62 protein-coding genes and 1 pseudogene (2 of these 63 running past the window's edge) are annotated in these 56453 nt (G+C 45.1%); 24 read left to right on the top strand and 39 right to left on the bottom strand.

From position 1 onward, the window contains the following. The 12 genes from ABUE20_RS02110 to ABUE20_RS02055 form a co-directional block, all read right to left on the bottom strand. Positions 1 to 952: the 5' end (the start) of a phage tail tape measure protein gene (locus ABUE20_RS02110; protein ID WP_408618164.1), read on the bottom strand. It extends 1589 nt beyond the left edge of the window; 952 of the gene's 2541 nt are visible here — the first part of the coding sequence; it begins with the start codon at positions 950 to 952; its stop codon lies off the left edge, out of view. Beyond that, the gene (locus ABUE20_RS02105; protein WP_408618163.1) at positions 942 to 1064 is read right to left on the bottom strand and encodes a GpE family phage tail protein; all 123 of its coding nucleotides are present in this window, start codon (positions 1062 to 1064) and stop codon (positions 942 to 944) included. The genes ABUE20_RS02110 and ABUE20_RS02105 overlap by 11 nt, the downstream gene beginning before the upstream one ends. An 8-nt stretch (positions 1065 to 1072) precedes the next feature. Further along, positions 1073 to 1369 carry a phage tail assembly protein gene (locus ABUE20_RS02100; RefSeq protein WP_408618162.1) on the bottom strand — a complete coding sequence of 99 codons (297 nt, stop codon included), beginning with the start codon at positions 1367 to 1369 and terminating at the stop codon, positions 1073 to 1075. Between the two features lie 23 nt (positions 1370 to 1392). Next, complete coding sequence (locus ABUE20_RS02095; RefSeq protein WP_408618161.1) at positions 1393 to 1908, bottom strand: phage major tail tube protein; 516 nt, start codon at positions 1906 to 1908, stop codon at positions 1393 to 1395. Positions 1909 to 1917: 9 nt separating this feature from the next. After that, the gene (locus ABUE20_RS02090; protein ID WP_408618160.1) at positions 1918 to 3084 is read right to left on the bottom strand and encodes a phage tail sheath protein; all 1167 of its coding nucleotides are present in this window, start codon (positions 3082 to 3084) and stop codon (positions 1918 to 1920) included. A 345-nt stretch (positions 3085 to 3429) separates the two neighbouring features. Beyond that, positions 3430 to 3795, bottom strand: a complete 366-nt coding sequence (locus tag ABUE20_RS02085) for a phage tail assembly chaperone (protein WP_408618159.1) — start codon at positions 3793 to 3795, stop codon at positions 3430 to 3432. Beyond that, complete coding sequence (locus ABUE20_RS02080; RefSeq protein WP_408618158.1) at positions 3795 to 5438, bottom strand: phage tail-collar fiber domain-containing protein; 1644 nt, start codon at positions 5436 to 5438, stop codon at positions 3795 to 3797. Before ABUE20_RS02080 ends, ABUE20_RS02085 begins: the two co-directional genes overlap by 1 nt. Further along, positions 5435 to 6049, bottom strand: coding sequence for a phage tail protein I (locus ABUE20_RS02075; protein ID WP_408618157.1), 615 nt, complete (start codon positions 6047 to 6049; stop codon positions 5435 to 5437). The genes ABUE20_RS02080 and ABUE20_RS02075 overlap by 4 nt, the downstream gene beginning before the upstream one ends. Next, on the bottom strand, positions 6046 to 6945 hold the full coding sequence (locus ABUE20_RS02070) for a baseplate J/gp47 family protein (protein WP_408618156.1): 900 nt from the start codon (positions 6943 to 6945) through the stop codon (positions 6046 to 6048). Before ABUE20_RS02070 ends, ABUE20_RS02075 begins: the two co-directional genes overlap by 4 nt. Further along, positions 6942 to 7295: a GPW/gp25 family protein gene (locus ABUE20_RS02065; protein ID WP_408618155.1), complete on the bottom strand. Its 354-nt coding sequence runs from the start codon at positions 7293 to 7295 to the stop codon at positions 6942 to 6944. The genes ABUE20_RS02070 and ABUE20_RS02065 overlap by 4 nt, the downstream gene beginning before the upstream one ends. Beyond that, the gene (locus ABUE20_RS02060) at positions 7292 to 7891 is read right to left on the bottom strand and encodes a phage baseplate assembly protein V (protein ID WP_408618154.1); all 600 of its coding nucleotides are present in this window, start codon (positions 7889 to 7891) and stop codon (positions 7292 to 7294) included. The genes ABUE20_RS02065 and ABUE20_RS02060 overlap by 4 nt, the downstream gene beginning before the upstream one ends. Positions 7892 to 7980: 89 nt before the next feature. Next, entirely contained in the window at positions 7981 to 8202 is a 222-nt protein-coding gene (locus ABUE20_RS02055) for a TA system antitoxin ParD family protein (RefSeq protein WP_408618153.1), read from the bottom strand. 140 nt (positions 8203 to 8342) lie between these two features. Here ABUE20_RS02055 and ABUE20_RS02050 point away from each other — a divergent pair, with 140 nt between their 5' ends. After that, the gene (locus ABUE20_RS02050) at positions 8343 to 9332 is read left to right on the top strand and encodes a hypothetical protein (RefSeq protein ID WP_408618152.1); all 990 of its coding nucleotides are present in this window, start codon (positions 8343 to 8345) and stop codon (positions 9330 to 9332) included. A gap of 156 nt (positions 9333 to 9488) precedes the next feature. After that, positions 9489 to 10748 carry a PIN domain-containing protein gene (locus tag ABUE20_RS02045; protein ID WP_408618151.1) on the top strand — a complete coding sequence of 420 codons (1260 nt, stop codon included), beginning with the start codon at positions 9489 to 9491 and terminating at the stop codon, positions 10746 to 10748. A gap of 25 nt (positions 10749 to 10773) precedes the next feature. Here ABUE20_RS02045 and ABUE20_RS02040 read toward each other — a convergent pair whose 3' ends face one another. Further along, on the bottom strand, positions 10774 to 10992 hold the full coding sequence (locus ABUE20_RS02040) for a hypothetical protein (protein ID WP_408618150.1): 219 nt from the start codon (positions 10990 to 10992) through the stop codon (positions 10774 to 10776). Between the two features lie 291 nt (positions 10993 to 11283). Here ABUE20_RS02040 and ABUE20_RS02035 point away from each other — a divergent pair, with 291 nt between their 5' ends. Further along, positions 11284 to 12321, top strand: a complete 1038-nt coding sequence (locus ABUE20_RS02035) for a hypothetical protein (RefSeq protein WP_408618149.1) — start codon at positions 11284 to 11286, stop codon at positions 12319 to 12321. Positions 12322 to 12327: 6 nt separating this feature from the next. Continuing rightward, the gene (locus tag ABUE20_RS02030) at positions 12328 to 13020 is read left to right on the top strand and encodes a hypothetical protein (RefSeq protein WP_408618148.1); all 693 of its coding nucleotides are present in this window, start codon (positions 12328 to 12330) and stop codon (positions 13018 to 13020) included. On the opposite strand, the gene ABUE20_RS02025 is transcribed toward ABUE20_RS02030, so the two are convergent. From ABUE20_RS02025 to ABUE20_RS01975, 11 genes are all read right to left on the bottom strand, one after another. Continuing rightward, the gene (locus tag ABUE20_RS02025) at positions 13002 to 13421 is read right to left on the bottom strand and encodes a phage virion morphogenesis protein (RefSeq protein ID WP_408618147.1); all 420 of its coding nucleotides are present in this window, start codon (positions 13419 to 13421) and stop codon (positions 13002 to 13004) included. The two genes, ABUE20_RS02030 and ABUE20_RS02025, sit on opposite strands and share 19 nt — an antisense overlap. Beyond that, the gene (locus ABUE20_RS02020) at positions 13411 to 13893 is read right to left on the bottom strand and encodes a phage tail protein (protein WP_408618145.1); all 483 of its coding nucleotides are present in this window, start codon (positions 13891 to 13893) and stop codon (positions 13411 to 13413) included. The genes ABUE20_RS02025 and ABUE20_RS02020 overlap by 11 nt, the downstream gene beginning before the upstream one ends. Then, positions 13877 to 14176: an Rz1-like lysis system protein LysC gene (gene lysC / locus ABUE20_RS02015; protein WP_408618144.1), complete on the bottom strand. Its 300-nt coding sequence runs from the start codon at positions 14174 to 14176 to the stop codon at positions 13877 to 13879. The genes ABUE20_RS02020 and lysC overlap by 17 nt, the downstream gene beginning before the upstream one ends. Further along, positions 14106 to 14450: a hypothetical protein gene (locus ABUE20_RS02010; protein ID WP_408618143.1), complete on the bottom strand. Its 345-nt coding sequence runs from the start codon at positions 14448 to 14450 to the stop codon at positions 14106 to 14108. Before ABUE20_RS02010 ends, lysC begins: the two co-directional genes overlap by 71 nt. Beyond that, positions 14447 to 15244, bottom strand: coding sequence for an N-acetylmuramidase domain-containing protein (locus ABUE20_RS02005; protein ID WP_408618142.1), 798 nt, complete (start codon positions 15242 to 15244; stop codon positions 14447 to 14449). The genes ABUE20_RS02010 and ABUE20_RS02005 overlap by 4 nt, the downstream gene beginning before the upstream one ends. Beyond that, positions 15241 to 15582 (bottom strand): phage holin, lambda family, encoded by a 342-nt coding sequence (locus ABUE20_RS02000; protein WP_408618141.1) that lies wholly within the window; start codon positions 15580 to 15582, stop codon positions 15241 to 15243. Before ABUE20_RS02000 ends, ABUE20_RS02005 begins: the two co-directional genes overlap by 4 nt. Continuing rightward, the gene (locus ABUE20_RS01995) at positions 15573 to 15779 is read right to left on the bottom strand and encodes a tail protein X (protein WP_408618140.1); all 207 of its coding nucleotides are present in this window, start codon (positions 15777 to 15779) and stop codon (positions 15573 to 15575) included. The genes ABUE20_RS02000 and ABUE20_RS01995 overlap by 10 nt, the downstream gene beginning before the upstream one ends. After that, a complete protein-coding gene (locus ABUE20_RS01990; RefSeq protein WP_408618139.1) occupies positions 15776 to 16240 on the bottom strand; it encodes a head completion/stabilization protein in 465 nt (154 codons plus the stop codon). The genes ABUE20_RS01995 and ABUE20_RS01990 overlap by 4 nt, the downstream gene beginning before the upstream one ends. Before the next feature lie 109 nt (positions 16241 to 16349). Further along, entirely contained in the window at positions 16350 to 17027 is a 678-nt protein-coding gene (gpM, locus tag ABUE20_RS01985) for a phage terminase small subunit (RefSeq protein WP_408618138.1), read from the bottom strand. Positions 17028 to 17030: 3 nt separating this feature from the next. Beyond that, complete coding sequence (locus tag ABUE20_RS01980; protein ID WP_408618137.1) at positions 17031 to 18098, bottom strand: phage major capsid protein, P2 family; 1068 nt, start codon at positions 18096 to 18098, stop codon at positions 17031 to 17033. An 11-nt stretch (positions 18099 to 18109) separates the two neighbouring features. Continuing rightward, positions 18110 to 18928: a GPO family capsid scaffolding protein gene (locus ABUE20_RS01975; protein WP_408618136.1), complete on the bottom strand. Its 819-nt coding sequence runs from the start codon at positions 18926 to 18928 to the stop codon at positions 18110 to 18112. Positions 18929 to 19073: 145 nt separating this feature from the next. Here ABUE20_RS01975 and ABUE20_RS01970 point away from each other — a divergent pair, with 145 nt between their 5' ends. Further along, positions 19074 to 20819, top strand: a complete 1746-nt coding sequence (locus ABUE20_RS01970) for a terminase ATPase subunit family protein (RefSeq protein ID WP_408618135.1) — start codon at positions 19074 to 19076, stop codon at positions 20817 to 20819. Next, positions 20819 to 21772, top strand: a complete 954-nt coding sequence (locus tag ABUE20_RS01965) for a phage portal protein (protein ID WP_408618134.1) — start codon at positions 20819 to 20821, stop codon at positions 21770 to 21772. Before ABUE20_RS01970 ends, ABUE20_RS01965 begins: the two co-directional genes overlap by 1 nt. On the opposite strand, the gene dhiA is transcribed toward ABUE20_RS01965, so the two are convergent. The 7 genes from dhiA to ABUE20_RS01930 all read right to left on the bottom strand — a co-directional run bounded on the left by dhiA (position 21732) and on the right by ABUE20_RS01930 (position 25361). Then, positions 21732 to 22289 (bottom strand): type II toxin-antitoxin system antitoxin DhiA, encoded by a 558-nt coding sequence (gene dhiA, locus ABUE20_RS01960; RefSeq protein ID WP_408618133.1) that lies wholly within the window; start codon positions 22287 to 22289, stop codon positions 21732 to 21734. The two genes, ABUE20_RS01965 and dhiA, sit on opposite strands and share 41 nt — an antisense overlap. Positions 22290 to 22291: 2 nt before the next feature. Further along, positions 22292 to 22555, bottom strand: a complete 264-nt coding sequence (gene dhiT, locus ABUE20_RS01955; RefSeq protein ID WP_408618132.1) for a type II toxin-antitoxin system toxin DhiT — start codon at positions 22553 to 22555, stop codon at positions 22292 to 22294. Between the two features lie 116 nt (positions 22556 to 22671). After that, complete coding sequence (locus ABUE20_RS01950) at positions 22672 to 23088, bottom strand: hypothetical protein (RefSeq protein WP_408618131.1); 417 nt, start codon at positions 23086 to 23088, stop codon at positions 22672 to 22674. Between the two features lie 96 nt (positions 23089 to 23184). Beyond that, complete coding sequence (locus tag ABUE20_RS01945) at positions 23185 to 23403, bottom strand: hypothetical protein (protein ID WP_408618130.1); 219 nt, start codon at positions 23401 to 23403, stop codon at positions 23185 to 23187. Between the two features lie 827 nt (positions 23404 to 24230). Beyond that, on the bottom strand, positions 24231 to 24824 hold the full coding sequence (locus ABUE20_RS01940; RefSeq protein ID WP_408618129.1) for a hypothetical protein: 594 nt from the start codon (positions 24822 to 24824) through the stop codon (positions 24231 to 24233). Further along, positions 24802 to 24987: a hypothetical protein gene (locus ABUE20_RS01935; RefSeq protein ID WP_408618128.1), complete on the bottom strand. Its 186-nt coding sequence runs from the start codon at positions 24985 to 24987 to the stop codon at positions 24802 to 24804. Before ABUE20_RS01935 ends, ABUE20_RS01940 begins: the two co-directional genes overlap by 23 nt. Before the next feature lie 179 nt (positions 24988 to 25166). Further along, on the bottom strand, positions 25167 to 25361 hold the full coding sequence (locus ABUE20_RS01930) for a hypothetical protein (protein ID WP_408618127.1): 195 nt from the start codon (positions 25359 to 25361) through the stop codon (positions 25167 to 25169). 1086 nt (positions 25362 to 26447) lie between these two features. On the opposite strand from ABUE20_RS01930, the gene ABUE20_RS01925 reads away from it, so the two are divergent. Together ABUE20_RS01925 and ABUE20_RS01920 are read left to right on the top strand one after the other, a co-directional pair. Continuing rightward, on the top strand, positions 26448 to 26837 hold the full coding sequence (locus tag ABUE20_RS01925; RefSeq protein WP_408618126.1) for a hypothetical protein: 390 nt from the start codon (positions 26448 to 26450) through the stop codon (positions 26835 to 26837). Beyond that, positions 26834 to 27907 (top strand): annotated as a pseudogene (locus ABUE20_RS01920) (IS3 family transposase). The gene ABUE20_RS01925 and the pseudogene ABUE20_RS01920 overlap by 4 nt, the downstream one beginning before the upstream one ends. Positions 27908 to 28013: 106 nt before the next feature. Here ABUE20_RS01920 and ABUE20_RS01915 read toward each other — a convergent pair. Continuing rightward, positions 28014 to 28367 carry a hypothetical protein gene (locus ABUE20_RS01915; protein WP_408618125.1) on the bottom strand — a complete coding sequence of 118 codons (354 nt, stop codon included), beginning with the start codon at positions 28365 to 28367 and terminating at the stop codon, positions 28014 to 28016. Positions 28368 to 28640: 273 nt separating this feature from the next. Between ABUE20_RS01915 and ABUE20_RS01910 the strand changes: the two genes are divergently transcribed. From ABUE20_RS01910 to ABUE20_RS01875, 8 genes are all read left to right on the top strand, one after another. Beyond that, on the top strand, positions 28641 to 29507 hold the full coding sequence (locus ABUE20_RS01910) for a hypothetical protein (RefSeq protein WP_408618124.1): 867 nt from the start codon (positions 28641 to 28643) through the stop codon (positions 29505 to 29507). Between the two features lie 2148 nt (positions 29508 to 31655). Further along, positions 31656 to 31841: a hypothetical protein gene (locus ABUE20_RS01905; RefSeq protein WP_408618123.1), complete on the top strand. Its 186-nt coding sequence runs from the start codon at positions 31656 to 31658 to the stop codon at positions 31839 to 31841. Positions 31842 to 32353: 512 nt separating this feature from the next. Further along, a complete protein-coding gene (locus tag ABUE20_RS01900; protein WP_408618122.1) occupies positions 32354 to 33493 on the top strand; it encodes an MBOAT family O-acyltransferase in 1140 nt (379 codons plus the stop codon). Beyond that, positions 33480 to 34412, top strand: coding sequence for a hypothetical protein (locus ABUE20_RS01895; protein ID WP_408618121.1), 933 nt, complete (start codon positions 33480 to 33482; stop codon positions 34410 to 34412). Before ABUE20_RS01900 ends, ABUE20_RS01895 begins: the two co-directional genes overlap by 14 nt. A gap of 369 nt (positions 34413 to 34781) precedes the next feature. Next, entirely contained in the window at positions 34782 to 35642 is an 861-nt protein-coding gene (locus ABUE20_RS01890; protein ID WP_408618120.1) for an aldo/keto reductase, read from the top strand. A 579-nt stretch (positions 35643 to 36221) separates the two neighbouring features. After that, positions 36222 to 37025 (top strand): carbon-nitrogen hydrolase family protein, encoded by an 804-nt coding sequence (locus ABUE20_RS01885; RefSeq protein WP_408618119.1) that lies wholly within the window; start codon positions 36222 to 36224, stop codon positions 37023 to 37025. 14 nt (positions 37026 to 37039) lie between these two features. Continuing rightward, complete coding sequence (locus ABUE20_RS01880; RefSeq protein WP_408618118.1) at positions 37040 to 37558, top strand: macro domain-containing protein; 519 nt, start codon at positions 37040 to 37042, stop codon at positions 37556 to 37558. 78 nt (positions 37559 to 37636) lie between these two features. Next, positions 37637 to 38002: a hypothetical protein gene (locus ABUE20_RS01875; protein WP_408618117.1), complete on the top strand. Its 366-nt coding sequence runs from the start codon at positions 37637 to 37639 to the stop codon at positions 38000 to 38002. A gap of 50 nt (positions 38003 to 38052) precedes the next feature. Here the strand turns inward: ABUE20_RS01875 and ABUE20_RS01870 are convergent, their stop codons facing one another. Further along, positions 38053 to 38247, bottom strand: a complete 195-nt coding sequence (locus tag ABUE20_RS01870) for a hypothetical protein (protein ID WP_408618116.1) — start codon at positions 38245 to 38247, stop codon at positions 38053 to 38055. Between the two features lie 452 nt (positions 38248 to 38699). Between ABUE20_RS01870 and ABUE20_RS01865 the strand changes: the two genes are divergently transcribed. Continuing rightward, the gene (locus ABUE20_RS01865; RefSeq protein WP_408618115.1) at positions 38700 to 39800 is read left to right on the top strand and encodes a mechanosensitive ion channel family protein; all 1101 of its coding nucleotides are present in this window, start codon (positions 38700 to 38702) and stop codon (positions 39798 to 39800) included. 128 nt (positions 39801 to 39928) lie between these two features. Further along, positions 39929 to 40870, top strand: coding sequence for an ROK family protein (locus tag ABUE20_RS01860; protein WP_408618114.1), 942 nt, complete (start codon positions 39929 to 39931; stop codon positions 40868 to 40870). 265 nt (positions 40871 to 41135) lie between these two features. Here the strand turns inward: ABUE20_RS01860 and ABUE20_RS01855 are convergent, their stop codons facing one another. The 3 genes from ABUE20_RS01855 to gapA all read right to left on the bottom strand — a co-directional run bounded on the left by ABUE20_RS01855 (position 41136) and on the right by gapA (position 43945). After that, the gene (locus tag ABUE20_RS01855; RefSeq protein ID WP_408618113.1) at positions 41136 to 41699 is read right to left on the bottom strand and encodes an LOG family protein; all 564 of its coding nucleotides are present in this window, start codon (positions 41697 to 41699) and stop codon (positions 41136 to 41138) included. 306 nt (positions 41700 to 42005) lie between these two features. Beyond that, positions 42006 to 42881, bottom strand: coding sequence for a D-hexose-6-phosphate mutarotase (locus ABUE20_RS01850; protein ID WP_408618112.1), 876 nt, complete (start codon positions 42879 to 42881; stop codon positions 42006 to 42008). 68 nt (positions 42882 to 42949) lie between these two features. After that, entirely contained in the window at positions 42950 to 43945 is a 996-nt protein-coding gene (gapA, locus tag ABUE20_RS01845; protein WP_408618111.1) for a glyceraldehyde-3-phosphate dehydrogenase, read from the bottom strand. 329 nt (positions 43946 to 44274) lie between these two features. On the opposite strand from gapA, the gene malQ reads away from it, so the two are divergent. From malQ to msrB, 4 genes are all read left to right on the top strand, one after another. Continuing rightward, the gene (malQ, locus tag ABUE20_RS01840) at positions 44275 to 46473 is read left to right on the top strand and encodes a 4-alpha-glucanotransferase (RefSeq protein WP_408618110.1); all 2199 of its coding nucleotides are present in this window, start codon (positions 44275 to 44277) and stop codon (positions 46471 to 46473) included. 93 nt (positions 46474 to 46566) lie between these two features. Next, on the top strand, positions 46567 to 48780 hold the full coding sequence (gene glgB, locus ABUE20_RS01835) for a 1,4-alpha-glucan branching protein GlgB (protein ID WP_408618109.1): 2214 nt from the start codon (positions 46567 to 46569) through the stop codon (positions 48778 to 48780). Between the two features lie 6 nt (positions 48781 to 48786). Further along, complete coding sequence (gene glgX / locus ABUE20_RS01830; RefSeq protein WP_408618108.1) at positions 48787 to 50919, top strand: glycogen debranching protein GlgX; 2133 nt, start codon at positions 48787 to 48789, stop codon at positions 50917 to 50919. Between the two features lie 87 nt (positions 50920 to 51006). Then, positions 51007 to 51420, top strand: coding sequence for a peptide-methionine (R)-S-oxide reductase MsrB (gene msrB, locus ABUE20_RS01825; RefSeq protein WP_408618107.1), 414 nt, complete (start codon positions 51007 to 51009; stop codon positions 51418 to 51420). Here msrB and ABUE20_RS01820 read toward each other — a convergent pair. After that, complete coding sequence (locus tag ABUE20_RS01820; RefSeq protein WP_408618106.1) at positions 51417 to 52226, bottom strand: DUF2989 domain-containing protein; 810 nt, start codon at positions 52224 to 52226, stop codon at positions 51417 to 51419. The two genes, msrB and ABUE20_RS01820, sit on opposite strands and share 4 nt — an antisense overlap. Before the next feature lie 168 nt (positions 52227 to 52394). On the opposite strand from ABUE20_RS01820, the gene ABUE20_RS01815 reads away from it, so the two are divergent. Together ABUE20_RS01815 and ABUE20_RS01810 are read left to right on the top strand one after the other, a co-directional pair. Beyond that, positions 52395 to 52691 carry a YeaC family protein gene (locus ABUE20_RS01815; RefSeq protein WP_408618105.1) on the top strand — a complete coding sequence of 99 codons (297 nt, stop codon included), beginning with the start codon at positions 52395 to 52397 and terminating at the stop codon, positions 52689 to 52691. Positions 52692 to 52731: 40 nt separating this feature from the next. Continuing rightward, positions 52732 to 53448, top strand: a complete 717-nt coding sequence (locus ABUE20_RS01810; protein ID WP_408618104.1) for a DUF3581 family protein — start codon at positions 52732 to 52734, stop codon at positions 53446 to 53448. Positions 53449 to 53453: 5 nt separating this feature from the next. Here ABUE20_RS01810 and ansA read toward each other — a convergent pair whose 3' ends face one another. Further along, on the bottom strand, positions 53454 to 54485 hold the full coding sequence (gene ansA / locus ABUE20_RS01805; RefSeq protein WP_408618103.1) for an asparaginase: 1032 nt from the start codon (positions 54483 to 54485) through the stop codon (positions 53454 to 53456). Positions 54486 to 54648: 163 nt separating this feature from the next. Beyond that, positions 54649 to 56453, bottom strand: partial view of a signal peptide peptidase SppA gene (gene sppA / locus ABUE20_RS01800; protein WP_408618102.1) — the 3' portion only. It continues 49 nt past the right edge of the window; 1805 of the gene's 1854 nt are visible here — the last part of the coding sequence; its start codon lies beyond the right edge, outside the window; the stop codon is at positions 54649 to 54651.

Here is a 56453-nt window from a genome sequence, read left to right as displayed (position 1 = left end):
TATCGGCGACGTTGGTCATTTGCTTGGCGGGTAGGCTAAAACCGCTGAGAATGTTGGAGGAGATATCCGCAGTGGTGCCTAAATCCATATGTCCCGCTTGTGCCAAATTTAGCATGGATGGCATGGTTTGCTGAATGGCTTTGGGGTTAAAGCCCGCCATGGCTAAAAAGCCCTGGGCATTGGCGGCATCTACGGCGGTAAATTGGGTGGTGGCGCCGAGCTGTCGGGCTTGGCCGCGCAGGGCTTTGAGCTGGGCGCTGTTCCCGTCCAGCTGGGAGAGCGCCTGCACTCGGCTCATCGCCTCGCCAAAATCAATGCCCGGTTGCAAAAGCCGCGTGCCCGCATAGAGGTAGCTACTGCCGGTGGCCAGTGAGCCCGCGCCGTTGGCGGCCATGGTTCCGGCAAAGCGTTGGTTGCGGCGGTAGCGGTTTTGGTAAGAACTCATTTTCTTCTGCTGTTGGCCGAGTTGCTTGAGCCGGTTTTTCTGGCTGGTGATAGCGTTGTTGGTGCGGTTGATGTCATTGCGCAGGCGGCGTTCGTGGTCGCCAAGTGAGCGGGTATGTATTCCGGCATCATTCAGGGTTTTGCGCAGTTGTTGCAGCTTTTGTCGTTCCTCGCCGTACTGTGTTTTTAACTGGCTGGCGGCTCGCTGGGCGCGCTCAAAGTCCCGTATTTGGCTGCGCGTGGGCGAGCGGGTTTGGCGCATCGCTTCGGCTAATAGTTTGACCTTCTGCTGCGCTTGCTGAAATTGTTGCTCGGTGGCTTTGAGTTGCTGCGACTGACGGCGAAAGGCGCTGATGTTGTTCTGCGACTGGTTGAGCTGTTTAAGCACTTGCATATTGCGTTTGAGCTGCTTGGACAGCTTGTCAGAGCCTTGGGTGATCTTACGAATCGGCTTGAGCGCTTTATCGACTGCTTTGAGGATGATTTGGACTTTGAGATCATTCGCCATCGGTTTGCTCCCAACGCTCACGCGCTCGTTCTCGCCACGCCATGAGATCACTTAAAGAAAGCGGGTCCAGTTCGGATGGCCCCCAATGAAAAACCAGTGCTAAATCGGCCATCGCGTCTTCTACTCGTCGGGGAATTCCTGCAGACGCTTCGGCACTAAAAAAGAGCAGACCGTCGCGCCAATCTGCATGAGATCGGCCGGTGCCAGTTGGCGAACTTCCGGCTCGGTTAAGGTGGGCTGGGTGACGCGCGGCAACAGCCGCCCCATGGCGATCACATCCATCTGCATGATGTCGACCAGCGATAGGCCGCGTAGTTCGCCGGAGTTGGGTTTGCGCACGGTGATGGTGGTAATGGTTTGGTCGCCGCGGGTGAGCGGTTCATCGAGCTCAACGGGTTTTAAAATCGGTTCGTTCATGAAGACTCCTTAAAAGAAGGGGCTTATAGCCCCAAAGCGCTGCGAATATCGGCTAAGCGGTCATCGCCATTGACGGTGAACACCATGTTGACCTGGTCGATCTCGATGATGTCGCTGCCATCGATGGTGAGCTTGTAGTAGCTGCATGAGGTGGTGTATTTGTGCTCGGTATCGTCGCCCGGTTTGGCATCGCCCATGTCGATCTCTTTGTGAAAACCGCGGACGTTGATCTCAACGCTGACGATTTCGCCGGTATCATCCCGTTGCAAGGCGCCGTTAAAGCGCAGCGGAATGGCACCGGCCTGAGTTTGGCCAAACTGGCCGAGGGCCTGGGTATCCCAACCGCCGAGTGTCCACTCCAGCGAGATGGCATCATCCGATAGCCCCATATCCACATCGACCGGCCCGGGCATACCGCCGCCCCGATAGCTCTCGGTTTTAATCGAGAGTTTGGGTAGGGTGATGGAGGCGACGACGCCCATGTAGCTGTTGGCATCGTTGAACAGGTTAAAGTTTTTGAGTTTGCGCGGTAGAGCCATAACGATTCCTTAACTGCTGATCCGGCTGGAGAAGTCCGCCAGATAGGTGTCGGTGATCCGCTGGCGCAGCATTAAGTTTTCCAGCGGCGGAACGGGGGTGTAGTCATAGTCGATATACAGCTTGCCGGCTTTGAGGGTGTCCTCGGTATTGATGCTGTCGTCGTACCAGGCACTGCCGCCGAGCAGATAACCCAGCGAGACCCATTCCCGGAATTTGGCGTTGATACCTTCTAAGATGTCGCGCACCAGTGACGGATGCAGCGGTTTGTCGACCGCCCAGAAGTGAGCATCGGCCATGGTATCCATGATGATCTGCGCGGTGCGGGTGTAGTTTTCGAAGAAGAAGGTGTCTTCTTCACAGGTGCGTGAGCCCCAGAAGCGGAAACCATCGCGACGAATGAGCGTGGTGATGCCGTTCTGGTTGAGCAGGTCGGCATCGGTGCTGGTACTTTGCAAATCCCAATAGACATCTTTGCTGATGCCATCCACGCCGTTCACTTCAACATTTGACAGAGTTTTGTGCCAGCCGGTTTGTTCATCAATTTTGGCGCGCAGCCCCAGTGCTCGTGCGGTGGCGTAGGCGGTCACTTCGGCGCTGCTGGCGGTATCCCAACCGGTGAAGTCGGGCCAGAGCAACATCAGTTCACGCGCACCAAAGTTTTTGCGGTAATCGATGGCATCGCTGATGGTTTCGGCGCCGTTGCAGCTGGCGTAAGCAAAGCCGCGTAGTGACTGGGCAAGGCTAACGAGGGCGGCGGTGACGGGCTGCGTATCTAACCCCGGAGCGCCCAGAATCCGTGGCTTCACGCCCAGTTTGGCTTCGGCCGTGAGCAACGCTTGCAGGCCGGTGTATTGGCCGTTGGTATTGCCGCCGATGATGTTCGAGGTGGTTTCGTCGGTGGTTTCCCCTTCGGGAACGCGCACCACGACGGTGACGGGGCTGGCTTGATCGCTGATAGCATCCAGTGATTTAGCGAGCGTGCCTTTTTCACCGGCATTGCCGAGCGCACTTTTAACGTTGGTAAGTAGAACGGGTTTGTTGAGCGGAAAGACGTCTGCATCCGCATCATCCCCTGTGCATGCCATGCCGATAATGGCCGAGGAAACCGTGGTGATCACTCGGTTGCCCTCGTTAATTTCGGTGACACGCACGCCATGATGATAATCAGTTGGCATGAATAGCTCCTGCAGGAAGATTAATTCACTGGCACCTTGCCAAGGGGGCTCCTAATCGGCAGCTGGTTTTGGATGTAGTCAGTGGGGTTACAGTGCATCAACACGCTCGAGCAGAAATGAGCGAGAATTTTGAACTGAGTCATGGTTGCGAGCTTGCAGATTACGGGATTTTTCCCATACTCAAAGTAGACCGTAGGCGTGAGGGAGGGCTGAGTTGATAGACGAAATACAACAAAATGGTAATCCCTGTAAAACCTTGATGACAAGGTAATAGAACTGATGTTCCTTGATTGACGCACGAAAAAGAAGGGCTGCTATGATGCAGCCCTTCTTTTATGGAGTCGCTTATTTGCCGGTAAATTCGGCGGGTTGCTGCGGCCATGTCACATCAAACGGAAAGCCTGTTTGTTCCGGAACATTGCGCAGCGCTTCGCGATAGGTGCGCCAAGCGCTGGCATCTTCGCTTTTATCTTCCAAGCGGTTGATCTCGCGGCTGACGCGCTCGACGAGTTCGTCACGCTGAGAGCGGAGGGTGGCTGATTCAGTCGCGCGTTTTTGGGCCGCTGTGGGTGCAAGCGCTAATTTATAGGTGTCTTCTGATATCGATGCTAACGACACTTTCCATTTTGTTGCACATGAATCAATATAATCCTGATGAACATCATCATCGAATCCATACAATTTATTATTTTCATCTCTGAAATATTTCATTATCGTAACTCAGTCCATATTATCGTTGCTGCTGTATCATTCAAAACTAGTGAATATGTGTCGCCGGGTTGAATAATTGCTACAGAAGTTGCATTCGAATGACCACTGCTGTCATCAAATCGGGATACAACATATTCGTTATTTATCAATATGTATGATATTGAAAGAGCTGCATCGTTAAATATTGATACTAAACGTGGACGATCTGATGAATTTATATATTGTGTATTAGGTTTATACGTTGAACTCAAATCAACCCATGTCTGATTAAACCCTATAGATTTATTTCTGATTAAATCAACTACTTGAGAAATAGATAGTGCAGAAGGTGTTGTTTTGTCTGCCTGGGATATGTCATCAGGGCTGGGGATCGGCATCGACAAACTACACCATTGTTTTTTCCAATTCGACCAATTACTGTTTGGATTTCGGCGTTCAACGGTAATAAATTGGGATGAATCAGTCATACCCGTTACACGCTGTAATATAAAATCTCCTCCGTGATGAATGACTTCTAAATATCCCCAATCAGTTATTTCTTCCGGCCAATTCAATAATTGTTGTTTTTGTCCCGAGTACCAACCAGATAGCTTAATGTTGTTAACATCAGTCTCTTGAGCTAAAGTCAAGTTATAATTTGAACCAAATAATCCAAATTGGTCCATCGATAGTTTGAGTTGTTCAGCGCTCAAACTTCCCGTTCCCGTACCAGTTTTTGCTTGCTCATCATTAGCCTTTTTAATTCCCCCAATTTTACCTGCCGTGGCCTCTGGCAACCTTTCACTCGCCACGGTTCCTCTTTTCAAATTCCCTGCATCTTCGGCATAGTTTTTTGCATCACTAAGGGCTTGATTGGCTTTGGTTGTCGCATCGCTTTTAGCGCTGTTGAGGGCTGAGTTGGCGGCACTATCGGCATGACTGTTGGCACTTTTTAGTGTGGTTGCATCCTGCGTATCCGCATAGCTTTTAGCATCTACTAACGCCTGATTGGCCTTGGTGGTTGCATCGTTCGCCGCTGCGGTTTGAGCGGCATTGGCTTTTTTTGTCGCATCGGATTTAGCGGCGGTTTGGCCGGCTTTATCCTGAGCGTCGATGTAGGCTTTTAAATTATCATCTTGGCTATCGACATATGCTTTCAGCGAGTTGTGCTGGGTATCTACGTACTGGTGAACAATCAGCGCTTGGCCATCCACGTAATCGCGTGTTGCCAGCACCACGGCGGGGTCGATTTTTAGGGTGACAGCGCTGGTGTTGCTGACCGTGAGCACCATGCGGATACGTTGCACACGGCCGGAGCCTTCGGAGAGCATCGGCTTATAGGTGGGCGGGCAGTTGGCGATGGCCAGCATATCACCGTTGGTGTCGAATAACCCCAGCTCGCGGATCCAAAAGCCGCCTTGATTCTCGGGCACGACCAATTCGGCAATAATCTGGCTGGGGTTGTCGTCATCGACGCTCAGGCTATTGAGCGTGGCGCGGTATTGCTCATTCAGTAGTGCAGTTTGGCTCTCGTTCGGCGTGGGTGTTTCGCCATTGCCATCGCCAAGTGCCATTTGGGTAATCGCGACCGGTTGATCCAACGCGGTCGCGTTCGCCAGCTTGGCTTGGCCAATGGTGGTTAAAAGTGCAAAGTATGTGCTCATAAATCACCTTGCGGTTGAATGGTTAAGGTATCAATGTGGTGGCTGCTGCCGCCACTGTATTGCGGGCTGGCGGTGGTGACGCATTCCGGCATATAGGCATACACCGTGAGATCATCGCCGCAGTAACTCGCTACATGGGTATTGAATGCCCCGTCAACGGAGAGCGAGAGCATCAGCCCCTGCATCTGTCGGCTTAGCGGTTTGGTATCGTCAATCATCAGCTCGAGCAGTTGATAAAGCGCGTCGGTGATGCCTTGATCTTTCACGCCAATAACCAGCCGAAATGTGCCCGGTGTGGCATCTTCTTGCCACCATTCAATGACCTCTAATAGGAAACCGAGCGGTTCCACCACGCGCCGCAGCGCGGCAATGGTGCCTTTGTGGGCGTGGGTAAAATAGCTGTCGGCGAGGGTCTTACGTTTGGCGGATTCCTGCCAACGGGTATCCCAGCGGTCGACGCTGCGGGCCCAGGCTAAATAGGGCATTAGTTCGCTCGGACAATCGGCCGGACGATGAATGCTGCGGATGGGTACCTCAATGGCATTGAGATCTTGGCACAGCTGCGCCAAGCGGCGCTCTAAGGTTTCGGCATTGGGCGGCAGTAAGCTCATGCAGCCACCTCAATTTGGATATCGGTGCAATAGCCACATTGCGCCGGCGTGGGGACGATGTCCTGCCAGTTTTGCAACGTGACTTTGGCCACGCCTTCCACATGCAGCGCCGCGTAAATCGCGGAAGCGGCTACTTCAACGCCCAGTCGGCGGCGTTGATTGACGATGTTTTGCAGGTTTTGCGTGGCCGCATCGACAATCAGCGAGCTTTCCGCGCCGGTAGTGGCTAGCTCTAACGTGGCCTGAACCGAGTAGGAGAGTATTTGTGCCGATTGCACGGTAAGGCGATCCCCCAACGGTCGGCGTTCCTCATCGCTTAAATAGTGACGCACGGTTTCGAGCAGATCATCCGGTGCGGTGCCCGGTTCGGTGGTGGATTGAATGGTTACCGTAACCGCTGCCGGTGACGGGCTAACGGCGGTGGCATCAGCCACTTGGCCGGCAGCATTACGGGCGTGAAAGATGTAACTATTGCGCGGCCCAGCGGTCGAAAGCCCTTCCCACGCCATTTGGATGCGCTCGCGCAGCGCCTCGTCACTTTCCAGCTGCGCTTCGGTGGTGTTGGTGGCTTGGGTGATCACCAACCGTTGCAAGTTCACATCCGCCGCTTTCTGGTCCAAGTCATTGCCTGCGGCAAACGCCAGCATGGTGGCCTGAGCCGCTTCATTCACCCGTTGGCGCAGCAGCATCTCACGGTAACTCAGTAGCTCCAGCAACTTCGTGAGGGGCTCCGATTCCAGCGCTAAGGTATCGGCCACCTCGGCTTGCTCATCATCCGGATAGAGGCTGATGAGATAATCTTTGTTGTTGGCCAGCAGCGTTTCATAGTCGATTGCTTCGATGACGTTGGGCGTTGGCAGAGCGGAGAGGTCGATAGGGGTAAAGGTACTACTCATGCCGCAGCTCCTAAGCGCACGGGGATGCGCAAGTTGGTTGAGGCGTTGGTATCGGTGCGCGTTCCGGTGATTTCGACGATGTATTGCCCCGGTGACGCGTCGCTACGTAAATTTAATTGCGAAATTCGCATGCGTGGCTCCCATTTCAACAGAGCGGACGCAATAGCGGAGTAGATGAGCACGGTAGTGGCCTCGTTCGCCGGTGCATCAATCAAATCGAGCAACTGGCTGCCGTAGTCACGGCGCATTAACCGCGAACCGACGGGCGTATTCAAAATATCGGTGATGGATTGGCGCAGGTGATCATCGCCAGTTAAGGTGCGGCCGCTTGCCGCGGACATGCCGATCATTTCACGGGCTCCCCTGAGGTATCGCTGCCGGAGCGCACGCCGGTATGGTGGTGATGTAGCAGGCTGACGCTCTGCGCTTTAACGTCGTTATCCGCGCTGATGGTTTGCTGTGAGTGAATGGCTCCGGAGGATTCCATCTGCCCCACGGTTGAAAGATTTCCTTGAATGGTGACATTGCCGGTGAGCAGAAAGCCGCCGGATGCTGTGGCGGTGACCGTGCCGCCCGCCGGCAGCGTGGCCGTAAGCGCATGTTTGGCCGTGTCGTAGTCGATGATGGCGCCGTCACGATACTGGCGGCGATGAACCGTGGGTGAAGTCGATGGTGCAGGGCGCTGCTGGCTAAACAAAGAGGCCACAATCACACCCTGTTCCAACGTACCGCAGGGGCAAAGGATAATGACCTGTTCGCCCACCTCATATGGGTCATGCTCGCCATCTTGGCCCGCACGAACACTCGCCAGCGGTAGCCAATTGGTGAGTAAATTGCCGCAGCGAACCCGCGCACAAGGGAAATCCGCACGCTCAAAATTTAGTTGGTCGATGACGCCAAGGCGGATGAGGTTATCCAGCCGACGATTGATATCTGCAATGTTCATAACCCGAACGCTAAAGAGGGGCGTTCGGTTCGTCAGCTAACAATGGGTGTAGGCGATAGGTTTACAGAAACGAGAAAAATGCGAGCCGGTTATTCGAAAGTGTAAGCCGTGGATTCCCCCGCTTGCTTCTCATCGTGGGCCATGATGGCTTGTTGTACAAACGCATAAGGGAGATCGGGATTGTCTTCCATCATTTGACCAATCTGGGCCCAGTGTTCAATCTGTTGGGATGGTGTGCGTTGGGTCGCTTTTGCGGCGGCTGTTGCTTTGTCGACCAGTGATTGCGCGATCTGAATCGTTGCTGTTTTCATGATATTCCCTCTGTTTGAGTGACTGTAGCGAATCGGCTTAAGGGATGCAATTCGGTTTAGACTCAGCCTCTTTTATTATTGATAAAAAGATCGATTAAGCGTAATTTTTACCGATTTGATAAGAAAATAATGGAATATGTATGGATACAATATCGATTGGTAATGAAGAGGATGCGCTTAATCTATTAAAACAACTCATTGATGGCTATGAAATTGAGCATATTGAAAATATAGAGCTAAAATCATGGCCAAAATTTGTGATTCATATTCAGGGTGAAGATTTTAAGGGAACCATCCCGACGCGTATCATGCCAGCACTATTGAACCTTCAAAAAGAGGTTCATAAAGTATACTGTATTAGTAATTACGGCGATGATAACCTTCGCCACCTGACGAAAGACGATCGGGAAAAACTGGAACTCGTCGTTAAGGTCAATGACGGCTCCTCGATTTTCGAAACATTACTTCAGGATCCAATTCTCAAAACATTGCAGGATGCCGTAGGTAAAATGACTCCATCAGAGATTACACTTGTGTTGATTGTTTTCGGGGTTTGCGCAACCAGCGTGGTTTTTTGGCGGTCATGGCTCGCACAGAAAGGGAAAGAAAAAGAGCTGGAGCAAACCATTGAGCTGTCACAGCTTGAGAAAGAGAAAATGGAAATTGTGCAGAGAGCCGCGAAACACAATCCCGCATGTGATCTGATTATGCAAGGCCTTGGCGATTTAAGATCCGACATCCTCACGAAGTTACGCCCGCAGGACAAATTAGAAGTTTCTGCGGACACCGCCGATGAAAACCTTCCAAGCTTTATGATTACCGGTGACACCGCCAATGAGCTGGTGAGTAAACCGCGAGAAAAAGCCGTTGAGCGGAAAATTGAAGGGGAATACTTCCTAAGAGCTGCTGATTTTTCAAAAATAGACCACGTGCGTTTAGATGTTGAAGATATCAAGACCGGCTACCAGTTTCATGCTGATGTTCCCTTAGGTGTGCTGGGGGCTGACCAAGAAGAGGCATTAAAAGATCATAGTTGGGAACGACATCCGATTCAATTAGCCATGCTTGTCAAAGAACGGCATGGTTATTACTCTTCGGCCAAAGTTATCTCAGTGGCATTAAAATCCTAAACCCCAGCGGTGTGGTCGGGGTTATCTCGCCCCAACTGCATCGCTCTTTCCTTTGCGCTACCTCAAAACATCCCCAGTTTAAGCCATTTGTGTTATTGATGGTTGAGTTAGTTTGAGCTAAGTTGTTCTCATCATTTCGCCATGAAAGGCTCGTTCGTGAAAGACCTTTTCCCCGGATACTTTCCCAAAACCGGAGCAGAGCTGGAAGCTCTGTGGAAATCAAACGATACGCTGTTTGTTTTTGATACCAATATCTTATTGGGCCTCTATCGATACACGTCTGCGACGAAAGACGCTTTCCTTACCACACTGGATAAGATTAAAGATCAAGTCTGGTTGCCTTATCAAATTGCTGAAGAGTATCTGCGCAATCGTGCTGGTGTTATCCATGAAGAAGCAGGAAGTTATTCAACGCTGCTCAAACAGCTTGATGACGTCAAAAAGTCACTCAATAACCAACGAAAAAATCCATTCATTGCGGATAAAACGCTTAAACAAGCGAATAAACTATTTGAGCAGTTAGAAAAAGAGTTAGATGAGGGGAAAAAGGCATTTACTGAACGCTACCATGCTGACTCGATTTTGGAACAAATCAGCACATTATTTGATGGCAAAATTGGCCAAAATTATACTGACGAACAAATTACGGAAGTAATTAATGCGGGAACTGACCGCTATAACCGTAAAGTGCCACCGGGATTTGAAGATCAAGCGAAGCTGAATGGGGCGCAGACTGACAAAGAAAAACTAGATGCATTGGGGGATTATGTTCTTTGGCGGCAGATCATTGAGTATGCAAAGGACAAGCAGAAAAATGTGGTGCTAGTGACCGATGATGTGAAACAAGATTGGTGGAGCAAGACGAAGAATATTGACCGTAACTTTGGTCCCCGTAGTGAGCTTATTCTTGAGTTTAGGGCCGCTGTTCCAGAACACGATGTCTATATCTGTCAGTCGACTAAATTTTTACAATTAGCCAAAGAGTATTTGGATACCAAGATTGAAGACGATGTTATTTTAGAAGTCGAATCCACTAGTGGTATTAATTTTCAAGAGGGAAAAACAATAGAACTAAATCCATATTTTTATGCTTTCGATAGTCAAGAACAACAGGTATTGCGGGCGGATTTTGAAGATGAACTTGATAGTGATATTTTAGTAGATAGCATTAAAAGCAATATATTCTCGGTAGAGTGCGAAATCAAGGGACTAGAAATTGAGAAGAAAAAATTGTTTCATCGTATAAATAATAATGATGGCCTTTCCTCCTCAAGAATGCACTATCTTAAAAGTCGAGTTGAGGAAATTGATAGAGAAATATCAATTAAGACTAACCAACTTAAGGCATTTAAAGAGTCATACGATGAATATACCGAGAAGAAATACTTTGAATGGATGAGAACTAAAACTAACTAGAGCAGCTTGCGCTGCTCTTTGAAAATTAGTGCTTGGTGTCGTCTGGGTTGCCGACGTGATCGAGGATGTCGGTCATTTGAGACGTCATGGTTTTTAAGAATGCGGTGACTAGGGCTGGTTCGAGGAAGTAGTCCTGACCATTGGGAATATAAGCGGTGGCGCTTTGGGTCAGGGTTAAGCTGTCACGGATGTCACAGAGTTTGCGATAGTCATCTTCACTAAGATGATAGGGATAATTTGCCATGGTTGGCTCCTTGTATTTGCTGTCACACAAAAATTATTCGATGCCCGTTAAGGGTGGTCAGGAGGGTGACAACGGCTACAAGAGACCGCTCTGCCTATTCCCCGAAGGTGTTGTATTCGGCAGAACTCCCGACCATAGAAATCGATCGGTCCCACAAATTTTGGGCACAAAAAAACCGCAGTGCTATCGGGTGCGGGTAAACCGCTTGTAAGAGGTTGTCACGCCTCGTAAACAGAGAATTTAGTATATACAATTTATATTGTCAATACGTGTTTTGGGATTGAAAGTATCATGAATTTAGAACGATTGATTGATTTTTTAAAGAAAGTCAAGCGAGTAATCTCTATTTTTAAACTTCCATTTGAAATAAAGCTGGCAAAAATAAGTGCTGCAATGGCAGTGCTATTAATAGTTGGTTCCCAAGTAGGCTTGAATGAAGTTTTACTAGTTTATGTTATAGAGAAAATTTGGGGGAAATCACCATTATTAGAAAACGCTATAAATAATGGTGGAGATGCTTGGTTAGGTGTGCTTTTATTGATTTTAACTATGGTGTATTATATTTTAATTCATTCAGCAGATAAATTTATTGAAGGAATTTTAATTAAATATGAGAATAGACCTGTTTTAGAATCTGATGTATTGGATATAGAAGAACAATCATTTAGTGATAATGTTATTCAGATTAATAGAATTAATATACTTACTCCAAAAATTGATACTGTTCCTGACTATAATGAATTTAACCCAAATAGTTCATTTTTGAACATGGCTGTTTTTTCGAATGAAAATAATAAAGATTTTTTTAGGCGGAGAGCTGCTTTTTTAGCAATTTATGGCGGTGCAGAGATTATTTTTTTTAAGATAGAAAATAAAGGTAAAAAATTAGGGACTGGTATTTCTTTAGAAGTTGAGTTTTTTTCAGAAAGTAATGAAGAATTATCTGATATATTTTCATGTATACCGACAGATGATTATAACCCTGAAGTGCCAGAGAAAAGAGATATATCATATATGTATGCAAATATATTGAACTCGCCATCAGAAATAAATTATGTAAGTATGCTGAAAAACCCAACGTTTATAAAAAGATGGAATATTGGAGAATTACAGGCAGGAACATATTGTAGAATACCTGGAGCGATGATAATAAATGCTAAAGAAGCTATAGAAATGCTTATTACTATATATTGTAATGAATTTGATAAGCCCATATCAAGAGAATATAAAATAATTCCGTCAGAATATAAGTATAGTATTTCTATGAATGAAATAGAAAATGATGAAAAATTCAATCAGATAGTTTCTGATTATATTATAGTGGACTGATTTTACATGAGTGGATTTCAATTTATAATTAGCACAATATATATTGTGCTGGTTCCTATTTTGATTTTTTTAATAAAAAATTCAATTATCAATAAAATTAAATCAGAATTTCAGCAGTCTGGATTTAATAAGGCGAATAACAAAAATTTTCCGATAATTCGTGAACAACAGGAACAGTTAGCAAGGTCAATCGAAAGTATAAAAAATAATTTAAGTAAACCAAATATAGATTACCGAATCAAAAAAGAACTATACACTCAAAAAGTCATAGAGACTTTAACGAAGGTAAACGAATTAGTAGCTCGAATCGGCGAGCGTTCGAAGCTAGAAATTAGGACTCCAGATCAAAAAATTGAAAATGTATCAGATAACGAATGGGCTGATGATGTGTATGAATTTTTTACAGTGATGAAGCAGTCTAGACCTTGGATTCCTGTATCCATTTATGATTTTGTCTTTAACCACCTAAAGGATGTATTCTGGGAAATAAGAGATTTTAAGTTTGAGCATGATGAGATAATGTCGACTCAAGATTATTATTTCAATAATCCTAGTGATAAGAAGAAAGAATTCTTACAAAAAGAACGAGAACGGTATCGTACTGTGTTGCATAACATAAATACTAAAACATTTGAAAAAATTGATTATGTTTACGAGCACTTATCTGAGCAAATTCAGGATTACTTTAATAAGTTGTAAGTAACCATGTTGTTTAGGTCTATTTCCCCAATCCCCAACACCTTCCTCTTCTGATACCGAATCGACCGACTCTTCGGAGCCGGTTTATCGGTGAGTCCATACTGATGAATTCGGGCAATGCGTCCCACGCGGCCGCTGTAGCCGACGCTGACTGCTTCATCGGTCACTTCCACCTTCATCCATTTTGACTGCTTGAGCTTGGTAAACATTTTGCGCTTGATGCGGCCTTTGCGCGGGGCAAAGGGCGTGCCATCGGGGTTTTGCTGGGCGCTGATGCGTTGCTGTTGTTGTTTGCGGATCTGCTGGCCCAGTTGGCGCAGGCGTTTGCGCCGTTCGCGCGGCTCTAACTTATTGAGAATGGGGGCGGCCCAGTCTTCAAGGGCGGTGAGGTCATTCTCCATGATTGTTCCAGGTGGTAATCGGTTGGCCGGTGTTGTCGATGAGCGTCAGTGGGCTGTCGCTGGGCAGCTGTTCCTCGAGCTGCGGTTCGGCAAGGTGTTCGACCTGCCAGCCTTGGTCGGTTTCGGTGACGGTCACGGATTCGGTCAGCGGCAGTTGCAGCATCAGGTCGACGTGCTGGTTGTCTAGGATTTCCGCTTCAAATTCGATGGCTTCGCGTTTATCGCTGTTGGTCATCAGTTCACTCTGGTTGACGCGCAGCCAGTCAAACAGGGCGATGGTGAAGGCATCTAAGGAGCTGGCAAAGTGAGTGATGATCACGGTGGCGGTGTAGCGGTATTCAAATGATCGGCTGTAGTGGGCGGTAGCGCACAGATGGCCGCGTTCGATAAACAGTAGCAGTTGCTCGGGGTTTTGTTTCAGCTCCGGCAGGCGGCTGAGTAGATGGCGGCGCAGGTCAGTGAGTTTTTGCATCGGTGGGTTCCTTGGCGCTGGGCTGCTCGGCTTTTTGGGCATCACGGATGATGGCGTCGACTTTGGCGGCGCACTGGCGTAGCGCGCTTTGGCTGGCCAGATAGGCTTTGAGCAGGTCGCCATTGGTTTTTATCGCAGGCGAGGGCCGCTCACACGGCGCGACGCTGGGCGCGGCGTGCATCACCACGATGGGCGCTGGGGTGACCGGGGGCTCAAAAGAGCAGGCGGCGAGCTGCAGCAGGCAGAGGCTGGTCAGCCCAATGTTTAAGTTCGGTGTCGGCATGAAGGGCCTCGGTCAGTTTATTTTGCTGGTCATTGGCGCTTTGTTTGAGCGTGGCCAGTTGTTGGTTGAGCTTATTTTGCGCCTTAAGCTGCGCCGCCATCTGCTGTTGCATGGTGGTGATCACCTGTTGTGCCTGGTTGTAATTGGTACTGAGGGTTTGGGCGCGCTGCTGGTAGTGGTCGGCCTTGGATTGGGCGGCGGTAATGCGCCACTGTTGCAGTGCCAAAGCCACGGCGGCCAGCAGTAAACCGCCGATGAGGTATTTGTTGATCATGCGCGGATGCTCGTCAGGTAGTGGTTATAGGCGCGCGCCAGTTTGGCATCGTAGGCGTTGCGCTGGTAACTGGGGCCGTTATAGCCTTTGGCGAATACCGCCCAATGTTGGCTGCGCAGGGCGGTGAGCAGCGGATGGTTGGCTTTGATAAAGCGGCTAAAGGCAAGGAACTGGCTGGCTTCGCTGGTTTGCATCTGAGTTTGCCAGTCTTGCGCACTGTCGTAGCCCAAACGCTGCCAGTGTTCACCCATAATCTGGAACAGGCCCCAGCTGGCCGCTTCGATGGCGCAGCTTTCATCGATTTGTTTGGCCTGTTCTAAGCGCTGCCATTCATCTTCCCCGCCTAAGTAACCGCCGGCTTCGGCGTTGACTAAGTTGGGCTCTTTGGCGGCCAGTGCGTCGAGCTGTTGCTGGCGCATGCCTTTGGCCTGCAATCGCCGATACATGATGTGGCGTTCAAATAAAATCACTGGTCGGCCTTTGGCATCAAAGCCGCAGCCGCGGGATTCGACCTCGTTCACCGCTAGCACTGCCGCTAAGGGCACGCCCAGTTGACGCGCCCCCTGTCGCAAGGTGGGCAGCTTGAGGTATTTGTCGGTGTTGCCGCCTTTCAGCGCGGTAAGGGTTTTTGCTCCGGCGCAGCCGTCTGGCACTAAATCGTGTCGTTTTTGGTAGTGCAGCACGGCCTTTTCGGTGTTTTCGCCATAGTCGCCATCGACTTTGAGGACGAATCCGGCTTGTTTGAGCAACTGCTGCAGTTGGCGCACATTGGCGCCGCGGTCGCCTCGTTTCATTTTTTCACTCCCAGTTTGTTGTTGATGACGGCCAGCGCCAGTGTGCGGCAGGTTTCGATGCCGAATAGCCCCACCAGTGAGGCTACGCCACCGGCTGCGGCACTCGGCAGGCCAAGGCTTGTGAGGGCGTAGGAGCTGGCAATCCCCAGTAGCCCGCAAAGCGGCGCTTCAAAGGTGTATTGGCGCAGCTTGCCGCCGCTGTAGCCGATGCGCATCAGAGCGATTAAGAAGGCTAAAATCCCCGCGTAAAACGAGGGCCAGTTGGTGTGTAAAAAGTTGGCGAACCACGCCCACTTTTCGGGGTCATGAGACATGTTCATGCGGTGTTTTATTCCCATAGTTGAACCTGTGCTGTTGAGGGTTGGACAACCCGCTCGGGCAAGGTAAGGGTGAGTCCGGCGGGCAGGGTTGGGCCGTAATCTGCCAGGCCGGGGTTGGCTTGGAGCACGGCTTCGGTCACGGCGCTCGTGCGGCCATAGTAGCGCCAGCACAGCGCATCGACGGTGTCTCCCTGTTGGCTGCGAATGGTGGTCATAACAGGTCGACCGTAGAGCGGGGCGCACCCAGTAGATCGCGAATCGCCCAGCGGGCATCGCGGCGGTATTCATCGATGCTGTAGCTCAACACTTCGGCTTCATCTAGGCCTTTACCGGAGGCATCGTAGCTGCGGTAGTGCTCGGTGAGTTCGGCGGCTGCGGTGCAGTAAACGGCGCGGCGATAAAGCCAGATGGGGCGAGTGGTGCCGTTGATGGGCGAATCCGGAACGGCTTTGAGGTTGCTGTAGCCGTTGGCTTGGGCGTTCATGGCGTAGCTGGCCAGTTCGTGGTTTACGCTGAGCATGGCGGCGACGATGGACTCGGTGAGTCGCTCATCGCTGATGGCGCTATCAAGGCGCATGGCGGCGCGCATGCGGGCGCTGTTGATATCGGGAAAGAAACCATCATTGGCGATGGTGGTTCCGCTGGCGTTTTGGTCGCCGTTGGCTATTAACGTCATGCGCTACTCCTTGTGAGGTCGGCGGTGACCGAATGAAGCCGGTTGGGGTTGCCATGTAGGCTTGGCCAACGGGCTCATTCGGGCCGCCGGGGTGCGTGAGTCACTCGGTTTAGCGGCCGAAGTTTTTGAGTAAACGTTCGGCTCGTTCTAAATCTTTTTTGCCACCGCAGCGGTCATGCAGGCTGATGGCGGTCGTGAGTTCATCAACAGCGGTTTGCAGTGCCGCTGCATCGTTTTGTTGCTCGCCCTGTGCCAGCCAGAGTTTGCCCAAGGCCAAATGCAGTTTGGCGCGGACTTCATCCGGCATGTCATGGCTGTGGGTGATCTGCTCGGTTTGCTCGAGTAGTTCGCGGCTAAACGGTTGGCCCTGTTTGAGCTGGTTAAGGGCGGCATCGCTGACTTCTTCGGCGACCACGCACGCGCTGGTTCGGGCGAAGCGGTCGGGCATTTTTAAGCCATGCTCCAGCACGTATTGGGCAATGGGCAGAGCGCTTGGGTAATCACCGGCGTCGATATGCCAGAGCATGATGGTGGTGACGATTTCATCCTGTGCGCCGGTGCCGCTTTGTAGCACGCCTTGGATGTAGGGCTGATAGGCGGGCAGCAATTTGGCTTTGAGTTTGGCTTTGCCCTGGGCGGATTGGATCTGTTTGAGCCGCAGTTGATCTTGTTTGAGTTGCATCAGCTGCAGTTCGTACGGGGTTGCTCCGTCCATGATGGGCGCATCGGTGGCCGCCGCTTGGGCGGCCTGTTTGCGGCGCTGGTTACGTTGAGCCAGTGTTAACATCGGTTAGGCTCCTTGTTCGGTAGTGGCTTCGCCTGCGCTGGCTTCACCGTTGTCGTCGAGTTGGTCCATGCGCTGGATGTTTTCGACGACGGCGCCGAGGCCAAAGTCTTCAATCACGTAGGCATCGTTACTGGATTCATAGGTGGCGATGCGGTCCCACTCCGGTTCCTCACGGATTAAGCGGCGGCGCGCACCTTCCTGCCAGTAGATGGAGAGGTTTTTGAGGCTGGTGACCATGACCACGCCATCCGGGAAGTGCGGCACATCCACGTAAGGCAGGCCGCCAATGTGGGTGCGGGTGATGATCTCGTCGGCGGCGAGTTCTTCACGGTTGCTGGCGGCACCGCGTTCGATGGCCGCCAGCATTTTGCTGTGGATGAGGTTGCGGTCGATGATGGCGACTAAGTCGGGTGATTTGCGATACCACGGATCCAACATCTGCACGGCATCATAAACGAGGGCATCGAGGTTGGCGTAATCGCCGCCATCGCCTAGCAGGATGTTGCCGGATTTTTTGTCGCCGCTATCGAGCACGCGGTCACTGGCTTTGCTGCGGTACTTCTGCAACCAACCGATGTTCACATCCTGCAACAGCGGGTTCTTTTCCCGGTCGGTATCGGCGGCGGCCTGAGTCCCGTGCCAGCCGACCATGATGCGATCGAGCGCCTGACGCTGAACGATGGCGTTGGAGAGCCGTGCCTGAAAGTCAGGAAATTTCGCCCAGGCATCGAGCAGGGCGTAGGTGACGTGGGTGTCGTAGTCGGTTTTTTTACAGGTGTAGTCGTCGCTCGACAGGCTGGCGACATCACGGGTATTACGGCGCGCTTTGGTGGTGTCGGTACGGCTGGCGATGGTGCTGCCCACGCCTAACATCACGGAGGCGCCGGATTGTTCGGTGACGCCGAGCATGTTGATGCGGCTTAAAAAGGCCGACGATTCCTGCATGGCGGTTTCAAGGCGCTGCTGAATGGTCGGTTCGACGTTGAACTTCTGGGCGGCGCTGCCAATGTGGTTGAGCTTGGCTTGCTGCGCCAGATACTGGTTGAACTTGTTGCGGGTTTCGGTGCGCATGGATGCTCCTTTTAGAATTGGGCCAGCTCTTGGTCGCCGCCGGTAATGGCGGGGCGCTCTGGGGTGTTTGGGGTTTCGGCCAGTGAGGTTTTCAGGGCATTAAATGCCTGGCTCAGTTGTTCATGCTCGCTTTGCAGTTGGCTTAAGGTTTGCGAAAGCTGTTCGCTTTGGTCGTGCTGGGTTTGGGCGCATTCGACAAGGTCGGTAATGGCTTGTGCCAGTTCGGCATCATGCGTGCCCTGTTGCTGTTGGCGGTTGAACAGGGTTTTGAGCTTGTCGGTCAGGTGGGCAAATTTGCCGCTCTCATCTTCCACTTCTTCAAATTCCAGTTCGGTTTCGGCCAGTTCACTAAACAGGGCATCGGGGGCTGATTTACGGCTGCTGAGAGGGCTGGCCTCTGGGTTTTGCTGAGCAAAGGTGAGCATCTCGGTGCCGAGGCTGGCCGGCGAGTCAGTCACGCCAAGGCCGGTGAGGTAGGCGCTGGCGGTTTTGGCAAAGTTCGGTTGCACTTCCATGCTGGTATAGATTTTTTGCCGACCTTTGACCATGGCGATGAGCTCGTGGGTCGGTTCGATTTGGGCGAACAGGGCGAGTTTGTCTTCACCATTGATGGCGACGGTTTCGGCTTTGACGGCGCAGACGTCGCCATAGGCGTGGAACGGGGAGTCGGGCAGGATGCCGCGAATATGTTCCAACCAGACGCGAGCGCCGTAGGTTTTGGGGTTGTAGCTTTCGGCCATTTGGCTGATCCAATCGCGTTCGATGGTGCGGCCATCGGTGGTGGCGCCTTCAACGGCAACGCGGAACCATTTGGAGCGGGTTTTCTTCATGCTGTATCTCGGGTTGGCGGCTGTTGCGGTCATGGTCGATAGCGGGGGCGGATTCGGCAACGCGCTCTGAGTGTAGTGATCTGCTTTACAGCGCCAGGCAGTAGGGCGCGTGGGGGCGAGCCACCACTATGGGCGCATGAGTGAGATGACAATAGCAGCCGACCCTCGGCGGCAGGCGCGATTTTTGTACTGGCAGGGCTGGACGATTCAGGCCATTGCGGATTATTTGGATGAGAATGCCAAAACGGTGAGCTCATGGAAGCGGCGTGACCTGTGGGATGAGGCGGATGCGGCAGAGCGCATCGGCGGTGCGTTGGAAGTGCGCTTGATGCAGCTGATTTTAAAAGAGGGCAAGAGTGGTGGTGATTATAAGGAGATTGATCTGCTGCATCGCCAGTTGGAACGGCAAGCACGCATTCAGCGCTATCAACAGGGCGGCAGTGAAACCGACTTAAACCCGAAGCTAGCCAACCGTAATGCCAAACCGAAGGAGAAAGCGCCGCGTAATTTTATCTCGGAGGAGGAAATCGAGCAGCTGCAGCAGGCGTTTATGGAGGGCTGCTTTGATTATCAGAAGGATTGGTACCGCGCCGGCAACCAACGGACGCGGATGATTTTAAAAAGCCGTCAGATTGGGGCAACGTTCTATTTTGCCCGTGAGGCGTTGATGGATGCGCTGATTACCGGGCGCAATCAGATCTTTTTATCGGCTTCTAAGGCGCAGGCGCATCAGTTTAAGAGTTATATGCAGGCGTTTGTGCAGGAGGTGACGGGCCAGACGCTGACCGGCGAGCCGATCATCTTAGGCAGTAATCAGGCGGAGCTGCACTTTTTGGGGACGAACTTTCGCACGGCGCAGGGGCGTAGCGGCAATTTCTATTTTGATGAGTTCTTCTGGACGCAGAGTTTTGATGAGCTGAACAAGGTGGCCTCTGGCATGGCGTTGCATAAGCGCTGGCGCAAAACGTACTTTTCAACGCCATCGAGCATGGCGCATCCGGCCTATAAGTGGTGGACGGGCGAACGGTTAAACCGTGGACGGCCAAAGGCGCAGCAGATCCAGATTAATACGGAGCATGCGGCGTTGGCCCAGGGGCGGTTGTGTGAGGATAAGATTTGGCGGCAGATTGTGACGATTCTGGATGCCGAGCAGCGCGGCTGTGACTTGTTTGATGTGGATGAGCTGCGCTTTGAGTACAACGCGGAGCAGTTTGCCAATTTGTTGATGTGTGAGTTTGTGGACGATGGGGCCAGCATCTTTCCGCTCACCATGTTGCAGCCGTGCATGGTGGACTCATGGGAGCTGTGGACCGATTACAAGCCGTTTGCGCTGCGCCCTTTGGCGGACCGCCCGGTGTGGGTAGGCTATGACCCGGCCGAGAGTGGCGATAGTGCCGGTTTGGTGGTGGTTGCGCCGCCGCAGGTGGCCGGGGGTAAGTTCCGCGTGATGGAGCGGCAGCAGTTTAAGGGGATGGATTTTGCGGCGCAGGCCGAAGCGATTCGCCAAGTGACGGCGCGTTATTTTGTCACTTATATCGGTTTGGATGTGACCGGTATGGGCGCTGGGGTGGCGCAGCTGGTGAAGCAGTTTTTCCCAGCACTGACGACGTTTAGTTACAGCCCGCAGGTGAAGACGGCGCTGGTGCTGAAAGCGTATGACGTGATCAAGAGTGGCCGTTTGGAGTATGACGCGGGCTGGACGGATTTGTCGCAGAGTTTGATGGCCATTCGCAAAACGGTGACGGCTTCGGGCCGCCAGTTTACTTATACCGCAGGCCGCAGTGATGAAACGGGCCATGCCGATTTAGCCTGGGGCTTGTTCCATGCCCTACACAATGAACCGTTGGAAGGTCGCACGCAGACTAATAGCGGCTTTATGGAGATGTTCTAATGAGCGATAGCGTTGAGATGTTTACCTTTGGCGAGCCGGAACCGGTGCTCTCCAGCCGCGATATTCTGGATTACATTGAGTGTTGGAAGAACGGCAAGTGGTATGAGCCGCCGCTATCGTTGGGTGGGCTGGCCAAGTGTACCCGCGCCAGTGTGTATTTGCAGAGTGGGCTGAACTTTAAGCGCAATATGTTAAGCCGTGCCTTTGTGCCGCATAGGTTGCTCAGTCGGCAGGCGTTTGAACAGTTTGCGATGGACTGGCTGTGCTTTGGTAATGCCTACCTTGAAAAACGCGACAATATGCTGCGGCAGAACTTGGGGCTTAAACCGGTACTGGCGCGCTACATGCGGGTTGGGGTAGAAGCCGATCGCTTCTTTCAGGTGGAAACGTTCCATGATGCGCATGCGTTTGCCAAAGGCAGCATCTGCCATGTGCGTGAGGCGGATGTGAATCAGGAGATCTATGGTCTGCCGGAATGGCTCAGTGCCATTCAATCGGCGCTGCTGAATGAGGCTTCGACGTTGTTCCGCCGTAAGTATTACCAGAACGGCAGCCACGCCGGTTTTATTTTGTATATGACCGATGCGGCGCAGAACGAGCAGGACATCGCCAACTTGCGTGAGAAGATGAAGCAGAACAAAGGGCCGGGGAATTTTCGCAATATTTTTATGTATGCGCCGAATGGCAAGAAGGACGGGATTCAGTTGATCCCGATTAGTGAAGTGGCCACCAAGGACGACTTTGCCAGCATTAAAAACATCAGCCGTGATGACTTGCTCGCCGCGCTACGGATTCCGCCGCAGCTGATGGGCATCATCCCCCAGAACGCCGCCGGTTTTGGATCACTCCAAGAAGCAGCGCAAGTCTGGGCGGACAACGAACTCGCCCCACTGCAAGCCCGTTTAAGCGTGGTTAACGAGTGGGTGGGGGAAGAAGTGGTGAGGTGGGGTTAATGGTCGCCTGCAGTTGAGTCGCGTTATTCTCTTGTGCCAGTTCAATCACGGCATGACCTAATTTAACCAAGGTGCCAAAATTCGGTTTGGTTTTGGAATCTAATGAGCGATAAGCACTCGTCCGGCTTTTAATCCCGGCCCGTTCTGTCACTCGTTTGTGGCCTAATTGCTCAACATAAGCCCGTAAGGCCGCTTGTAAAATATCAGGGCGATCTTCTTGCATCGATTCCCATGCCGCTTGCTTTAACACGGCTTCCATCTCTTCTACGTTGACCACGTTTGATATGGGTTGTAATTCACCTTGAGTGATAGCCCGCAAGGTCGTAGCTGATAATTCTGCATCATCCCAACGCAATGCACCTTCTGCGGTTAGTGCAAAGCAGATAAAGTCACTGATTTGGTCAAACGGCGGTTTTTGGAAATAATCGGATAAATCGGCTTTTCCGTGAAAGCCGTCGTTAAAAGTCAGTTCTAAAACATGGTCATGTAACCAATCGACATCGATTATTTTAAGCATGGTTATTTCCTCAGTTTCTCCGGATGTTCTCCGTTGACGGCTTTATGCCACATGTCGAGAAATGCTTCTCGATGTTGAGCGATATGCTGTTCGGCGCGTTTACGCTGCTTGCTTGGCAGGTATCCCTCTAAACATTCACCAGTTTCAATTGCGATAATCAGTTCATAGTTGCCATATTTGACATGCAGGTGTGGGAGTTTGTGCTGTTGGTTGTCAAAAAAATACAGATAAAACGTTAACCCCAACAGGGTTGAAATCACCGGCATATCGATCTCGAACAATTGACTTAGTTGAACTATAGCATTGTCTCTTAAAAGAGACAATGCTATCGCTATTATTCAAGAAAGGTACGGTTTTTTAGTTAAAGAGGTGAGAAGAAATACTACGCTTTAGCCGGCATGTCCTTACCCATCAACCCTTTAATATAGGCATCGCTATCGCACCATGTAAAAAATACATTGCCGTTTGAGATTAATTCAGAAATATTGAGATTCTTTAATTCATCTTTAGAACTAATAATTTCTACTTCGATTTTCACGGGGTATTTTTCTTCCATAGCTTTAGCTGCATTGCTAACTTGAGTATTTTCGGCTTCGGAAAAGGCTTCTTTGAAGCTACCTTGTGGGCCCATTGTATCATTATAACCGTAACCATGAAATCCAGAATAAACTGTAAAGTTTTCAGTGGCTTCCAGAGCTGTTTTTAATTCTCCATATTGCTCTATTTCTGTAATAAAATTAGCAACATCACTTTGACCGTCATGAGTAAATACATTGTTTTCATAGCATTTAATAGTCATTTGTTTATCTCCGATATTAGAATGTTTATTTATAATATCGGAGATGAAAATAACTAATCTGGTTTATCAGTTATTTTTCCGTTGAATATATGGTTATTATTGATGTCTTGAGTCATTGCCATCCGCATGCTGGATCACATTGGTCACCTGATCATTCATCAGTTCCAGAAAGCGGGAGAGGTTTTCGGGGTTCACCTGCAGAACGTCACCACGAGCGGTGCCGTCATCCAGCATAAAGCGAATGAGCTGCAGTGTGCCCTGGAGTTCTTGCAAGGTGTTGAGATCAGCATCGGAAATAGCGTATGAATTGGACATGATGTCCTCCTGTATATTTAAGTTACAGGCCTTCCAGTTAGTCGCTGGAAAGCCGGGTCTCAACTAAAGCCATACAGAAGCTCCGGGCCTATTCCCCTCGCGGGTGTTGTATTACGCCTCTCAACCCGGCCATAAATAGGCTAGGGCGTGCTGCTATAAATTGCAGGCACAAAAAAACCGCAAGGCTCACGGGTGCGGATAACCGCTGTATTTTTTTAGTAAGAGAATCATAAACCCCTTCGACAGCACGGTCAAGGGCAGCCGGGTTTCAACTAGAGCCATACAGATGCTCTGGGCCTATTCCCCTTGCGGGTGTTGTATTACGCCTCTCAACCCGGCTATGGGTAGGTTATATATTCGTTGGGAAATCAGATACTATTTAATTAGTTTTTTGTCGGAAATATAAGATATAAATATCTAAGTGAAGCATATAAAAAAAGCATACATATAAAAATTATAAAATATCGAATGCTATAATCACTATTAATAATTTGAATCAAGCTAGTGGCAGCTAAGATTCCAAGAATGGATTGCCATAATATAAAAAATCCATTCAAAAAACCTAATGTATAATGCGCAATAAAATAAAGTGTGCCATTCTTTAAACTATGATTGTTTATCCAATAAATAAATCTACCTACGATAAAAATTATCAAAAAATATACAGATATCTCAGGTAGAGGAATTTGGCTTTTTTCAAAATTTACTATGTGTAGATAATCGTGATGTATAATGTATAAAATAATTGAAGGTATGAATCCATATAACATAAAACCTAAAATATCACCGAAGATGATCTGTTTCTTAGTCATGTTGGTGTTCTCTTATTATTGATATTTCTTACAGTTTTTAGAATTGTTTATTCGACAGTCATCGACAGGTAAAACTATGAAATCTTTATTTCCCACAATAAATTGTACCAGTTTACTGTAATTGGACCCTGGTTTTGCTAATGAGAATAAGAGAGAAAAAAGAAACACAAAAACAGTAAATGCAAACGAACCAAGTGCACCTTTAAGGATTGATACCCACCATCCATCCTTCTGTCTTCCAATTTTTTTTATAATTTCACTATCTTTAGCTTTTTCTTTTTCCTCTTCAATTCGATCTTCTGCATATTCAGCTGCAAATGAGGTTAAAAATAGCGCAGCATCATCTTTCAGTTTTTGTAGTCTTTTCTCATTATATCCGAGTAAAAAATCAGCAACATTTGCTACAGGAACATCGTTAACATTATGGACCTCTCTGTAAGAAGCCTTCCAACGATATTTTTCGTCTTTATAATCAGCATAGGCAATCATACCAACGAGCCGCTCATTAGAGAGCGGCTCGGTACCCATGACTAACTTTTCGAAAATGTGGTTGTATTGGTATTGAACTGGTTGTTCTGATTGACCGCTAGACTTTGGTTGTGATTCCATCGGCTAAAAATTCCCGTTCCCGTTCTTCAAGCTGTTTCCGTCGAACCTCCATAGCTGAACTCAAGGCCGTATTGATCGCTTCGACGTCAACCTCTTTGATTTTCCCATTTATTTTTACTAAACGGTACTCACGCCCATTACGTGTAATTGTCATTTTACGCATGCAGCACCTCTTGTTTGAAAATCAATTCAATAAATAACTGAGTTAACTGTCATTTATTTGTGTTGAGATAATATTATCCTGCAATTGGTTAACTTTCAATCTTCCAATAACGCATTTGTGTGAGGCATTCATACAATGAGTATAGACGTTTTGTGTAGAAGGACTGTGTTGAAACATCTTTAATGTGAGTTCAATTGCTCTTTCTTATGATTTTGACGGTGATTGTATATCTGATTTAGCTGACGGATGATTTCTGCTTCGACATGGGGGTTGCGAAAACTGGAGGTAATGAAACCATCGTTGTTAATAAAGAATTTGTCGCGATTATCACGAAGCACTTTTGCTAGATGGTCTAGCTCATCGTGTTTACTCATGACATTCACTCCATTAGGTACACTTTATCTTATTTAACCTTAATCACTTCTTAGTGAGTTGGCAAGTAATAACTGTATAAATGTACAGAGCTATGCCTCCCACACCCTCTGTTTGATCCCGCCGCGCGCAGTTGACTCCCCGCCACGCCTGCGCTCTAAATGTGTTGATTTGGATGCACCCCTGCATACGGCCTCAGCCAAGGCGCTATCTGGGCTGGCGGGCGATTCTTACTGCAGAATTAGGATGCGGATCCCTGCACACAAGCCCCTTTTTTGAATACGGGGAGGAGAGGTTGTTTAAAACAGGGGGATTATTGATAAATCAATCGGATTTAGGCAAATAAAAGTAGATGCCCACCGGAAAAAGGTGATGTGGTGATGAATACGGTTAAAAATCGCTGGAGGCCGCGTCAGCTCTGGTCTGGAGAAAGGTGATATGAGGGGTGAAAAAGGTGATGTGGAGGTAATGAATAAGGTGATGAAATTATAACTTATTGATTTTACGGTAAAAGAATATTACCTCTTCAGTGCAGTGGATCACCTTACAAAGAGGTGATGACATCACCTTTTTAGCACCGATTTCTCACCTTTTTATAAATCTATAACTATATGAATTATATATAATTATTTAACTATTTTAGAAGACCTAACCTACATCACCTTTTTCCGGTGGCCATCTAATAATTTTCACCCTATAGATGATATATATATCAATATCCGTATTATTCTCTTGTTCAGAATTATATCACGCATGTTCTGGTTGCCGTGTATCATACGCGTCTCTACGCTCGCTAAGCACTAGGAACGCCCGCTAACTTTTATTTAGCGCAAGCAGCGTTTACACCAGTTTTACACCACTTTGATGGTAAGTTGTTGAAATGTATGGTTCATTCAAGTCCGGCCCCGGGCACCACCTCACTTCTTTGTATATCACACCATTTCTTATATTTTCTTCTCATATCAAGTATTTGCACGCTTTCTGCGGTATATTGATTTGGACGAATCTTGGCATTTCTTGCCATATTCTCGATATTTTTACACCAGTTTTACACCACTTTTTACACCAGTTTGGTGCCAGAGGCGTATATGGCACAGATATTTAAGCGGGGTAAAAAATGGCGTGCTCAGGTTCGCGTAAAAAGTCAGTCCCGCTCGCGTAGCTTTGATTCGAAGATAGAAGCATTAACCTGGGCCGTCGAAATCGAACAGCAGATGAAAAATCCAACCAGCATTATTCATGGCAAAACGCTGGCCGATGCTTTTATTCGATATGCAGACGAAGTCTCTCCTTCCAAAAAAGGAAAACGGTGGGAGTTAGTGCGGCTTAACAAACTGCTGCGAGCGCCGATGGCTTCGATATTGCTTACCGACTTTACACCCAATGATCTGCAGCACTGGATCAATACCGAACTCAAGCGGATTCAGGCGTCAAAGGTAGAATTTTCTCGTACCATATGCACAGGAGATTCTTTATGAAAACATCAAAATTCACCGATAGCCAAGTCATGTCGATCCTTAAACAAGCTGAAGCCAGCGCCAGTTCCAGAACTGTGTCGCGAACATGGCATGAGCTCTGTGACGTTTTACAAATGGCGGGCTAAATTCGGAGGCATGGATGCATCACTCATGGCCCGACTAAGAGAGCTTGAAGCTGAAAATACTCGTCTTAAAAAAATGTATGCCGAAGAGCGTTTAAAGGCCGAAATCATTCAGGAAGCGATGGCAAAAAAGTGGTAAAGCTGTCGCAACGTAAAGCGATGGCGCAACATGCGGTTGCCAATCGCCAAGTGACTATTCGCTTGGCCTGCGCTGCATTTTTTATCAGTGAAACCTGTTACCGATATCAACCGGTTAACGATGATAAAAATACGCAGATCGCGGATTTACTTGTTGAGTTAACCGAGAAAGAAACCGATTGGGGCTTTGGGCAGTGCTTTCATTACCTCCGCAACGTCAAAGGTTTTGGTTGGAATCACAAGCGTGTATATCGAATTTACTGCGATTTGGCGTTAAATCTGCGGATAAAGCCCCGCGGAAGATTAAAACGAAACGCACCAGAGCCGCTGAAAGAGCCAACTAAACCGAACCAAGTTTGGTCGATAGATTTTATGCATGACCAGTTAGCAGATGGTCGAAGCTATCGGTTATTTAATGTCATTGATGATTTTAAACGAGAAGGTCTTACGATAGAAGCCAGGTTCTCGCTACCCGCGGTACGGGGAATTCGGGCGCTCAATCAACTCCTTGAATGGCGAACAACACCAAAGGCGATCCATTGTGACAATGGGCCAGAGTTCATCAGCCACGAATTTACAGAATGGGCGAAAAAGCATGGGATCCGAATTGATTATATTCAACCTGGCAAGCCTCAGCAAAATGCCTACATCGAACGACATAACAGAACGATGAGATACAGTTGGGTCAGTAAACATTTATTTGATACGCTTGAAGAAGTTCAGGACTACGCCACTAAATGACTATGGTTCTATAATCATGAACGGCCACACAAAGCCAATGGTGGAAAGCCACCTTTGATGGCTGCTTAATCTCTACTTTTAACTACGGTTAAAAATGGGAGGATTACCCCCCTACGGATTTATCATCCAAAAGCCCAGATGAGCGTCAAATTATCTGGGCTTTGTTTTATCTACTTCACGACATTAATGCGCTATTCAACTGCGCATATTTTTCATCGGTTAAATACTCAAAGGTACGGGAGAGTTCAGCGGCGGTTTGTTTGGCCGCGTCGTTGGCGGTTGGTACTTTGAGCAGAACGTAGCCGGTTTCTTCCAGGGCCATTAAACGCAAGCGACGGTTGTCCTCGGGCGAGCAAGGGAGTGCGCCTAGCATACTGTGAATAACGTGATCTTCCATCTTGCGTTGTCCTCGTTCAGTGTCGGTCAGCACATAAGGGCTGAGGTTGGCTCGCTTGGCGTGGTCAATCAGGGTCATTTCTAAATCAACACGAATTTTGCGAATGGTCCGGCCGAATGGGGTGAGTATCATGGTCTCCTTGGGTGTGTGTCGTGGATCGGTCTATCGAGGAATACAGTTTATCGAGACTGATATTCAGTCGTTTCCCCTTTTCGTTGTCGACCTGAGTTTTACAATGAAATCGTGGGTCAGGGCACTTGACCTCAATTTGCACTCACGACACCCGCATTTCTTCTATGGATAAATGAGTCATTTATCGGTACACTCCATTTCATACTTAATGCTTAAACCTTATGGGTGATTTGTGTGGACCCATGTAAGGTCGAAAAAATAAGGATGTGTGTTGTGGCAGAAGTCGCGCCTGAAGATGTCGCTGAGGTTCAGGCTCATGCGAACGCTGCAATTATGCAAGCTCATATAACGATTCGGACAGAAGTTCCCGCAGGGGCACTGCAACAGAGCTTTATTAATTTCGTTGAAACGATGACTAATCAGATTATGACTGATTTTGTCTTCTATGGCCGTTTGACGAAAGCAAAAGCGATTGAACTTTTTCAGCAGATCTCAAATGCATTAAATCCTCAAAAATTAAGACTTATCTTTGATTGTGTGACGAATGGGGGAACTGCTATATCTTCCTTATATATGGGGAAAGAGATTATTGGTTGGATAAAAAGACCAAGTTTATTATTAGAATTTTTAGGCGCGGCACAATTATTTGTTGAAGGGATGCAATTAGGTACTGCGGCCACAATGTCCATAGAGGGTATTGTGACGGCTGTTTTAGTGGGAATTATTGTTATCTGCTTATTATACATTGTTGGACATGTAACAAATAATTTTGAAGAGTCTTATCTGTTCTTTTCGGATGGTTTGGAAAAGCATACTGGTTATTTTAAAAAGTGGCATGAAGAGATATTCGGAAAGGTTTTGGGTGACAGCATTTATGATGTTCTCGATATGGGAATTTCAACACGTGGTTTGTTGCAAATAAAACACTTAGAACCAGATAAGTTAGTTGAGTCTTATGGTTTAACAATTCAGAAATTACTCGATAAGACTCACCGAGCATGGCAAGATCTGAGCAGTTCGGCCTTCGTTTCGGAGATCGCCGCCGATGTAAATACGGTATCCGGATACGTTGAGAATGCATATGATTGGGTAAAAGAGCCGTTTTCATCGAATCAAACAGAAGATAAGAAGCATGGGTGATATTTTTGTAGCTTTTGGTTTACTTATTTTGAACATCATACTGTTCTTTTGGTGTCGTTTCATCAAACGGCGTTTCCTGAATTTGAATTTTCTGTTGAAATCATTGAGCTGGTTTAACTGGATTTATTGGTTGTTTTTTAACTTGATTATTTGGCAGCATCAAGGCTACATCTTTCCATATGATGTGATAACAGGAAGGTCTCAAGCTGACGGTGTTTGTATGCTTATTGCGTTTATTTTTACATTCGTTTTGTTTTTTCAGGGCCCCATCGCTGTCTACATGAAAAAATGCCGTTAGTGACACCACTTCCGCCTTTTCCATTCTCTATATGCTGTGTGTTTCACATTGTTTTATCTGGGTAGGGGAATATCAGGTGTCTGTTCTTTTAACAAAGACACAGAAGTGATGTTAGGTTTAGAATGATAGCGCTAAAGAGAAAATAAAATGATGATCCTTTTTGTTGATGCTGGTCTCTTTATATTTTTGATTACACTGTTCTTCCTATGCCGTTTTTTGAAACAACGCTATTCACAGTTTAATGTCGTTTGTAAGATGTTATGTTGGATTAACTGGCTTTATTGGATGTTTTTTCTTCTTACGGCATGGCAAGATTTGGAGTTTGTCTTCCCATATTCTTTTGTTATTGGACGAAAGGAAGTCGATGGTGGGGGATTAGTTATCTCGTTTATCTTTACTTTTATTTTGTTTTTTCAGGGGCCTTTTTGGAGGAAAAAACAGCGGGGTATTTAGCTAAATACGTTTTAGGTCTGCTTATACATGATGATTTCCTTAGTAGTTGCAATAGTCGGAATAGTCGTCTTTTTATGGTGCTACTTCTTACGTAGTCAATATTTAAGATATGGAAAGCCTTTCAAAATATTCTGTTGGGTTAATTGGCTATATTGGATATATGTTGATCTCTTTATTTGGCAAGATCATTTATTTTTATTTCCATATTCGCATTTGGCTGGCACAAAGCAAGCTGATGGAATATGCATGATTATTGCCTTTGTCTTGTGTTTTATGATTGCTAATCAGGCTCCTTTTTTGGCAAAAAAGCGGCATGTAAGGTACTGAAATGAGTGCGTTTAGATTATCGATATGACTGATATTTTGGTAACTGTTGGTTTATTTGTTTTCGAATTTGTACTGTTCTTTTGGTGCCGTTTCATTAAATGGTGTTTCCTGAATTTGAATTTTCTTATGAAGGCTTTGGGCTGGCTGAACTGGGCGTATTGGATTTGTTTTAACGTTGCCATCTGGAAAGATCTCCGATTTATTTTCCCCTTTGATTTAGTCTCAGGAAGCTCCCACGCTGATGGCATCTGTTTAATTATTGCCTTTATTTTTTCGTTTGCGCTCTGTAGCCAAGCTCCTTTTTTGGCAAAAAAGCGGCATTTAAGGTACTGAAATGAGTGTGTTTAGATTATCGATATGACTGATATTTTGGTAACTGTTGGTTTACTCGTTTTCGAAATCGTATTGTTCTTCTGGTGTCGTTTTATTAAGCGATGCTTTCTTAATCTAGGTTTTATTCTAAAAACGTTCAGTTGGATAAATTGGATTTATTGGTTGATGTTTAATATGATTATTTGGCAGGATTTTAGGTTTATTTTTCCATATGATTTAATCTCTGGCCGTGACCAAGCTGACGGTATTAGTGCTATGGTTGCTTTTATTGTCTCTTTTATTCTCTTTTTCCAAGGCCCGATTGCTGTTTATCTCAATAGGCGCCGACGATTTTAGTAAACTTTTTTGAGCTGATGCAGTATACGGTTATTTCAATAAGCATCGCCCTGATAAAATACAGGCGATAGTTCCGCCTATTGCTAGTTTCCATTCATAGGCGCTTCGACTTGTATAGACACGTTTCGGTAAGGCGTAATTGTGGGTGAGTTTTTTTCTTGGTATAGCTTATTGTATCCATGGCATTAAAATTGGGCATATCATCATTTGGAAGCATTGGTAAGGTTGGAACTTTATGACCAGTAGCGATCTGTGGTAGTTGCAAGTATCGATATGCCAGAGCAATTTGTTTTTTGTGAAATGTAACCTACTCTTAATTGATTTTAATATCATTATTATAGAGAGAAAAATACTGTCACAACGAGTATTGGCTGGGGCTAGCTTTAAAGCGCAGGAGGGCAATGGGGGGAGAGTTATATGGCTTTGCTGTGGGGAATCAGCCAGATGTTTCCCTCAATGGTTTAAATGGTTCCGGTTCGATCACTATTTCAGTAATATTCTATGTTAATGGTGAAAAAACATATCCAAATATTACTGTTGGGGATAGCCATCAATCATTCCAATTCCAGAAAGTACACGGACTATGATGAGTTCAATGTCCAGTCAGTAAGTGCCATTGTGATTTACATCAATATGTCTGTTATAGAAAAATTATTGATCACCATTTGGATTCTAGCCACTTTTGGGCGGTTTTAGTCCTAATATATATAAATATTGTGAAGCGTATAGGGTATTGTACGAAGAGAAGGTTTTATGTTTGCTAAAGGCATTCAAAATCATATAGGCTTATTGGTTTAGTCACATTGGGAGTCCGGTGCTTTCGGTATTTTGCGTATATCGAATAATTTACGGCAGAGAATATTGTTATTTTGATTTATTAAATAAACTAACAAAGCTCCAGTTTTAGCCTCGCTCATTCATGGGCATTAGGACAATAAACACACATTATCCTCTAAGGTGAGAAGATATTCTGATTATTTAGGAAAAAAGATATTGTAACTGTTACTGTGAAAAATGTTTATTATTGAATGGATGTTGATTTTTACTTGCAGGATAGACCATAATATAGGTAATGATTTTACTGCAAAGGAATGCTAGCTTGGTCACTGTACTAATTATCTTATATTTCATTTCAGCATTAACGAATTCAAAAAAGTTAGTGCTCTTTTTAGGAACATTGTTTTCTTTATCTTTATATCCTCAAACTTTTAGTATTATTTGTATAGTTGCATTTTTAGTGTGTTCGTTTAAAAAATTATTTCAACGGAAAATTTCAGTTATTCCTGTTGTTGTATTAGGGGGGATTTTAATAAAAAATACTTTTTTTGGGATAGTGGATGGCTATCAATTGTTGGGAGTTAGTTTTGCATTATTTCAAGTATGCTACTATATTAAAGCGGATGTCAGTTTTTATGGTTTAGTCAGTAGGTTAAGTTTTTTCCCTCAGTTATATTGTGGGCCAATTGTAAAGCCGTCAGGATTTGAACGGTTAAAAAAATTAACAATCAAGTCACAAGCTTTATATCATTGTGTATTCGCTATAGGATTATTTTTTAAACTTTACCTAGCTAATATGACTAAATCGGTCTATGAAAGCGATCAAAGTATTTTTTATTCCATATTTTGGTGGATTTATATGTATTCAGACTATCTATCTTGGTCTCTCATGGGAATAGGTATTGCTGGATTATCTGGATTTAAAATGCCTTTAAGCTTCAGAATGCCTTTTTTTACACGGAATATATCCCAATTTTGGAGTAGATGGAATATCACTGTATATAAATGGTGCTCTGATTTTTTTAAAATTTCAGGGCGCAGCAGGTATAAAGCATATTTAAAGATATTAGTTAGCGTTTCAGTTTTATCATTGTGGCATGGTGCTACAGTTGGTTTTTTTATGTTTGGTTTGATCAACTTGTTACTTTTTATTATTCAAAATAAGATAAAACGGAAGCGTTATTTATTGCTGATAAGTCAGGTTTTATTTTTTATGATTTTAGGGTTTCCATTTAATAATGTGATCCCTCACTATTTGTTTCCTTGCGTAAATGTTAAACAATTCCTTTTTGTTACAGTATCCATTTTTATGTTAATTTTATTTGATGTTTATTTCTATAAAAAAATTAGAGGTATTGTTTCTTCTTGGCCAATGGCTACGATATGTGTATGTTTAGTATTTGTAACATTTTCATTTTTTGTTAGACATCTAGATGGAATATTTTATTATGCACAGTTTTAAATCATTAAAAATTATTGTAATGATATGTGTAATCATCATCATTGTGGGTTCTATTTTTTTGTTTAGATTAAATGTGAATAACTTTAAACATATTAATAATTCAAATCAAATATATGGAGCTATAATCGGGAATTCACATGCGTATAGAATAATTATTAATAGCAATCATGTTTTTTATATGAATCAAGATGGGGCTATGATTCCCAGAACGATAGAACAAATAAAATATGCTAAGGAATATTTTAAAAATCTAAAATACATTGTTGTGAATATTTCCCCAATTGAATTATACAGGGAAAGTCTACTGACTACAGATGGTGATAATGAATTCATTTATGCAAATAACATTATGTTATATTTAAAAACATTTGAGCAGGCAGTGACAATACCTCCTTCTTATTTTATTAAAAGGTCTATTAACTGGATAGAATTAAATATTTTCAGAAATAACAAAAAATTGAATCGAATTCCTGAAGGAGTAACATATGAGCAAAATGGAAGGCAATCTCTGAGAGATGTTTTGCATACGAATAAAGAATTTGTTCATATGCAATATTTTAATGATATTCATTTTTTCCCAACCAGAGAAGAATTTTCGAAGAATATTCAAGATATTGAAGAGTTATTGAATAATAATAAAGACTTGAAGATAGTTATCATTACGATGCCACATCATTATAAATTTAGAAATTACTTTTCTGAAATTATCAAAAAAAATAATGCCCCATCGGAATCTTTATTTTTTGATAAACTAAATAAACTATTGGGAGAATGTTATATTAATTTATATAGCTACACGCTACCTGATAAATATTTCTTTAACTCTGATCACTTAAATAAGGATGGTGCAAAATACATGAAAGATATTATAAATAAAAAAATTAACCAATGCTTAAAATTACCTAATCCAATTCAGTAGTGTTTGAGTTATTTGGTGAAACATAGTTATTTATAGATGTCTATGTTTTATCATAAATATTTACCCGGATAAAAACAGAGCTAAGGATTACTAATCTGCCAATGAAGTTTTAGATAGATTACTATCGACACGATAGGGGGTCAGAGGATAAATAAGGCACCATTCACTAAGCAGGAATAAGTTTATGGCTTTGACTCTTGTTTTTGCGAACAATAATCCCATATATAGAACTTGTGGCAGTTTGCATGAGTACGGTTTTCGAGACATACTTTTTGCAATCAGAGAAATAAGAACCATACCGTGCAGGGAAACTCATTATTGATTGATGAGTTAAAATTTACCAATTGAGACAAGAGGATGATTTAAATTATGATCTTAGAAGAAACATATACTCTCTCTAATGGCGTAAAGATCCCGAAGCTAGGTCTGGGAACATGGCTGATTGAGAATTCTGCTGCGGAAAAAGCGGTGAGTGAAGCGCTTAACATTGGTTATCGGCATATTGATACGGCACAGGATTATGGTAATGAAGCCGAGGTCGCTGCAGCGATTAAAGCTTCTGGTGTTAGCCGAGACCAAGTATTTTTGACAACCAAATTAGCGGCTCGGTATAAGTCGTATCAGGATGCTGTGAGGGCTATTGATGGATCATTACAGCGTATGGGGCTTGATTATGTCGATCTGATGATTATTCATAGTCCTCAGCCGTGGGATCAATTTGGTGGTGAAGACCGTTATTTACAGGGTAATCGAGAAGCATGGCAAGCTCTTGAAAAGGCGCATCAAGCCGGTAAAATACGTGCGATTGGTCTTTCAAACTTTACGGCTCCGGATATCGATAATATTCTGGAAACTGCTACCGTGAAGCCGGTTATTAATCAGGTCTTGGCTCATGCGACTAACATTCCTAAAGAATTGATTGAATATTCCCAGAGTAAGAATATTTTGGTCGAGGCCTATTCACCTGTTGGTCATGGTGAATTGTTTAAAAATGACCAGATTGTGCAGTTGGCTAAAAAATATGGTGTTTCGGTGCCTCAATTGTGTATTCGTTATGATTTGCAACTGGGATTATTGCCATTACCGAAAACGGCAAGCCCTGCTCATATGAGAAATAATGCGGATCTGGATTTTGTGATTTCAGATGAGGATATGAACATTCTGAATCAGATGGAAAAAATTCAGGACTATGGTGATGCCAGTATGTTCCCGGTTTATCAGCAGAGTTAAGAAGACTAAACTTGTCTAGTTTCTGTGTGAACGCCTTTCTCAATGCTTTGGGAAAGGTGTTTTTGATCTTTTATGATAATTGAATTTATAATCTATGATATGTATCCATAATAGAATTTTTATAGGGACGGGATATTGTTATAATTTATGAAAACTAACAAATCCTAGAACTTTCCTTGTATACATTATGTATCATATTCCAATCCTCCATTACTTTTTAATGCAATGATTACCTTGGCTATATTTGCTGTTTAAAGCTTTATTAAATAGCTATTAACTGATTTAGAGCGATTATCTATAGATCAGCAGCGATGCTCGGTTTATGTTAATAAAGCAGTATTTGGAATATCGATATATTTATTATCATTATAATTTTTTAGATCTATAGGGCAACAACATCTTCTAAAATCAACAGAGAATAACTGTTTGGTAGGACAGTTTAAATGAAAATATACAGATAAATATTTTAAATAAAAATATGTATTTTATTTGACTGTTCTTTTCGATTAGGATGTTTTCTTGAACCTATTTTAGAGCAGTGTTATTGGTATCGAATCGGTTATCCTCAGGGGAAAGTGTATGAAAATAGCTTTGGTACAGCAACAGTTGACACGCAGTATGGATGGTAATTTGTTACAGGCGCTGGATGCAATGGATGAAGTGGCTGAAAATGGCGCTGATGTCATTTGTTTTCCTGAGCTTCAGTTAACGCCTTTTTTCCCGCAGTATTCTGGATTAGATGTGTCGGAGTATGCACTACCGTTAGATCATCTGTATGTGCAAAAAATGCAGGATAAATGCCGACAATTACAGTTGTTATGTATCCCCAATTTTTATCTTCAGGAGGGGGCATCTCGTTATGATGCTTCTCCCGTGATTCATACGGATGGAGTGATCTTAGGGGTTTCTAAGATGGTACATATTGCTCAGTCCCCCTGTTTTTATGAGCAGGATTATTATACTCCATCAGAACAGGGATTTATGGTTTATGACACGGCAGTTGGTCAAATAGGTGTGGTGATCTGCTTTGATCGACATTTTCCGGAAAGTATTCGCTCTTGTGTATTGCAAGGTGCTCAGTTAATTGTCATCCCTACTGCAAATATGAAGCAGGAGCCTATGCAGATGTTTGAATGGGAACTTCGTATTGCTGCGATGCAAAATAGTGTTTTTATTGCAATGTGTAACCGAGTGGGTCTGGAAGGTGAGATGGATTTTGCGGGTGAATCTATCGTAATTAGTCCAGATGGAAATGTAGTTGCAAAAGCGGGCGATACAGCGCAAATTTTATATGCAGATATTGATTTGAAGGACGTAGTGAAGGCGCAAGAGGCTCGACCATTTTTAAATTTACGCCGGCCTGAGATGTATCAAAATAAGTGACATGGATAGATGGTATGAGTTCAATTACAATCTTATCGGGTGATATTACTGGGGCTAATGTCGATGCGATTGTGAATGCGGCTAACCCGACTCTGTTGGGTGGTGGTGTAGATGGTGCGATTCATCGTGCTGCTGGCCCTGCACTTTTAGCGGCTTGTTACAAAATTCCAGAGATCGATGGATGTCGTTGTCCTTTTGGGGAAGCTCGTATCACAGCCGCAGGTCAGTTGTCGGCTCGTTTTGTGATTCATGCCGTAGGCCCCATTTACCGGCAGGAATCGGATCCGGCTCGGGTATTACGCAGTGCGTATACCCATGCCTGTCAGCTGGCATTGCAAAACGATTGCCACACGGTTGCTTTTCCTGCTATTTCTTGTGGCGTATATGGGTATCCCCATCAAGAAGCGGCCTATATTGCATTATCAGCTTGTTCGGCTCCAGAGTTTAGCTCTCTTGCCATTACATTTTATCTTTATGAGCCGAAATTGTTGGCGTTATTTAGACAGGTGACTCAAATGTTACCTGGAGTATAGGATGATTAATGATCGTGCTCTGATTTATTTGACTAGCTAATCGATCATACTGGGTTTTTATATTATCTGGATAGTGATATGTCTGAAAATATAAATGAGTTATGGGCTTATGTTGCTTCTATTGTGGGGTATTCCAATGAGATCCCGATAGTTTCTCAGAATATTAATGATCATTCTGATTGGAACGATGGCATGTATCATGAATATAAACAAGGGCATATTACATTTGCAAATGGGGTCGTGATTGAACAGATTATTGAGCATGATCACTTGCCTGAGAATGAGCCGGATGAAAATATTTGTGAAGAATGCTGGATTAGTTATCGAGTAGTGGGGGAGCCGGATATGTTATCTATCCGGCCTAAGCAAAAATATTTTGTTAATCATTGCCAACAGGCTTTTTGGTTGAAAATAAGTCAGCCTCAACCCTTTGTTGTATTGTAGCTATTTCGACCAAATATAATGCAGGTTCGGGAGCTACACTAATAAGGAAACTAAGCCATAAGTTGTTCTTCATGAGCTTTGAGTTTCGCCAATCGATAGCGTTGGTGGATCGGCATTGTCCTTTGTACTTGTAGTAACGCTTCGCCCCCCGGAATAGGTTTGAGAGCCTGTCCATTAATGACTAAGCTTTTTAGCAGCACTGTGCCTAATGCGCGACTCATCATTAAAAATTTAGAGTTTTCCATCTTCTTCTCCTTTGATTTGTCTGTGCATGGTTCTTTTCATGAAGCAATCCGTTGGTATTGGATCCTGAGATAAAAATACTAAGGGATATAATGTCCTTATTTGTTTCAGCGATACCGAAGGGAATAAACAGTATTGCTGGCATGCTAATCACGGTTCGATTCACCCTGAAAGCTTATCTATAGTAAAGATATATCAATGGGGATCTTGAATGAATCTATCCCTGCGATAAATAGTTCAGAGATCACAGCTCCTACGTCTAAATCTTATAAAAATGAGAAGTGGAGCAGCATTTTATGAATGGAAGTCGTGAAATCGTCGGTGCTAGTTGCTTGAGCCTGACATCAGGCTGGGAAGATTGATCACTTTAGAAAAACGTTGCTTTGTTCTGCATTGCTGCTCACTGATAGCTCTATTACACTGGGGGCTATCTTTAAATCCATCGTGGCAAAATATGCAGGATATTTCAATTTTTGGGCACCAGTTACTTAAAAGTGCGACTGAGGCATTGGGGCAGGGCTGGGCCGCTGAGGTTATTTTAATTATCGCGGCGACATTGGTGTTGACATTATGCTGGCGAATGCTGGGCAAACGCATCATTAAGTTAACTGAACGTTCTCATACACATTGGGATAATATTTTATGGGAAGCTCTGAATGGTCCTGTGAGTTGGCTTATCTTGTTGTTTGGTGTCAGCATGGTAGCTGATAGTGTCGCTGAGCGTATTGATTCAAATTTGAGTGACTATCTTCCGGTGGTGCGTCAGGTGCTTTTGGAAGCTTTATTGGCCTTATCGGCATGGCGTCTGACTAATAGTGGTGAAAATGAGTTTATTGACAGTGGTCGTGATGTCACGACCGTTCAAGCTGTGGGTAAGTTACTCAAAGCATCGATTATTGTGGTGGTTTTGCTGACGGTTTTCCAAAGTTTAGGGATCAGTATTTCAGGTTTGCTGGCATTCGGTGGGGTTGGTGGCTTAGTTATTGGTATGGCTGCAAAAGATTTGCTGGCGAATTTTTTTGGGGCGTTGGTGGTGTATTTGGATAAACCATTTCGGGTTGGAGATTGGATCCGCAGTCCTGATCGTCAAATTGAAGGGACCGTTGAGCGCATTGGTTTTCGAGTGACCCAGATCCGAACGTTTGATCAGCGTCCTTTGTATGTCCCTAATTCTGTCTTTACCCAAATCTCGGTCGAGAATCCATCACGGATGAGAAATCGCAGGATTTACGAAACGATTGGCATTCGTTATCAGGATGTCGGTCAGTTGGAAACCGTGGTTAGCCGTGTCAAGAGCATGCTTGAGCAGCATCCGGATATCGATCAGCAGCAGACGTTGATGGCTAATTTTACTTCGTTTGGGGCTTCGAGCCTTGATTTTTTTATTTATACATTTACCAAAACCACGAATTGGGTGGAATATCATCGCATCAAGCAGGATGTGTTATTACAAATCATTGCTATTATTCATGATGCGGGGGCTGATTGTGCGTTTCCAACTCAGACGTTACATATCGATTCATTACCTGAAGCTGTTTTATCTAAAGGTCAATGAGCCTGGTACTTATTGTGGCTTGTGGATATGGCATGGGATTTTAATACTGAATCTGAATCGGTAGGCTCACAGCTTCAGCAAGAGTGATTAACGAAATCATGGAATGATGAATTCAGAGGATGAAGGCTTTGTTTAAACCAAATCAGGTTATCTGTATTGATATTGGGGGCTCCTTTATCAAATTGGGTGTTTCTACTGCACCGGGCAACATTCAGTTTTTACAACAAGCCCCAATGGCTTGTCAGAATTGGAATACTTTTGTAAATACATTGCATATTTTATTGGCAGATCCGTCCTTTGCCTTGGATGATTCTGCACCGTTGGCTATTTCTGTTGCCGGTATTGTTGATCTTGAAGCTGATCGAGTTTTTGCGGGAAATATTCCAGCATTTCAGGGACACCATATAATTCGGGAATTATCCGCAGTTCTTGGGCGGAAGGTTTATATGGCAAATGATGTAAATTGTTTTACGCTAGCAGAAGCTACGGTTGGTTGTGGTGCTCCTTATACGATGGTTCTGGGGATGATTTTGGGAACTGGGATTGGAGGCGGGTTAGTTCTTAACGGCCAGATTATTCAGGGTCGCGGTGGGATTGCGGGGGAATGGGGACATGCCCCAATCATGGCAACACAATGGACCGTGGCGGGTAAATCGATAGAGCTTCCACGAGTGGCTTGTGGCTGTGGTCAAACGGGATGTGTTGAAAGTTATGGGAGTGCTCGGGGAATAGAGCGATTACATCAAACGCTTCATCAGCGTAGAGCTGAGTGTCGGGCGATTGTTAGTAACTGGCATCAGGGGGATTTATTAGCCGCTCAGACCATTGATCTGTGGTTGCAGATTGTGAGTGAATCACTGGCGTTAGTGGTGAATACTACAGGTGTGGATTTGGTGATTGCAGGCGGTGGTTTAGCAAATGATGCTGTACTCATTAGTGCGTTGGATCGGCAGTTAAGATCATTAATTTTATTAGATCCAGGGCGAGCGTTGGTCGTTGTTGGTCAGCATAGCCAGTATGGTGGTTTGATTGGGGCATCGATGTTGGTATGGAATGAACACCGAAGCTAAATATGCTCCATACTAACATTCGAGAACCGCATAGCCGATGGATATTTTTTAGATGTTCAGCGACGTATTATTTTGTTGTTTTATAACATCATTTTAGAAAGAAATTACCGACTATTTAATGATAGTAATATCGATAAAAATTGGTGATTATTGATTTTTATCAAGTCACGCGTTGTGGCTTGCAGGCGATTTAAGCCAATCAGTCCCTAGGGGCTATCCTGTCGTGTTATTGATGGGGTAAGGCCTTAGGGACCTAATTCAGCGGTTAGGACCATTTCTCTTGAGGTGGAACATAATGTTGCATTGCATGGATGAGAGACGCTGGAGTATCAGATACAAGTAGCATATCCAAATATGACTGAGTCATAAAACCTTGCGTAACCATTAGTTCGATCATCTGTAAGAGAGGATCATAGAAATGGTTAATATTATAAAATGCACATGGTTTTTGGTGATATCCGAGCTGTGCCCAGGTCCATACTTCAGAGATTTCTTCCAGAGTTCCAGCCCCTCCCGGCATAGCAATGAAACCATCTGCAAGTTCTGCCATTTTGGCTTTACGTTCATGCATATCTGAAACAACGAGTAATTCAGTTAGGTTTGGGTGTGCTATTTCTTTAGCTTTCAATTTTTCTGGAATCACACCGAAAACTTCTCCTCCGGCATTTAGTACTGCATCCGCGATAGTTCCCATTAAGCCAACTTTCCCACCTCCATAAATTAAACGGATATTTTGCTGTGCAAAGTAGGAGCCTAATTCGGTTGCGGCCTGGGAAAATAAAGGGGATTGACCTGATTTGGATCCACAAAATACGGCAATATTTTTCATTGAGAATACCTTTGGAGAATTGATGGCGAGAAGTCATTCTACTTAAACAATATGAAAAATAAATATAATTGTGGGTTTTCAGAATAGCGAAAGAGCCATGTCTACAGTGTTGCTTAAAGGGCAGTATCGTTCAGTGATTAATGATGATTATTTTTGCGGCACTATACATGAGTTTGCTGGGGTGAAGCGATTGTGACGTTATTGGGCGGCCGTCACATATGAATGATTGTCGTTGACTAGATCATTCTGTACGGCCGTCTTGGTGAGGCATCATGTACTGACTTGGGTATTAATAATGATGCTATCTTATGAGCGTGGCTCCAAGGTTTGCGACAGAGTATAGCTTTGTTCAGGAGCTAACTCGATAGGGTGCTGAGTCCTAACAGCTTCAACACAGAGATATTCCGAAGCCCCTCCGGCATGGATATCTTGGATTGATTCTGCTTTTTTATCTCCCGGATTCCAGATCACAACCGTATCTGCTCCTTGATGGGTGAGATGTAATTGCTGCCCGTTACCATGTGTCAGAGTGACATGTTTTTCGGGATGAAGATAGAGGCGATCTGTTTCTTCAGAAAGAGAAAATTGTGAATCAGTCACTTCAATAAAGTTACGGGTTTTATCCTGATAGACATGGCCCATGCCTGAAACCTGAGCGCTATCTCGCTGGGTATTAAAATAGCTGTGCAGTGCCCCAGAAATTTGGATGGAATGGGTATCTTTATTGGTTGTGGTTAATTCAATTGCCAATGTTTTACCTACAGTGAACTTACATTCGAGTAAGAATTTAAATTCGTGCTCTTTGACGATCTGATCGGTAAGGCTCAAAGTGATCTGAGTACATTCTTCAGTTGTTTTTATCTCACCTAACTGCCATATCTGATCGCGCGCATAGCCGTGGTTTGGTTGTCTGGTATTCCCAAACCAAGGCCAGCAGATAGGCACCCCTCCACGAATAGGGGCGGTTCCATCTAATGCGCTGGTCTTACTGAGCCAGAATTGTTCTGGTTGACCATTGGGATGGTAACTGATGATATGAGCACCATAGGCGCTAATTAGCGCTTTCCCTTGGGGATGATCAATCCAATAAAAAGTAATGCCAGCATCATTTACTGCGGTGAATACTGCATTATCCAGTTGATCTTTGATCGATAAACCTAGTTGTTCAAGGCGTTCTGTCATAATGAGACTCCCATAAATAAAAAAGGGCAGCCGAAGCTACCCTAATGTGATTCTAGCTATGATAACTCTTATTTAGAGATATGAGCAATCAAATCAAGAACTTTGTTTGAATAACCGATTTCGTTATCGTACCAAGATACAACTTTAACGAATTTATCAGTCAGAGCAATACCGGCTTTAGCATCGAATACTGAAGTGCAAACTTCACCCAAGAAGTCAGTTGAAACAACTGCATCTTCAGTGTAACCCAGAATACCTTTCAGCTCGCCTTCTGAAGCTTTTTTCATAGCTGCACAAATTTCATCGTAGCTAGCAGCTTTTTCCAGGTTAACAGTCAGGTCAACTACAGAAACGTCTGGAGTTGGGACACGGAATGCCATACCAGTCAGTTTGCCGTTCAATTCAGGTAATACTTTACCTACAGCTTTAGCAGCACCAGTTGAAGATGGGATGATGTTCTGAGCAGCACCACGACCACCGCGCCAGTCTTTGTGAGAAGGACCGTCAACAGTTTTCTGAGTTGCAGTAGTTGCGTGAACAGTAGTCATCAGACCGCTTACGATACCGAAGTTGTCGTTCAGTACTTTAGCGATTGGAGCCAAACAGTTAGTAGTACAAGAAGCGTTAGAAACGATATCCTGACCTGCATATTTAGCTTCGTTAACACCCATAACGAACATTGGAGTTGCGTCTTTAGATGGGCCAGTCATAACAACTTTTTTAGCGCCAGCAGTGATGTGTTTACGAGCTGTTTCGTCAGTCAGGAACAGACCTGTACCTTCAGCAACAACGTCTGCACCAATTTCATCCCATTTCAGGTTTGCTGGGTCACGTTCTGCAGTTACGCGAACAGTTTTACCGTTAACGATTAAGTTACCGCCTTCAACTTTAACTTCGCCGTTGAAACGGCCATGAGTTGAGTCGTATTTCAGCATGTAAGCCATGTATTCAACATCTAACAAGTCGTTGATACCAACAATTTCGATGTCATCACGTTCTTGAGCAGCACGGAATACGAAGCGACCGATACGGCCAAAGCCGTTAATACCTACTTTAATAGTCATAGTTTCTACCCAGTTATATTCTGAAGTGTTAGCGAAAAAAACTGCCCGTAAACTTACAATATTCCACCGTAAGATCAAGTGCGGACTTCTATATTTTTGCGCGAAATCAAACTGACTGATGAAAAAAAATTACATTTGATTGGATCACAACCAAATTTCAGCCGTTTTCGTTGAAAAATTCTATCATGATTTGGGGTTTATTACAGCCTTGGCAACACAATTTATTTGGAGCCATAAGATTTTATTTTGATTCATCGAGTAAATACTCAACATCTGTCTTACACTTATTGAAGTTATTAGGTTTTTTGCAGATATCGATGCGGAGAGATATGGTTACCCCTGAACTGAATAAATTATTAGACCTGCATGGGATTACTCGACATTTTATCGATGCTTGGGGGCAACCAGCCGAGGTAGCTCCCGATAATTTGAAAGCATTGCTCACGGCAATGGGTTATGCCGTTGATCATCAATCGCAATTAAATCAACAGATTCAGCATGTTTTATATGAACACTGGCAGCATTATCTGGAACCGGTTATCTGCCGTAGGCAGGGACAATCGATTGAATTTCTGTTGCGCTGCCCGATGAATCAGCCTGAAGGATTTGACTGGGTTTTGGAAACGGAGCAGGGGCAATTATTCGATGGTACTGTTTATCCTGATCAAATGGTTGCGAATGAAAGAGAACAAATCGATGGAAAAGCGATGGGGGCCTACTGGGTTGTAACTGGGTTACAACTTGATGACGGTTATCACCAGTTGTCTATTTATCAGCATGGAAAGTCGGAGCGACTCGCTACGAGTCGCTATATTGTGGCGCCCCGTAGGGCTTATAAACCAGCTGCGATTGAACAAGGAAAGAAAGTTTGGGGCGTTACGGTTCAACTTTATTCTCTGCGCAGTGAACGTAACTGGGGGATTGGTGATTTTACGGATTTGGCCACGCTGGTGGGATTTATTGCGGATGGCGGGGGTGATTTTGTTGGGGTAAATCCCTTGCATGCACTTCATCCGGGATGGCCTGAAAATGCGAGTCCATATAGTCCATCTTCTCGTCGCTGGCTTAATGTCATTTATATCGATGTGGAATCGATTCCTGAGTTTGTCACAAGTGGTGCGTGCATTGAGGTTCAATCAGCATCATTTCAGCAACGACTCTCTGAACTTCGGGCGTTAGATTGGGTTGATTACAGCGCGGTGATGGCGGTTAAATTACCGATGTTGGAACGGGTTTTTAAGCAGTTTAATCAGTTGCCGGATACCCATAAACGCCGAGGATCGTTTGCTCAGTTTTATCAACAGGGAGGCGAATCGTTACATGCTCAGGCAACATTTGATGCCTTGCAGGTGATGTTTTGTCATCAGGATGGTATCGATGAGCATTGGCGAAGTTGGCCTTCGGAATTTCAGAATTATACCTCGCAAACGACACAGCAGTGGGCGTTAGAGCATCGTGACCAAGTTGTATTTTTCGCTTGGCTACAATGGGTTGCTAATGAGCAGCTAGAGGCTGCCGAACGGGTCGCTGAACAAAAACAAATGACGATTGGTTTATTTTGTGACGTTGCTGTTGGGGTGAGTTCGGGGAGTCAGGAAGTATGGCGAAATCGCTCAATTTATAATTTGGGGTGTCATGTTGGGGCTCCACCGGATGTTTTAGGTCCGTTGGGACAGGATTGGGGATTACCGCCCATGGATCCGAGCCAGATGAAAGCACAAAGGTATCAGCCTTTGATCGATTTATTCCGGCGTAATATGCATGCTTGTGGTGCATTGCGGATTGATCATGTCATGGGATTGCTGCGGTTGTGGTGGATTCCGGTGGGTAAGGAGGCCCGAGATGGTGCCTATATTCAATATCCCATTGATGACTTATTGGCTATTTTAGTGTTGGAAAGTCACCGAAATCGGTGTCTGATTGTCGGTGAAGATCTAGGAACGGTTCCTGATGGCATTTTTGAGGTGCTGCAAAATAATGGTATTCATTCCTATCGGGTTTTCTTTTTCTCACAAGCTCCAGATGGTGGATATATCTCTCCGAAACACTATCCAGAACAGGCGTTGGCTGCACTAACGACTCATGATATGGCGACATTGCTTGGATTTTGGCATTGTGAGGATCTGAAATTAGGTGAAAAACTGGGGTTATACCCGGATCCCGAAAAATTAAAGCAGTTATTTGATCAACGATTATTTTGTAAACAACAAATTTTAAATAGTTTGCATGGGCATCATTCCATACCTGATTTTATTGGCCGAGATGCAGCGTGGGTTCCGATGGATCAGAACTTGAATCATGGGATGCAGTTACATATGGCCAGAGGCCAGTCTGCATTGTTGTCGCTACAACTTGATGATTGGCTGAACATGGAACTCCCTGTTAATGTCCCTGGAACCAGCCAGGAATATCCCAATTGGCGTCGTAAATTAAGTGCGACCCTCGAAGCATTGTTTAGTGATCCTTATATTCTCGATTTAATGAAACAACTGAGTGAAGCCCGGCGTGAGGTTAGTTCACACCATTAGGGGTTGTTGGAAGCGATTTAGTGAGCCGTCAAATCGTTATGCGTCATGATTGTGCCTTACTCTTATGAGTAGGCGTTAAACAAGGTTTGATATATGAATTCTGAATTGATATCTGATCAGCTTTCACTGGTAACTAAGTTAGAAAATGTTCGGTTGACTTATCCTTTTTCGGAGTTGGGTTTTCTTCCGGCCTCTTCTTTGAGAGATAGTGCCTGTATTCGGGCATGGTATCCCGGAGCGGTTAAAGTTGAGGTCGTGACTCCAGATCAATCTCGGGGCCGAATTATGACCTGTCTCGATCCAGATGGACTCTTTGAACTTCCTCAGGCGGAATTATTTGCAAGCGGATATCAATTTATTGTTCATTTCTCTGGACGATGTTGTCAACGATGGGATCCTTATGCGTTTAAAGAAGTCGCATATCAGGGATTAGAGCGGTTAGATAACAATGTTCGCAGTTGGTATCGGGTATTAGGCGCTCAGTTGATGGTGATGGCATTGGGAACGTACCAAGTCAAAGGGGTTCGATTTGCCGTTTATGCACCGAATGCGATGAGTGTGAGTGTCGTTGGCGATTTTAACGGCTGGGATGGACGGCGTCATCCCATGCAGAAATGTCAGGATGGACATTGGGTTTTATTTATTCCAGAGATGGCGTCAGGGCAGCGGTATAAATATGAACTGAAAGCCAGTGATGGAACGATGCTCCCCCATAAAGCCGATCCGGTTGGATTTTATGCGGAACAATTTCCATCGCTAGCCTCGGTGGTTTGGGATCATCAATCTTATCAATGGCATGATCAGGGTTGGCAGCAGCGAAAAAGTGACCCGATTCATCAGCCAATGAGTATTTATGAGGTCCATTTAGGATCATGGAAACGCCAGCATAATAGCTTTGGATGGGCTTCTTTAAGTTATCGGCAACTAGCGGATGAACTGGTCGCTTATGTGACGGATATGGGGTACACCCATATTGAAATGATGCCGGTAGCGGAATATCCATTTGATGGTTCATGGGGATATCAGCCGATAGGCCTGTTTGCGCCAACTAGTCGTTATGGTCATCCTGATGATTTTAAATATCTGGTGGATCAGTGCCATCAGGCGGGGATCGGGGTCATTATTGACTGGGTTCCGGCACATTTTCCATCAGATGCACATGGTTTGGCTCGTTTTGATGGCACTCCTCTTTATGAATACGAAGATCCTTTGCGCGGTTGGCATAAGGATTGGAATAGTTATATTTATGATTTTGGTCGAGATACAGTTCGCCGTTTTCTGATTGCCAGTGGGTTGATCTGGTTTGATTATTTTCATGTCGATGGGATCCGGGCTGATGCGGTGGCATCGATGTTGTATTGGGATTATTCCCGTGAAGCCGGAGAATGGATCCCAAATGTGGACGGTGGAAACGAGAACTATGAAGCGATTAGTTTTCTGAAATGGTTTAATGAAGAGGTTTATGGCGAATTTCCAAAGGCGATTACTATTGCCGAAGAATCGACCGCCTTTTCTGGCGTATCCCGCCCGACTTATTTAGGGGGATTAGGCTTCGGATTTAAATGGAATATGGGGTGGATGCATGATTCATTGGAATATATGTCTCAGGATCCCCTGTTCCGTAAATACCATCACAATGAAATTACCTTTGCGATGGTCTATAACTATGATGAAAATTTTGTCTTGCCATTGTCTCATGATGAAGTCGTTTATGGTAAAGGTTCGTTGCTTGGGAAAATGCCGGGAGATGAATGGCAGCAGGCGGCTAATTTACGGGCTTATACCGCATTTATGTTTGCTCATCCGGGGAAAAAATTGAACTTCATGGGCAATGAAATTGCTCAGGTGAGTGAATGGGATCATGATGCCAGTATTGAATGGGATATCCTGCAATATGACCGGCACCAAGGGCAACAGCGTGTAACCCGGGATCTAAATCACTTTTATCGACAACATCCGGGGTTATATGAAGGCGATTATCAGCATGAAGGGTTTGAGTGGATTGATTACGCTGACTGGCAAAAGAGTGTTTTGGTTTTTCAGCGAAATGCGTTAACCGAAAAGCAATCGATTATCGTGGTCTGTAACTTTACTCCGATCCCTGATGATGATTATCGGATCGGTGTTCCTGAGCCCGGCATGTATAAAATACTCTTTAATAGTGACGACTCACAATATTGGGGGAGTGGCTATCCGGTGGACATGATGATGGAAGCCGAAGCTTTAAGTTGGCAGGGAAGAAGTTATTCCATTGCATTAAAATTGCCGCCTTTAGCTACTCTTTATATCAGTCGACAAGAGATTTAATTGCCTATGGCGCAACGAGATTCGTTTTCTACACATGAGCAAGTGGCTGCTTTCGGAAAGTTTGTTTTATTTCCGGGAGATCGTTCTCCTTTGGGAGCAACATTAGATAGTGACGGCTGTAATTTTTCGGTATTTGCCGGAACGGCTCATTGGATTGAATTGTGCCTGTTTGATGACGAAGAAAACGAAATTTGTCGCTTTAAACTCCCCGGACGTTTTGGTGGGTATCATTATGGATATATCCGAGGAATTAGTGCCGGACAGTTATATGGTTACCGGGCTTATGGTGATTTCAGGCCGGATCTAGGGGATATTTTTATCCCAGATCGGTTATTGATTGACCCCTATGCCAAAGCGCTTAGTCGGCCGCAAATATGGAACGGAAAACTTTATGAACAAGACGACGGCGCGATGATTGCCAAATCAGTTGTCGTCGATGATCAGTTCGACTGGCAAGGGGTAACCCGGCCTTGTATCAATTCTATTGATACGGTTTTATATGAATTACATGTAAAAGGGTTTACTCGATTACATCCTGAAGTTCCTGAACCCCAACAAGGAACTTATCTGGGGCTGATCAACCCAGCTGTTTTGAGTTATCTCAAATCATTGGGGGTGACCAGTTTGCAACTGATGCCGATCACTGCATTCATGAGTGAAGCCCGATTGACCGCTATGGGATTAACCAACTATTGGGGATATAACCCGATCGCATTTTTTGCTCCAGATCCACGCTATAGCTGTGGCGATGCGGTTATTGAATTTAAGACAATGGTTCGGGAATTACATCGTCAGGGTTTAGAAGTCATTCTTGATATCGTGTTCAACCATACTGCTGAAGGGGGCAAAGGGGGCCCAACGCTGAGTTTGCGAGGATTGGCGAACCGACACTATTATCTGTTCGAACACAGTGGCGCATATCCAGATTATCAGAGTTATGCCAACTACAGTGGTTGTGGTAATACCCTCAATGTGGCCGATCCGCATACATTGAGACTGGTGATCGATTGTTTGCGGTATTGGGTCACTGAAATGCAAGTAGACGGATTTCGTTTCGATCTGGCGGTGACAGTTGGTCGAGAATGGCATGGGTTTAGCAGCTTCAATTGTTTTTTCAAAGTGTTGCAGCAGGATCCGGTGCTCAATCAGGTTAAGTTGATCGCTGAACCGTGGGATATAGGGCCTAACGGATATCAAGTGGGTGGATTTCCCTATGATTGGCATGAATGTAATGACCATTTTCGGGATAATTTACGTGCTTTCTGGCGAGGTGATGATGGCACTCTTGCTGAATTTGCTACTCGAATGATGGGGTCTCGTGATTTGTTCCCTGGAGAGTTTAGGAGTTTACATTCCAGCGTCAATTTCATTTGTTATCACGATGGATTTACATTAGAAGATTTAGTGAGTTACGAACGACGCCATAATGAAGCGAATAAAGAAGGAAATCGAGATGGGCATGGTCATAACATTTCTTGCAACTATGGTTGGGAAGGTTTAACGCATAATTTGTCCATATTGGCGAAGCGTAATCAGCAGAAACGAAATCTCATTGCATCGTTAATGTTTGCGCAAGGGATCCCACATATGCTGGCGGGTGATGAATTCGGCCGAACTCAGAAGGGGAATAACAACGCTTATTGCCAAGATAATAGTATGAGTTGGGTGGATTGGATGCTGTATGAACAGAATCAATCATTGGTCCGTTTTACTCAGACGGTGATTAGTTTTCGTCAACGGTTTCAAATCTTTACACGATTGCATTTGGAGCATGATCAGTTTCGGGGGGCTAAACCGCATCAGGTTGATCATGAAGTCCGATGGTTACGTCCCGATGGATTGCCGATGGGTGAAGACGACTGGCGGCAAGGCCATCATAAAGCCATCATGGTTGAATATTATTCACAGGGCAAAGAGGAACACTTATTGCTATTAATCAATGCTAGTTCGGTACAGCTACCTTATCGATTACCTAAGCTGGCTGCAGATATGGGGTGGTTTCGTTGTCTGGATACTCAGTTTGATGAAGTGGCTGATGGGGAAAAAATGTTGTCAGGTCGAAATAGTCTGGTGGTTGAACAATCCCTTCAGTTGCTTGAAAAACGGCAGTTATGGCGTAATCAAGAAATGATAAATTAGTTTTTGCACTTATATTTAGTTGTTGGCACAATGTTAAATTTTATAAAGTTGTTTTTAACGTTTATTGTCTCAGGAGGGACACGTTCCGTGGAACATAAATTGTTAGAGAAACTTTCAGAACAGGAATGGCAGGAACAACTTGACCCTGAGACTTATCGAGTCTGTCGGTTAGGTGAAACTGAAGCGCCTTTTTCGGGAACATTGTTACATCACAAGGCGTCGGGTTTTTATCATTGTGCGTGTTGTGATCGGCCTTTGTTTAAATCGGAATCAAAGTTTGACTCAGGATGTGGTTGGCCTGCTTTTGATCAACCGATAGCAACCAGCGCTGTTAAGTATTTCGATGACAAAAGTGCCGGAATGCACCGTATTGAAGTTCGGTGCGCGCATTGCAATGCCCATTTAGGGCATGTTTTTGACGATGGCCCAACCGTCACTGGGGCTCGATATTGTATTAACTCCGTAGCCATGCAATTCCATAAGCCCGATTCGACAGCTTAAGGGTGATAAACCCCTTTTTTAATAGATTTGATGATGAGTTTCGCCTGATCCTTAAATTGACTAACTTGGCTATCTTCAAATTTTTGGTATGCATCAAGCTGATTCATATTGACCTGAACATTTGATAATTGTTCTGCCACGAGGGACCAAATATAGGCCTGATCATAGCGATTTAAACGCATGTACTGAGTTACGATACTTTCTAAAAGTCCTACGGGAAGCAATTTTTGTTGGCTGTATCGCATCAGTGCTTGTTGCATCAGTGAGAGGCTTTTTTGGGGGTCGCTTTGATTATAAATAGTCGCCAAGGCCCAGAGAAGTAGCGGATCTTGCTGCATGGATGCCTTGTTTTGCTCATTAATAAATTGTTGGCGCGCTGTGTAATCACTCATTTGACTCCAGCGATAATAGAGTGAGTAAGGATCCTGCTTGGTAGCTACCTGCGACTCAAGTGTTTTAATTTGGTTGTTGATGGTGAGTAAGGTTTCAGTGCGTTCAGTTTTTCGTTCTTTAAGTTTGATGGGTTCAATCTGTGTAATGACAGCGATACAGCGCTGATATTTGTTCAGTGAATCCAATAATAAGTAGTTATTGCGATCAGTTGTTTGCTGAGCATCCTGCCACCGAGCTTGGATCAGTGCTTCACGAGGATCATTACACCATCCCCCTTTATTCAAATCATCACATAAGGAAGGATTGTCAGCGCAGATACTGCGGGCTGATTTTTGGGGGCGGTTGAAGTCATCACAACCTGAAATCTGAAGAGTTATAATAATCGCAATTATCCCTGTAAGATATTTGGACACGGCTATTCCTTCTTTACGACTGCATGGGCTGAACTTTATATTAAGCATGTTGATATCGCAAAACAGTTGTTAAGTTAATTCGATATATCTGATTAACCATGCCTAAATAGTAGCGTATTAATGAACAAATCAGGTATAGTAAGCAGGTTTTTGTCTATGGGAGAGAAGATGACCAACCCAATTGATGATGTGGATCAACTCCTCGATATGGTCACTCCTGAAATTTATCAGCGGTTACAAGGTGTTGTGGAAACGGGACGATGGCCAGATGGGACATCGGCCAATGAACAACAACGCCAGTATGCACTGCAGATGACATTGTTGTATCAGAACCGCCATAACGAACAGGCGCAACATATGACTGTCAATCGACAAGGCGCTATTGAAATAAAATCAAAATCAGAATTAAAAATGCAGTTTCGTCACACTGGGGCGGAGATTGCTAAATTAAAACCAAAAGATTGATCTGATTAAGCGATCAACAGATTATTTTAGTGAATCATTCATGTTTTTAGATAAATATTTTGAACACTGCCCTGAAGGTGTGGTGATTTCACCTGATCAGGCTAGTGCCTTTGCAAAAGGTATTTGTGGCGATTTTAATCCCATTCATGATCCGGAAGCAAAACGCTTTTGTGTCCCAGGCGATTTATTATTTGCGTTGGTAGTGACCTATTACGGATTGAGCCAGAAGATGGAGTTTCGTTTTACCGGAATGGTTAATGATAAAACGATCTTAAATCTTCCTAAAGATGGTCAGAGTGAATTTGCGATTACAGATCAGCAAGGCAAGACTTTATTAGAGGTCTCTCGTGGAGGTCCTCGTTCGGACGATGAAAAAGTCATTGAGTCGGTCATTCGTCACTATGGTGCATTTTCCGGCCAGAATTTCCCAACATTGCTCATGCCGTTGATGCTTAAACATCAGGTTATGTTTAATCCTGCCCGACCATTGGTGATGTATGATTCAATGAGCTTTCAGTTGGAATCTCTGGATCTAGCCAATTTGGGCGTTAATTTAAAAGAGACCACTTTAGATGTTCAGGGTAAACGTGCTGATGAACATCTGCATTTCGAATTTACCGATTCTGGCCGCATTGTTGGACAAGGCATTAAAAAAGCTATTCTGGGCGGTTTAAAACCTTATGATGACGGAGCGATCGGTGCGTTTGCTGAAGATTACGAAGCTCGCCGTCAGGCGCTGCAAGCGAGCTTTCTTTAATTAATCTATGATATTGGCTGATCATGATGAATGGTCAGCTCTCCTCGAATATTCTGTTGCATTTTCTGCCGAATTTCCTGAGAAGGAAGAGATTGGCTGAGCAGATAGTGCAGTTTAGTCAATGTTGCTTCAATCGTCATATCGCCACCGCTGATGACTCCTGCTCTAGCGAGTGCATTTCCGGTTGCATAGCCTCCCATGTTAACGGTGCCACTTAAGCATTGCGTTAAGTTGACAATAATGATGTCACGTTGACAGGCATCTTTTAACAGGTTGAGAAGCTGAGGATTTTGGGGAGCATTTCCCACACCATAACTTAATAAGATTAAAGCTTTTACGGGTTGCTGAAGAATATTCGCAATGACTTCGGCTGAAATTCCCGGGTAAAGTGTGACAACCCCAATGGGTTGCGGGGTAATAGCACTGACGTTTAATTCGGTTTCCTGAATGGGCTGCACTTTGCCCTGAAGCAGTTCAATCTGGATCCCGGCTCGAAGTAGTGGCTGGAAGTTCGGAGACATAAAAGCATCGAAACCATCTGCATGCGCTTTGGTTGAACGGTTACCGCGGTACAGGGTGTTGTTAAAAAACAGGCAAACTTCATGGATGGGATAGTTGGCGGCCAGATAAAGCGCGTTTTGCAGGTTGATATGCCCGTCTGAACGTAGTTCACACAATGGAATTTGAGAGCCAGTCACAATGACTGGTTTCGTCAGATTTTCTAGCATGAACGATAAAGCCGATGCGGTATAAGCCATGGTATCGGTGCCGTGAAGGACGACGAATCCATCATATTTGTGGTAGTTAGCTTGAATATCTTCTGCGATGGCTTGCCAATCTGCCGGGGTCATGTCGGATGAGTCGATCAGCGGTGAGTATTCACTGACAGTAAAGCGGGGCATTTCTACACGATGAAATTCCGGAGACTGGGCAAGGAGTTGTCCCATGAATCCTGCGACAGGAATATAGCCTCTGTCGCTACGCTGCATTCCAATAGTACCACCGGTATAGGCGATATAAATCGATTTTTGAGTCATGGTTGGGCCGTTATCATCTGCTATTTTGAGCGGCATTATAAACGGCTGAGAAAGAAACGCTAGGGGCTTTAGAATTCGGGAATGGGTTTTATGGAGGCCCCGACAAGTCAGATTAAACGTGTAGGGGCCTTGAGTTCAAAATATAGAGTTTATTGATGATCTATTATTGCCATGCGCGGCATAGACTGCAGTAGACAAAGCGGTGCTGTGGATCACTTTCCCATAACTGATTCGGAAAAGCCTGCTGCACGGAGCGCAGCGCAATAAATGCTGGAAGTTTAGAATCCAGCCATTGTCCAAATTGTGAATCCAGCAATGAGCCTAGCCATTGTTCGGTAGAGGTCTCCGGCGCATGGATTCGGATTTGATCATAATCAGTGAGTTTCAGTTGCTTAGCCGTGTAGGCTACAGCTGCATTGAGTCCCCCTAATTCATCCACCAAACCGTTGGCTTTAGCTTCTCTTCCGGTCCAGATACGGCCCTGAGCCAGCTGATCCACGGCGGCAAAGTTAGGATAATGGCGACCTTTTTGCACTAGAGCAATAAATTGATGGTAACCACTTTCAACATTCAACTGTAAGATTTTTGCTACATCATCAGGCAATGCTGTCAGTGGGGAGATCGTTGCGTAATCAGTTGTTGCGATTCCGTCGGCATGTATGCCGAGTTTATCTAATCCATTTTCAGCGGTTGCAAACATGCCAAAAATTCCGATGGAACCGGTAATGGTGGTGGGTTGTGCAAAAATATGATCCGATGTTGCAGAGATCCAGTATCCACCGGATGCAGCGGTTGCGCCCATTGATACAACGACTGGTTTCCCAGCTTTTTGAATTTCTTCCAATTTGCTGCGAATAATTTCTGCCGCAAAAGCGCTGCCCCCAGGGCTATCGACACGTAACACCATTCCTTTGATCGATGGATTATTGAGAACTTGATCCAATTGCTCCAGCATGTTTTCTGAGGCAATCACATGTCGGTTACTGGTTTGGCCACTGACGATGGGACCTTGTGCGGTGACAATGGCTATTTGAGGACGATTCGAGTGTATTGGTAAGCGAGCCGACTGAATAGCCTGATAGTCTCTTAAATCGATATAAGGATCCTCAGCTTTAGCCGATTGATGAAATGCGTGTGCTAAGTAAATTTTAGTTTGTTGCCGGTTGAGTAAGTGATCGACAAACTTATTTTTGAAGGCATATTGAGCTGCATTTCCGTCTACAGCGGTTAAACGCTGCAAGAGTACTGAACCAGAAGGGGCCACATCAGAAGGTGCGATACCGCGGTTGTGAGCTACATCATTGACATAGTCTTGCCAAATTTGATGGACCCATCGAGAGAGGTCTTGTCTGGCTGGTTCTGACATTTGATTGCGTTGATAAGGTTCAACAAATGATTTATAGATCCCTACGCGGAAAATGTGAGAAGTTATTCCGAGTTTATCCAGTGCATCTTTATAGAAAAGTTGATTGGCACTTAACCCTTTGATCAACACGGAACCGGCTGGATTCAATATAATCTGACTAGCATAACTCGCTAAATAGTACTGTCCCTGAGAGTAATTATCGGCGGTCGCTATCACCGGTTTCCCAGATGTTTTAAAGTCGGCTAGCGCTTCACCTACCGTATGCAGCTTAGTTAGCCCGGAAGGGGAGAGTTGATCTAATTTCAGAATAATTCCGGTAATTTTAGGATCATCTTTAGCTTGGTGAATCGTGTCGACCAGTTGGTGGAGATCAATTTCATCATTGATAGGTGTTCCGATCACTTGCCGAGTGATTTGGCTGACATTGCTCATTAACTGGGTTTGTTCAACCAAGGTCCCTTGTAAATCCAGAGTCAGTGCCGTAGGTTTGATTAATTGCTGTTCTGGTTTCCCCTGTTGATAAAAAATGCCGATCAACAAAGAAAGTAACCCGATGAGCACCAGAATACTGATGACAAACCGGCGAATAAAGTTGAGGGTGA

Source organism: Celerinatantimonas marina, from assembly GCF_046054165.1.
In the GTDB taxonomy this organism is placed as follows: domain Bacteria; phylum Pseudomonadota; class Gammaproteobacteria; order Enterobacterales; family Celerinatantimonadaceae; genus Celerinatantimonas.
Note: the sequence above shows the minus strand (reverse complement) of the source record. Positions and strands in the feature narration are given on the sequence as shown.

Bases quoted from the DNA above. Each gene is read 5' to 3' on its own strand.
- ABUE20_RS02040 (WP_408618150.1), bottom strand. From the start codon at position 10,992: ATGGCAAATTATCCCTATCATCTTAGTGAAGATGACTATCGCAAACTC.
- ABUE20_RS01885 (WP_408618119.1), top strand. From the start codon at position 36,222: ATGAAAATAGCTTTGGTACAGCAACAGTTGACACGCAGTATGGATGGT.
- ABUE20_RS02005 (WP_408618142.1), bottom strand. From the start codon at position 15,244: ATGAAACGAGGCGACCGCGGCGCCAATGTGCGCCAACTGCAGCAGTTG.
- ABUE20_RS02095 (WP_408618161.1), bottom strand. From the start codon at position 1,908: ATGGCTCTACCGCGCAAACTCAAAAACTTTAACCTGTTCAACGATGCC.
- glgX (WP_408618108.1), top strand. From the start codon at position 48,787: ATGGCGCAACGAGATTCGTTTTCTACACATGAGCAAGTGGCTGCTTTC.
- ABUE20_RS02020 (WP_408618145.1), bottom strand. From the start codon at position 13,893: ATGCAAAAACTCACTGACCTGCGCCGCCATCTACTCAGCCGCCTGCCG.
- ABUE20_RS01930 (WP_408618127.1), bottom strand. From the start codon at position 25,361: ATGAGTAAACACGATGAGCTAGACCATCTAGCAAAAGTGCTTCGTGAT.
- ABUE20_RS01890 (WP_408618120.1), top strand. From the start codon at position 34,782: ATGATCTTAGAAGAAACATATACTCTCTCTAATGGCGTAAAGATCCCG.
- ABUE20_RS01975 (WP_408618136.1), bottom strand. From the start codon at position 18,928: ATGAAGAAAACCCGCTCCAAATGGTTCCGCGTTGCCGTTGAAGGCGCC.
- ABUE20_RS01965 (WP_408618134.1), top strand. From the start codon at position 20,819: ATGAGCGATAGCGTTGAGATGTTTACCTTTGGCGAGCCGGAACCGGTG.
- ABUE20_RS01995 (WP_408618140.1), bottom strand. From the start codon at position 15,779: ATGACCACCATTCGCAGCCAACAGGGAGACACCGTCGATGCGCTGTGC.
- lysC (WP_408618144.1), bottom strand. From the start codon at position 14,176: ATGCCGACACCGAACTTAAACATTGGGCTGACCAGCCTCTGCCTGCTG.
- ABUE20_RS02100 (WP_408618162.1), bottom strand. From the start codon at position 1,369: ATGAACGAACCGATTTTAAAACCCGTTGAGCTCGATGAACCGCTCACC.
- gapA (WP_408618111.1), bottom strand. From the start codon at position 43,945: ATGACTATTAAAGTAGGTATTAACGGCTTTGGCCGTATCGGTCGCTTC.
- ABUE20_RS01925 (WP_408618126.1), top strand. From the start codon at position 26,448: ATGGCACAGATATTTAAGCGGGGTAAAAAATGGCGTGCTCAGGTTCGC.
- ABUE20_RS01875 (WP_408618117.1), top strand. From the start codon at position 37,637: ATGTCTGAAAATATAAATGAGTTATGGGCTTATGTTGCTTCTATTGTG.
- ABUE20_RS02055 (WP_408618153.1), bottom strand. From the start codon at position 8,202: ATGAAAACAGCAACGATTCAGATCGCGCAATCACTGGTCGACAAAGCA.
- ABUE20_RS01850 (WP_408618112.1), bottom strand. From the start codon at position 42,881: ATGACAGAACGCCTTGAACAACTAGGTTTATCGATCAAAGATCAACTG.
- ABUE20_RS01945 (WP_408618130.1), bottom strand. From the start codon at position 23,403: ATGTCCAATTCATACGCTATTTCCGATGCTGATCTCAACACCTTGCAA.
- ABUE20_RS02035 (WP_408618149.1), top strand. From the start codon at position 11,284: ATGAATTTAGAACGATTGATTGATTTTTTAAAGAAAGTCAAGCGAGTA.
- malQ (WP_408618110.1), top strand. From the start codon at position 44,275: ATGGTTACCCCTGAACTGAATAAATTATTAGACCTGCATGGGATTACT.
- ABUE20_RS01950 (WP_408618131.1), bottom strand. From the start codon at position 23,088: ATGACTATTAAATGCTATGAAAACAATGTATTTACTCATGACGGTCAA.
- ABUE20_RS01980 (WP_408618137.1), bottom strand. From the start codon at position 18,098: ATGCGCACCGAAACCCGCAACAAGTTCAACCAGTATCTGGCGCAGCAA.
- glgB (WP_408618109.1), top strand. From the start codon at position 46,567: ATGAATTCTGAATTGATATCTGATCAGCTTTCACTGGTAACTAAGTTA.
- ABUE20_RS02070 (WP_408618156.1), bottom strand. From the start codon at position 6,945: ATGAGTAGTACCTTTACCCCTATCGACCTCTCCGCTCTGCCAACGCCC.
- dhiA (WP_408618133.1), bottom strand. From the start codon at position 22,289: ATGCTTAAAATAATCGATGTCGATTGGTTACATGACCATGTTTTAGAA.
- ABUE20_RS02075 (WP_408618157.1), bottom strand. From the start codon at position 6,049: ATGAGCTTACTGCCGCCCAATGCCGAAACCTTAGAGCGCCGCTTGGCG.
- ABUE20_RS02010 (WP_408618143.1), bottom strand. From the start codon at position 14,450: ATGATCAACAAATACCTCATCGGCGGTTTACTGCTGGCCGCCGTGGCT.
- ABUE20_RS01970 (WP_408618135.1), top strand. From the start codon at position 19,074: ATGACAATAGCAGCCGACCCTCGGCGGCAGGCGCGATTTTTGTACTGG.
- ABUE20_RS02085 (WP_408618159.1), bottom strand. From the start codon at position 3,795: ATGAAATATTTCAGAGATGAAAATAATAAATTGTATGGATTCGATGAT.
- ABUE20_RS01935 (WP_408618128.1), bottom strand. From the start codon at position 24,987: ATGCGTAAAATGACAATTACACGTAATGGGCGTGAGTACCGTTTAGTA.
- ABUE20_RS01880 (WP_408618118.1), top strand. From the start codon at position 37,040: ATGAGTTCAATTACAATCTTATCGGGTGATATTACTGGGGCTAATGTC.
- gpM (WP_408618138.1), bottom strand. From the start codon at position 17,027: ATGTTAACACTGGCTCAACGTAACCAGCGCCGCAAACAGGCCGCCCAA.
- ABUE20_RS01895 (WP_408618121.1), top strand. From the start codon at position 33,480: ATGCACAGTTTTAAATCATTAAAAATTATTGTAATGATATGTGTAATC.
- ABUE20_RS02050 (WP_408618152.1), top strand. From the start codon at position 8,343: ATGGATACAATATCGATTGGTAATGAAGAGGATGCGCTTAATCTATTA.
- ABUE20_RS02030 (WP_408618148.1), top strand. From the start codon at position 12,328: ATGAGTGGATTTCAATTTATAATTAGCACAATATATATTGTGCTGGTT.
- ABUE20_RS01905 (WP_408618123.1), top strand. From the start codon at position 31,656: ATGGGGGGAGAGTTATATGGCTTTGCTGTGGGGAATCAGCCAGATGTT.
- ABUE20_RS01940 (WP_408618129.1), bottom strand. From the start codon at position 24,824: ATGGAATCACAACCAAAGTCTAGCGGTCAATCAGAACAACCAGTTCAA.
- ABUE20_RS02080 (WP_408618158.1), bottom strand. From the start codon at position 5,438: ATGAGCACATACTTTGCACTTTTAACCACCATTGGCCAAGCCAAGCTG.
- ABUE20_RS01855 (WP_408618113.1), bottom strand. From the start codon at position 41,699: ATGAAAAATATTGCCGTATTTTGTGGATCCAAATCAGGTCAATCCCCT.
- ABUE20_RS02090 (WP_408618160.1), bottom strand. From the start codon at position 3,084: ATGCCAACTGATTATCATCATGGCGTGCGTGTCACCGAAATTAACGAG.
- ABUE20_RS02105 (WP_408618163.1), bottom strand. From the start codon at position 1,064: ATGGCCGATTTAGCACTGGTTTTTCATTGGGGGCCATCCGAACTGGAC.
- ABUE20_RS02000 (WP_408618141.1), bottom strand. From the start codon at position 15,582: ATGGGAATAAAACACCGCATGAACATGTCTCATGACCCCGAAAAGTGG.
- ABUE20_RS02065 (WP_408618155.1), bottom strand. From the start codon at position 7,295: ATGATCGGCATGTCCGCGGCAAGCGGCCGCACCTTAACTGGCGATGAT.
- ansA (WP_408618103.1), bottom strand. From the start codon at position 54,485: ATGACTCAAAAATCGATTTATATCGCCTATACCGGTGGTACTATTGGA.
- ABUE20_RS01815 (WP_408618105.1), top strand. From the start codon at position 52,395: ATGACCAACCCAATTGATGATGTGGATCAACTCCTCGATATGGTCACT.
- ABUE20_RS01915 (WP_408618125.1), bottom strand. From the start codon at position 28,367: ATGATACTCACCCCATTCGGCCGGACCATTCGCAAAATTCGTGTTGAT.
- ABUE20_RS01990 (WP_408618139.1), bottom strand. From the start codon at position 16,240: ATGACGTTAATAGCCAACGGCGACCAAAACGCCAGCGGAACCACCATC.
- ABUE20_RS01870 (WP_408618116.1), bottom strand. From the start codon at position 38,247: ATGGAAAACTCTAAATTTTTAATGATGAGTCGCGCATTAGGCACAGTG.
- ABUE20_RS01810 (WP_408618104.1), top strand. From the start codon at position 52,732: ATGTTTTTAGATAAATATTTTGAACACTGCCCTGAAGGTGTGGTGATT.
- ABUE20_RS01865 (WP_408618115.1), top strand. From the start codon at position 38,700: ATGCAGGATATTTCAATTTTTGGGCACCAGTTACTTAAAAGTGCGACT.
- ABUE20_RS02060 (WP_408618154.1), bottom strand. From the start codon at position 7,891: ATGAACATTGCAGATATCAATCGTCGGCTGGATAACCTCATCCGCCTT.
- dhiT (WP_408618132.1), bottom strand. From the start codon at position 22,555: ATGCCGGTGATTTCAACCCTGTTGGGGTTAACGTTTTATCTGTATTTT.
- ABUE20_RS02025 (WP_408618147.1), bottom strand. From the start codon at position 13,421: ATGGAGAATGACCTCACCGCCCTTGAAGACTGGGCCGCCCCCATTCTC.